Annotated in this window: 47 protein-coding genes and 1 pseudogene (1 of these 48 running past the window's edge); 27 read left to right on the top strand and 21 right to left on the bottom strand. The window is 69.3% G+C overall.

The features are described 5' to 3' along the window. The first annotated feature begins 664 nt into the window (after positions 1 to 664). Entirely contained in the window at positions 665 to 1,051 is a 387-nt protein-coding gene (locus OG912_RS39020; protein WP_327713915.1) for a DUF3732 domain-containing protein, read from the top strand. Then, positions 1,038 to 1,182: pseudogene (locus tag OG912_RS39025) on the top strand (ATP-binding protein); the annotation flags it as partial. The gene OG912_RS39020 and the pseudogene OG912_RS39025, both read left to right, overlap by 14 nt. A 159-nt stretch (positions 1,183 to 1,341) precedes the next feature. Here the strand turns inward: OG912_RS39025 and OG912_RS39030 are convergent. Both OG912_RS39030 and OG912_RS39035 read right to left on the bottom strand, forming a co-directional pair. Continuing rightward, complete coding sequence (locus OG912_RS39030; protein WP_327713781.1) at positions 1,342 to 1,884, bottom strand: DUF6882 domain-containing protein; 543 nt, start codon at positions 1,882 to 1,884, stop codon at positions 1,342 to 1,344. Between the two features lie 204 nt (positions 1,885 to 2,088). After that, entirely contained in the window at positions 2,089 to 2,895 is an 807-nt protein-coding gene (locus OG912_RS39035; protein ID WP_327713782.1) for a hypothetical protein, read from the bottom strand. Between the two features lie 128 nt (positions 2,896 to 3,023). Between OG912_RS39035 and OG912_RS39045 the strand changes: the two genes are divergently transcribed. After that, complete coding sequence (locus tag OG912_RS39045; protein ID WP_327713925.1) at positions 3,024 to 3,182, top strand: hypothetical protein; 159 nt, start codon at positions 3,024 to 3,026, stop codon at positions 3,180 to 3,182. Positions 3,183 to 3,746: 564 nt separating this feature from the next. Here OG912_RS39045 and OG912_RS39050 read toward each other — a convergent pair. Beyond that, positions 3,747 to 4,322 (bottom strand): transcriptional regulator, encoded by a 576-nt coding sequence (locus OG912_RS39050; protein WP_327713783.1) that lies wholly within the window; start codon positions 4,320 to 4,322, stop codon positions 3,747 to 3,749. Further along, on the bottom strand, positions 4,322 to 5,854 hold the full coding sequence (locus tag OG912_RS39055; protein ID WP_327713784.1) for a helix-turn-helix domain-containing protein: 1,533 nt from the start codon (positions 5,852 to 5,854) through the stop codon (positions 4,322 to 4,324). The genes OG912_RS39050 and OG912_RS39055 overlap by 1 nt, the downstream gene beginning before the upstream one ends. A gap of 186 nt (positions 5,855 to 6,040) precedes the next feature. On the opposite strand from OG912_RS39055, the gene OG912_RS39060 reads away from it, so the two are divergent. Further along, a complete protein-coding gene (locus OG912_RS39060) occupies positions 6,041 to 8,686 on the top strand; it encodes a DEAD/DEAH box helicase (RefSeq protein WP_327713785.1) in 2,646 nt (881 codons plus the stop codon). Between the two features lie 304 nt (positions 8,687 to 8,990). Here the strand turns inward: OG912_RS39060 and OG912_RS39065 are convergent, their stop codons facing one another. From OG912_RS39065 to OG912_RS39090, 5 genes are all read right to left on the bottom strand, one after another. Continuing rightward, complete coding sequence (locus tag OG912_RS39065; RefSeq protein WP_327713786.1) at positions 8,991 to 9,224, bottom strand: hypothetical protein; 234 nt, start codon at positions 9,222 to 9,224, stop codon at positions 8,991 to 8,993. 619 nt (positions 9,225 to 9,843) lie between these two features. Continuing rightward, positions 9,844 to 10,911 carry a plasmid partitioning protein gene (locus OG912_RS39070; protein WP_327713787.1) on the bottom strand — a complete coding sequence of 356 codons (1,068 nt, stop codon included), beginning with the start codon at positions 10,909 to 10,911 and terminating at the stop codon, positions 9,844 to 9,846. A 95-nt stretch (positions 10,912 to 11,006) separates the two neighbouring features. Next, positions 11,007 to 12,161 (bottom strand): ParA family protein, encoded by a 1,155-nt coding sequence (locus tag OG912_RS39075; protein ID WP_326741033.1) that lies wholly within the window; start codon positions 12,159 to 12,161, stop codon positions 11,007 to 11,009. 658 nt (positions 12,162 to 12,819) lie between these two features. After that, positions 12,820 to 13,653, bottom strand: coding sequence for an NAD(P)H-binding protein (locus OG912_RS39085; RefSeq protein ID WP_327713788.1), 834 nt, complete (start codon positions 13,651 to 13,653; stop codon positions 12,820 to 12,822). Between the two features lie 136 nt (positions 13,654 to 13,789). Then, complete coding sequence (locus OG912_RS39090) at positions 13,790 to 14,743, bottom strand: LysR family transcriptional regulator (protein ID WP_327713789.1); 954 nt, start codon at positions 14,741 to 14,743, stop codon at positions 13,790 to 13,792. Between the two features lie 135 nt (positions 14,744 to 14,878). On the opposite strand from OG912_RS39090, the gene OG912_RS39095 reads away from it, so the two are divergent. The 4 genes from OG912_RS39095 (at position 14,879) to OG912_RS39110 (ending at position 19,961) form a co-directional block, all read left to right on the top strand. After that, positions 14,879 to 16,123 carry an MFS transporter gene (locus OG912_RS39095; RefSeq protein ID WP_327713790.1) on the top strand — a complete coding sequence of 415 codons (1,245 nt, stop codon included), beginning with the start codon at positions 14,879 to 14,881 and terminating at the stop codon, positions 16,121 to 16,123. Positions 16,124 to 16,755: 632 nt separating this feature from the next. Beyond that, on the top strand, positions 16,756 to 17,832 hold the full coding sequence (locus tag OG912_RS39100) for a bifunctional DNA primase/polymerase (protein ID WP_327713791.1): 1,077 nt from the start codon (positions 16,756 to 16,758) through the stop codon (positions 17,830 to 17,832). Continuing rightward, on the top strand, positions 17,829 to 19,451 hold the full coding sequence (locus OG912_RS39105; RefSeq protein WP_327713792.1) for a DNA primase family protein: 1,623 nt from the start codon (positions 17,829 to 17,831) through the stop codon (positions 19,449 to 19,451). Before OG912_RS39100 ends, OG912_RS39105 begins: the two co-directional genes overlap by 4 nt. A gap of 126 nt (positions 19,452 to 19,577) precedes the next feature. After that, a complete protein-coding gene (locus OG912_RS39110; protein WP_326741027.1) occupies positions 19,578 to 19,961 on the top strand; it encodes a DUF6009 family protein in 384 nt (127 codons plus the stop codon). Positions 19,962 to 20,338: 377 nt separating this feature from the next. On the opposite strand, the gene OG912_RS39115 is transcribed toward OG912_RS39110, so the two are convergent. The 4 genes from OG912_RS39115 to OG912_RS39130 all read right to left on the bottom strand — a co-directional run bounded on the left by OG912_RS39115 (position 20,339) and on the right by OG912_RS39130 (position 24,493). Continuing rightward, on the bottom strand, positions 20,339 to 20,743 hold the full coding sequence (locus OG912_RS39115) for a DUF6009 family protein (protein ID WP_327713793.1): 405 nt from the start codon (positions 20,741 to 20,743) through the stop codon (positions 20,339 to 20,341). Beyond that, complete coding sequence (locus OG912_RS39120; RefSeq protein WP_327713916.1) at positions 20,740 to 22,086, bottom strand: DNA primase family protein; 1,347 nt, start codon at positions 22,084 to 22,086, stop codon at positions 20,740 to 20,742. The genes OG912_RS39115 and OG912_RS39120 overlap by 4 nt, the downstream gene beginning before the upstream one ends. A gap of 197 nt (positions 22,087 to 22,283) precedes the next feature. Continuing rightward, positions 22,284 to 23,354: a bifunctional DNA primase/polymerase gene (locus tag OG912_RS39125; RefSeq protein ID WP_327713794.1), complete on the bottom strand. Its 1,071-nt coding sequence runs from the start codon at positions 23,352 to 23,354 to the stop codon at positions 22,284 to 22,286. 140 nt (positions 23,355 to 23,494) lie between these two features. Then, a complete protein-coding gene (locus OG912_RS39130; RefSeq protein WP_327713795.1) occupies positions 23,495 to 24,493 on the bottom strand; it encodes a ScbA/BarX family gamma-butyrolactone biosynthesis protein in 999 nt (332 codons plus the stop codon). 132 nt (positions 24,494 to 24,625) lie between these two features. On the opposite strand from OG912_RS39130, the gene OG912_RS39135 reads away from it, so the two are divergent. The 4 genes from OG912_RS39135 (at position 24,626) to OG912_RS39150 (ending at position 28,715) form a co-directional block, all read left to right on the top strand. Further along, on the top strand, positions 24,626 to 25,267 hold the full coding sequence (locus OG912_RS39135; protein ID WP_327713917.1) for a ScbR family autoregulator-binding transcription factor: 642 nt from the start codon (positions 24,626 to 24,628) through the stop codon (positions 25,265 to 25,267). Next, complete coding sequence (locus OG912_RS39140) at positions 25,245 to 26,336, top strand: NAD(P)H-binding protein (RefSeq protein ID WP_327713796.1); 1,092 nt, start codon at positions 25,245 to 25,247, stop codon at positions 26,334 to 26,336. Before OG912_RS39135 ends, OG912_RS39140 begins: the two co-directional genes overlap by 23 nt. A gap of 34 nt (positions 26,337 to 26,370) precedes the next feature. Beyond that, on the top strand, positions 26,371 to 27,144 hold the full coding sequence (locus OG912_RS39145) for an SDR family NAD(P)-dependent oxidoreductase (RefSeq protein ID WP_327713797.1): 774 nt from the start codon (positions 26,371 to 26,373) through the stop codon (positions 27,142 to 27,144). A 212-nt stretch (positions 27,145 to 27,356) separates the two neighbouring features. Beyond that, the gene (locus OG912_RS39150) at positions 27,357 to 28,715 is read left to right on the top strand and encodes a phosphomannomutase/phosphoglucomutase (RefSeq protein WP_327713798.1); all 1,359 of its coding nucleotides are present in this window, start codon (positions 27,357 to 27,359) and stop codon (positions 28,713 to 28,715) included. A 32-nt stretch (positions 28,716 to 28,747) separates the two neighbouring features. Here the strand turns inward: OG912_RS39150 and OG912_RS39155 are convergent, their stop codons facing one another. The 8 genes from OG912_RS39155 to OG912_RS39190 form a co-directional block, all read right to left on the bottom strand. Further along, positions 28,748 to 29,959 (bottom strand): IS701 family transposase, encoded by a 1,212-nt coding sequence (locus OG912_RS39155; RefSeq protein ID WP_326741020.1) that lies wholly within the window; start codon positions 29,957 to 29,959, stop codon positions 28,748 to 28,750. A gap of 182 nt (positions 29,960 to 30,141) precedes the next feature. Then, a complete protein-coding gene (locus OG912_RS39160; RefSeq protein ID WP_326741019.1) occupies positions 30,142 to 30,648 on the bottom strand; it encodes a MarR family winged helix-turn-helix transcriptional regulator in 507 nt (168 codons plus the stop codon). Between the two features lie 162 nt (positions 30,649 to 30,810). Continuing rightward, a complete protein-coding gene (locus OG912_RS39165; protein WP_327713799.1) occupies positions 30,811 to 33,315 on the bottom strand; it encodes a sugar phosphate nucleotidyltransferase in 2,505 nt (834 codons plus the stop codon). After that, a complete protein-coding gene (locus OG912_RS39170; RefSeq protein WP_326741017.1) occupies positions 33,312 to 33,692 on the bottom strand; it encodes an STAS domain-containing protein in 381 nt (126 codons plus the stop codon). The genes OG912_RS39165 and OG912_RS39170 overlap by 4 nt, the downstream gene beginning before the upstream one ends. After that, positions 33,689 to 35,560, bottom strand: a complete 1,872-nt coding sequence (locus tag OG912_RS39175; RefSeq protein ID WP_327713800.1) for an AGE family epimerase/isomerase — start codon at positions 35,558 to 35,560, stop codon at positions 33,689 to 33,691. Before OG912_RS39175 ends, OG912_RS39170 begins: the two co-directional genes overlap by 4 nt. Then, positions 35,557 to 36,177 (bottom strand): DJ-1/PfpI family protein, encoded by a 621-nt coding sequence (locus OG912_RS39180; RefSeq protein WP_326741015.1) that lies wholly within the window; start codon positions 36,175 to 36,177, stop codon positions 35,557 to 35,559. Before OG912_RS39180 ends, OG912_RS39175 begins: the two co-directional genes overlap by 4 nt. 88 nt (positions 36,178 to 36,265) lie before the next feature. Next, positions 36,266 to 37,918 carry a thiamine pyrophosphate-binding protein gene (locus OG912_RS39185; protein WP_327713801.1) on the bottom strand — a complete coding sequence of 551 codons (1,653 nt, stop codon included), beginning with the start codon at positions 37,916 to 37,918 and terminating at the stop codon, positions 36,266 to 36,268. Then, positions 37,908 to 38,735, bottom strand: a complete 828-nt coding sequence (locus OG912_RS39190) for a type 1 glutamine amidotransferase domain-containing protein (protein WP_326741013.1) — start codon at positions 38,733 to 38,735, stop codon at positions 37,908 to 37,910. The genes OG912_RS39185 and OG912_RS39190 overlap by 11 nt, the downstream gene beginning before the upstream one ends. Positions 38,736 to 38,961: 226 nt before the next feature. Here OG912_RS39190 and OG912_RS39195 point away from each other — a divergent pair, with 226 nt between their 5' ends. The 15 genes from OG912_RS39195 to OG912_RS39265 all read left to right on the top strand — a co-directional run. Then, positions 38,962 to 40,956 carry a maltotransferase domain-containing protein gene (locus OG912_RS39195; RefSeq protein WP_327713802.1) on the top strand — a complete coding sequence of 665 codons (1,995 nt, stop codon included), beginning with the start codon at positions 38,962 to 38,964 and terminating at the stop codon, positions 40,954 to 40,956. 68 nt (positions 40,957 to 41,024) lie between these two features. After that, positions 41,025 to 42,701: a maltose alpha-D-glucosyltransferase gene (treS, locus tag OG912_RS39200; protein WP_327713918.1), complete on the top strand. Its 1,677-nt coding sequence runs from the start codon at positions 41,025 to 41,027 to the stop codon at positions 42,699 to 42,701. Further along, complete coding sequence (locus tag OG912_RS39205) at positions 42,698 to 44,041, top strand: maltokinase N-terminal cap-like domain-containing protein (RefSeq protein WP_327713803.1); 1,344 nt, start codon at positions 42,698 to 42,700, stop codon at positions 44,039 to 44,041. The genes treS and OG912_RS39205 overlap by 4 nt, the downstream gene beginning before the upstream one ends. A 38-nt stretch (positions 44,042 to 44,079) precedes the next feature. Further along, positions 44,080 to 44,688 (top strand): helix-turn-helix domain-containing protein, encoded by a 609-nt coding sequence (locus OG912_RS39210; protein ID WP_327713804.1) that lies wholly within the window; start codon positions 44,080 to 44,082, stop codon positions 44,686 to 44,688. Positions 44,689 to 44,744: 56 nt separating this feature from the next. Continuing rightward, entirely contained in the window at positions 44,745 to 45,695 is a 951-nt protein-coding gene (galU, locus tag OG912_RS39215) for a UTP--glucose-1-phosphate uridylyltransferase GalU (protein WP_327713805.1), read from the top strand. Between the two features lie 214 nt (positions 45,696 to 45,909). Further along, positions 45,910 to 47,040, top strand: a complete 1,131-nt coding sequence (locus OG912_RS39220; protein ID WP_327713806.1) for a ParB/RepB/Spo0J family partition protein — start codon at positions 45,910 to 45,912, stop codon at positions 47,038 to 47,040. Positions 47,041 to 47,123: 83 nt separating this feature from the next. Continuing rightward, entirely contained in the window at positions 47,124 to 48,569 is a 1,446-nt protein-coding gene (locus tag OG912_RS39225) for an MFS transporter (protein ID WP_326741007.1), read from the top strand. Positions 48,570 to 48,688: 119 nt separating this feature from the next. Next, a complete protein-coding gene (locus OG912_RS39230) occupies positions 48,689 to 49,471 on the top strand; it encodes an SDR family NAD(P)-dependent oxidoreductase (RefSeq protein ID WP_327713807.1) in 783 nt (260 codons plus the stop codon). A 129-nt stretch (positions 49,472 to 49,600) separates the two neighbouring features. Further along, positions 49,601 to 50,215 (top strand): sigma-70 family RNA polymerase sigma factor, encoded by a 615-nt coding sequence (locus OG912_RS39235; protein ID WP_327713919.1) that lies wholly within the window; start codon positions 49,601 to 49,603, stop codon positions 50,213 to 50,215. Then, positions 50,216 to 51,415, top strand: coding sequence for an MFS transporter (locus OG912_RS39240; RefSeq protein WP_327713808.1), 1,200 nt, complete (start codon positions 50,216 to 50,218; stop codon positions 51,413 to 51,415). A 124-nt stretch (positions 51,416 to 51,539) separates the two neighbouring features. Then, positions 51,540 to 53,207 (top strand): FAD-dependent oxidoreductase, encoded by a 1,668-nt coding sequence (locus OG912_RS39245; RefSeq protein ID WP_327713809.1) that lies wholly within the window; start codon positions 51,540 to 51,542, stop codon positions 53,205 to 53,207. Between the two features lie 344 nt (positions 53,208 to 53,551). Beyond that, positions 53,552 to 54,748: a non-hydrolyzing UDP-N-acetylglucosamine 2-epimerase gene (gene wecB, locus OG912_RS39250; RefSeq protein WP_326741003.1), complete on the top strand. Its 1,197-nt coding sequence runs from the start codon at positions 53,552 to 53,554 to the stop codon at positions 54,746 to 54,748. Between the two features lie 113 nt (positions 54,749 to 54,861). Then, positions 54,862 to 55,632: a hypothetical protein gene (locus OG912_RS39255; RefSeq protein WP_326741002.1), complete on the top strand. Its 771-nt coding sequence runs from the start codon at positions 54,862 to 54,864 to the stop codon at positions 55,630 to 55,632. A 93-nt stretch (positions 55,633 to 55,725) separates the two neighbouring features. Further along, positions 55,726 to 56,979, top strand: coding sequence for an FG-GAP repeat domain-containing protein (locus OG912_RS39260; protein WP_326741001.1), 1,254 nt, complete (start codon positions 55,726 to 55,728; stop codon positions 56,977 to 56,979). 132 nt (positions 56,980 to 57,111) lie between these two features. After that, positions 57,112 to 57,671 carry the beginning of an acyltransferase family protein gene (locus tag OG912_RS39265; RefSeq protein ID WP_327713810.1) on the top strand. 736 nt of this gene lie beyond the right edge of the window, so only the first 560 of its 1,296 coding nucleotides appear in the window; it begins with the start codon at positions 57,112 to 57,114; its stop codon lies off the right edge, out of view.

Here is a 57,671-nt window from a genome sequence, read left to right on the forward strand (position 1 = left end):
CCGGAGGAACGACGCACGCCCCTACGGGGCGTAAAGATGATAAACCCTACGGGTTTATGCAATTCCTCCGGAATTTCAAAATGAATTCCTCCGGAATTCGTGCACTGCCGGAGATTGGTGAGGATTCGTCATGCCCTGTCACAAGAGAGTGGCTGACGTCATGCCTGGCAAAGATAGGGGCAAATGGTGGGGGTTCATGCGGGCTCGCCCCCTGCTGGTCCGGCAGCCTGACGAGTCGTCGGCCCTTGCCGTTCTGAAGGGGGTCACCCCTCTGTCGGCTCTCCATTCTATCTCATCAACTCCCCCGGGCTGCACCCCTCTCAGTCCTCTGGTGCATCAGTTATGCATCGGGGTAGAGACTGGGCAAAACAGTGCTGCCTCGGGACGCTGCGCCCTTCGTGGATGTCGTGAATCAGCGAACCTGCGCAGTGCACCCCTGCTCCCAGTTTTTACAGACGGCGACGCTGGCACCCTCATCCCCCCGACAGGCATGCGGTGCCACCTCAGACTTAGCAAAGCCTGAGCGGGACGCTCAGGCAGTTCTTCACCCCATCGTGTGGGCCGACCTACCTGCGCATTGCTCAGATAGGTCGGCCCACACACCCCGAACGGCATCACCGAACTGCTCCGCATCGGCAGTGGCAAGAACCACGTCGGCTACCACCTGGCCGCCCAACTCGCCCTCCACCAGTACTTCACGGCGAACAGCCGGCCGGTACCCCGCTTCCTCATGCTCGACCAGCCAACCCAGCCCTACTACCCCTCCGACATGGCCAAGGCCCGAGGCCGGCTGGAAAACCTCGCCCTCGACGAAGACCGCGTGACAGTCACCGGCCTCTTCCAGCTCATGCACCAGATCGCCACAGAGCCCTCCCCCACTTCAAGATCAACGTCAGCAAACACACCGACCTGCCACACCCCTGGAACCAGGCACCCCTCCGCTACAACTGGCGCAACGGCGAAAAACTCACCCCCACCACCTAGCTCGACACCAACCCCACCCCATAGCCCCCGCCACCACATACCGGGGACCACCCCTGACGGAACGTGAGGAGAAGAACAGCATCGCCATCGCCTCGAACGAGTCGTTCGACGGCTGGACCAACCTTCACCAACCCCCGCCTCTGCGCGGCCATCGCCGACCGCCTCACCTTCAACGGCACCAACCCCTACCGCCTCGCCAGCCCCCGCGCACGAGCCGAGGGGGCGGGCCAAGGCCGGCTGACCATCCCCACGCCAGTCCCATGGTCAAGTCGCCTCACGGGCGGTGGGCTGCCGACTCAGCGGGTCGCGTCTGGGCTCTGAAGGACCAGGCGTCGGGCTTAGCTCAGTTTGGCCACGCTAGTTGATATTGATGTTGAAGCTGGACACACTGCCGTCCTCAGCGGTCAAGGTGACTGGACCGAATGTGATGATCAAGGTGGAGTTGCTTCCCGGACTCCTGTAATAGCCGGTGGCGTTGGTGACGCGAACAGCCAAGGCCACAAGCTTCGAAACAGCCGTCATATCGGCGTCGATCTTCGGCTGGGCCAAGTGGGGATGTCCCTGAGCTTCTGCCCAGTCCCGAAAGACGCTGGCGTCACGGCTCATGGCGGGGAGGATGCTCTCGTTGGCCCAGGCCCACAGCCAAGAGCCCGAGGCGGAACTGAAGCTGCCGAGGATCTGCGCTGGCGCCGACGCCGTCCTATCGGGGAAAGTCCAGCTGATGATGCCGGTCGTCTGATCGAGATCCCAGCGATCTGCCGAACCCAGCCCCCAAGACATGTGCGCACGAGCCAGCTGGTCGATCATCTCCTCGCCCTGCAGCAGCAACACCCTCAGATCGACCGGCTCCCCAGTCTGACCAGCGCTCTCCGCCACTTTGGCCCGCTTCAACAATCCCATGCCGCGGAGTCTGCCAGAGGCCACTGACCAGTCGACGATGGCCCTCCCACCCGACACTTCCGACGTAATGGGCACGGCGTGACTAAACGACTGAGGGAATACGTGATCGTCGACAGAGTGTCGTCATCTCTCGGGTTCCGGCACACATTCCGTGAAGCGCATACGTTGAGTGACGGCTAACGCGTAGAGAACTGAGCCTCTGCGTCAGAACGGCGGGTCTTCGGCGTATTCGCCTGTCCCGTTGCTCGCCCACCACAGATCGTGATCTGCCATGCGAGTGCGAAGTTCACGGGCGGCGATGTCGTTCGCATTTTCCAGGGTGCTGCTGTCGTGAACCCAAGCATTCAGCGCGTCCAACGCGCGGTCGCGTTTGTATCGGTCTGTGCAGGTGTTGAGCAGGCGGTGGGCGTGGTCAGTCAGCTGGTTCCGGTGCCCGGTGAGGGCGTGGTGCTCGGTGAGGGGGATGGCGGCGACGAGGGCCGCGTTGCGTACCTTCGCGTTGTCATTGGTAAGAAACGGTTGAACGGCGGAGTAGATCACCGGGCGCAGGTCCCGGAAAGCCCGCATGTCGGGGCATGCGTCGAGGAAGCCTTCTCCGAAATGGCGTTCGCCCATGGCGACGCGCTCGTCGTCGGCGTCGTAGGCGGTGTATCCGATCCAGTCCAGTAGCGTCTCGAGAGTGGGGTGGCGCAGTTGGAGGTCGGCCTCGTGAGCGTGTTCACTTGCGGCGGTAACCGGGTGGTTCAGGATGGCCGCCACGTAAAGAGCTACGGGCACGGTGGCTTCGTAGATGCTGTTCTGGTGGGTCACCGCGTCGAGTGCGTCCCTGGCGGCGGCCGCCCGCACGACCGGATCGAGGTCGAGGAGACGCCTAAGCGCGGCCGGCAGGGACTCGCCGGTCCCATACGGAGTGGCGAGCGACGCCCAGTCTGTCCCATCCAAGAGCTCCTGAAAGTGTGGGAGCTCGGGGTGAGGGCCATTCTCCGCCGTTCGGCTGCCGCTGTTGGTCACGGGCCGAGGCTATAGCGTGGGCGATCCTGCGCTGCCTTTGGTCATCCGTAGAGAAGGACGCGCTTTCGTAGGAGATTGAACTCGGCTCGGCCGAACATCTGGCACTTGAGCATCTTGATCCGGTTGACATGTCCTTCGACGACGCCGGAGCTCCAGGGCAGGGTGAGGCCAGCGATGACAGCGTCGCGATCACGGTTGATGCCTGCAGCGAGGCTGGGGAGGTCGTCGCGCCGGACGGCATCGAGCACTGCGGCAGGCGTTCGCCCTGGAGCTCGGTGAGCATCTGACCGAAGGAGCGGGCGTGGCCGGTGAGGGCGTCCATCTCGGAGCTGGACCAGAACGGCCTTGAGCCGAAGGCGTTCCATCTCGGTGAGGATCTCCGGCCGGCGGAGGATCCATCCGGCGACGCCCCGGGGTGACGGTGGCCGGGCAACGGGACCTGGTGAGAGCCGCTTCTGCCGAGAATAGGCGCGAACCCGCTGGTTAGCGGCTCTGATAGCCGAGCGGCACGATCTCCTCCCACCCCCTCCAGGCGTTAGTGCAGCCCTGGTTCCAGCGGTCATCCAGGTAGGGCTTGAACGCGTCGAGTTTGGCTGGCCGGCGCCCTCCGGCTGAGCCCGGATGCCAGCAGTTCATGGACGCTCGCATGGTTCACACGGGTTCGGTCAGCGAAGCGGTGTCCCCTTGGCCAAGGCGATCCGGAGCTGCGTGGAGCAGGCTGTTGAGCTGGTCGGAATCGCCCTCTTCCACGATGGTGGAGCATGAGCACGGTCGGGTCCAGCGCGCCCGTGACGGCGGCGGGCCCGGAGTCAGTTCAAGTGGTTCCGGGCCCGTTCGTCGCGGTGGGGTGGTCAGGCGGCCCAGCCGATGGAGGAGACGTGGGAGTACGCATCCCAGTCGCTGCCGAGGCTGGTGATGATGTCGTCCCAGATGGCGTCGAGTTCCCCGCTGTCGTCCTCGATCCAGGCGTCCACGGCTCGGTCCCAGACTCCGCGGACGCTGACGTTGCGGCTGGGCAGGTCCCGCTGGTGTTTGCGGTCGACACTTGACTGGTCGACGGGGTTGATCTCGATTCGGGTGCCGCGGCCGTTGTTGTTGAGGCGGTGTTTGAGGTCGGTGGCGACGTTGCGGCGGCGCAGGTCCCAGTAGGCGGTGTCGATGCGGGTGAGGTTGGTCTTGTTGGGGGTCTGTTCTTCGGCGAGCCATGCCATGAGGGTGCGGGGGGATACATGGATGCCTGCGCGGTCCATGGCTTCGTAGCCGGCGTCGGTCTTGGTGAGGTAGCGCAGGCGGGCGGCGAGTCCTCGTTCGCTGTCGACCGGTGATGAGATGCCGGTGACCATGTGCTCGATGGCTGCGCCGAGGGCGTCGGCGCCCGGGACGCCGCGGGCGTTGTACAGCCCGAGGTGCATCCAGCGGCCGGCCATCAGCGGGTCGCCTTTCCGATGGTGTATTCACCGGACGCCTTGGCGTCGCCGTGCTTGATCTTCATCTCGGACACGCCGCGGCCTTCGGTGAAGACCTGGCGCCAGTCGCCGGTGACGTGGAGCTCGTCGGTGCCCATCATGCTGATGATGTCGAGGCCTGCCTGGTGGGCCTTGTAGGCCTTGCCCCAGAGGTTGGCGTACGCCTGGCTGTGGATGATGTGCATCCAGTCCGGCCGGACCATCTCGCGGTTGTGGATCGACTCCCCCATTGTGGAGATGAACTTGGAGTACATCGCCTTGATGTACTCCAGGGTGAGGGTGTCGTCCTCGGCAAGCGCGGTCTCGCGTGCGGCGGTGAGGGTTTTGCGTAGGGCGTCGAGGAAGTTCTCCGTTGCCCCGGAGGTCCAGGATTCATGGATGGCCGGGGCTTCGACCAGGCCGTGCTTGGGGCCGGAGAGCCGCTGCAAGAGGCGCAGCGTGGCGTTGGTGACCCACAGGGCGCCGGGTTCGTCGCGGTCGCCGATGGGGTCGGGCAGGTGCGGGTGAACCCACTCCGCGGGGGTGATCAGGTGGACTCCGGAGCGCTTGGGGTCCACGCCGTCGGTGCCGGTGCTGTGTTCCAACTTGCCGATCGGCAGCCAGCACTTGAGGGCGGACAAGTAGGCGGCATTGACGTCGAGGGCGGTGACCTTGGTGTCGCCGGGTGCCCGGAGCGAGTAGTCGGGGTGGCGGAAGCTGGGGCGGGCCTCCCAGATCTGGTCCGGCTCCTTCTTCGAGGGCTTCTTCAGGATGTCGGGCAGCGCGGGATAGGCCGTGAACTGGTAGCGGGCAGTGGCACGCGTCTCGTCGAACAGTCGCATCACGTCGTTGATGGCGCGCTTGACGAGGGCGTTGAGTGCGATGTCGACGTCGCCTGCGGCCTTCTCCAGCTCTTCGTGGACGGCACGGCCGATGAGCCCGGTGGTCTCGTCCTGGGCGCGGGCGGCCGAGCGGGCACGGCGCTGCGGCCGCGTCGGGACGGGTGCCGGAGTCGGTGAGACCGGATTCGGGGCCGGGGTGCTGGGTGCTGTGGTGACGGGCGCTGTGGTGGCAGGCCGGCACATGGCTCCGACGTGCAGCGGGTAGCCCTCGATGGACTGGTGGGTGGTGATGACGCCGCAGCGGATACACGGGCCTGGCTCACCTTCGACGGCCAGTCCGTTGGGGCCGCGCAGGGTTTCGAGCGCGGGGGTGAACGCTTCCGGGGCTGCCGGGGCCGGGGCGGGGGCGGGGGCGGCTGGTGCCGGGGCGGGGTAGATCTCGGCGAGGCCCTTGAGCAGGCGCAGGTACTTCAGGCGGCCGGGCGGCGTTGGTTCGGAGGATCCGGCTTCCCAGTTGGCGACGGTGGTGCGTCCGACGCCTACAGCGGCGGCAACCTGAGCGCGTGACAGGTTTGCCGCCTGGCGCAGTCGCAGGCGTTCGGCGGCGGGCGGCATCCAGGCGGTGAGGCGTGCTTCCTCCAGGAGCGCTTCCACGCTGGCTTCTTCACTCATGCACCCACCTTACAACGATTTAGCTTATTCTGGTGCTAAATTGGACAGTCATTGGACGGATGTTGGCAATTGAGTGGGGGCGGCACTGGCGCCTTCAGTGGAGGAAGGCCGTCCATGGACGCGGGTACTCTCCGGCTTCCGGCAGCATCGGATTACGTTGATCGTGGGGAGTGAGGAGTGGTGGAGTTGAGTGGAATTTCCCTTCGGTCGCATCAGGTTGAGGCCGTTGACTCGATTGTCCGAGGGCTGTCCCTCCCCGCATCGGGGTTCGTTCCTGCCCGGGGCCGACGTGGACAGCTCCGGATGGCGACCGGTTCAGGCAAGACAATCACCGCTGGGGTGGCCGCCCTGCGGATGGTTCCGCACGGGCTCATCGGAATCCTCGTGCCGACGCTGGAACTGCTGACCCAGACGGTCGAGGCGTGGCGGGCGGTAGGACACAAGGGGCCGGCGGTCGCGGTGTGCAGCCTGGGCTCCGATCCGCTGCTGGAAGCGCTCGACGTACGGTGCACGACCAATCCCACCCAGCTTGCGCTGTGGGCCGGAAACGGGCCGATGGCGGTGTTCGCTACGTACGCCAGCCTCTCGCCGCAGGGTCTGGAGGACGACCAGGGCGATGCGTACGGCGCTTTGGCGCCGGGTGTCCTGGAGCGGGCGATGCGTGGGTCGTTCGGTCAGAGGATGGGGCCGTTCGACCTCCTGGTCATTGATGAGGCCCACCGGACATCAGGTGATCTCGGGAAGGCCTGGGCGGCCGTGCACGACCAGGAGCGGATCCCCTCGGTGCGACGCCTGTACATGACGGCCACACCGCGCCTGTGGGAGGCCTCACCGGCCCGCGGTATGACGACGACGGACGCGCAGAGCGCCGCGGAAGCGGTCGGCGGGCGTCTGGTGGCCTCGATGGACGATGTCGAGCTCTACGGGCCCGTGCTGTACGAGTTCGGACTGATGGAAAGCGTCGAGCGCGGCGTCCTGGCCCGTTTCGAGATCGACGTGCTGGAGATCCAGGACCCTGAATCCACGGGAACGGACTCGTCGGCGGAGGAACAGCGGGGGCGGCGCCTGGCCGCGCTGCAGGCGGCGCTGCTCAAGCACGCGGACGCCACTGGTGTCCGGTCGTTCATGACCTTTCACTCCCGCACGCTGGACGCGATGGCCTTCGCCCGCGCCCTGCCGGAGACCGCCGCCGAGCTGTACGAGATGGACCCGCTCACCTACCCGAAGCGGGTGGGCGCGGAGTGGCTGTGCGGTGAGCATCCGGCCGGCCACCGGCGGGAAGTCCTGGGCCGGTTCGCCGACGGCCTGGACGCGGACGGATGGGTGACCGACCTCGGTGTGCTGTGCAGCTGTCGGGTACTCGGCGAAGGCGTCGACATCCGCGGGAAGCGGGGTGTCGGCGGCGTCGTCTTCGCCGACACCCGCAGCTCGCCCGTGGAGATCGTGCAGATCACGGGCCGGGGGCTGCGCCAGGAACCGGGCGAGGGCAAGGTCGCGCGGCTGATCGTGCCCGTTTTCCTCGACCCTGGTGAGAGCCCGGAAGACATGATGGCCTCCGCCAGTTACCGCCCCCTCGTAGCCGTGCTTCAAGGACTCAGGGCACACGACGAACGGGTCATCGAGCGGATGATTCTCCGGACCACCACCGCCCGCGGGCAGGCAGGCACTGTGGTCGGACTGGACCCGCTGCACAGGGACGCCGACGCAACCGCCGCCTACGAGGAAGACCGCCCCCCTACACCGGTCGTCGACGCGGACGAGGACACCGAAGAGCCCGCCTCCAGTAGCGGCACCGGCGCCGAACCCGAGACCGCGCTGCTGCCGAGCATGGCCTCAGTTCCGCTCCTGCGGTTCTCCCTGCCCCGGAACCCCGATGTCATCGCCGCTTTCCTGCGCACCCGTGTCCTGCGCCCCGACTCCGAGATCTGGCTGACCGGTCTGAACGCCCTGCGCCGCTGGGTGGACGAACACGGCAACGCGGACGTCCCCCTCGACGCAACCGCTCCGCAGGGCGGCGAAGGAGGGGACGGGGACTCCTACGCGCTGGGATCCTGGGTCAGCGAGCAGCGGCGCGGTTTCCGTCTCGGAACGCTGAAGGCCTGGCGCACCGAGCTCCTGAACGAACTCGGCATGACCTGGTCGGTCGCGGACGCCCGGTTCCTCAAGAACCTGTCCGCGGCCCGCGCCTACCACGCAGCCCACGGCACCCTCGCCGCCCCGAAGGGCGCCTCGATCCAGGGGTTTGCCGTCGGTCAGTGGCTCGCCAACGTCCGCAAGACCGGCGGCCTGGGCAAGGATCCGGAGCGGGCGGTCGAGCGACGTGCCGCGCTGGAGGCGATCGATCCCGACTGGGACCCGCAGTGGCCCGTCGACTGGCAACGCCACTACGCCGCCGCCCTCGAGCTCCTTGCCGAGGAGAACGGACTCACCGAAGTCCTGCCCGGCGTCACCGTCCACGGCGTCGACGTCGGCAGCTGGATCAACAGGCAACGCGACCCCGCCGTATGGCAGAACCTCACGACCGAACAGCGCGAACGCCTCGAACACCTTGGTCTCCACCCCCGCCCCACAGCGAAGCCGGACACCATGTCGGCCGGGAACACCACCACAGCTTTCGACCGGGGCCTGCAAGCCCTCGCCCAGTGGATCCAACGAGAAGGCCCGGACAGGCCGGTCCCCCGCGCACACCTCGAAGAGATCCTCATCGACGGCCAATCCGAGCCGACACCCGTCAAGCTCGGAGTATGGGTGTCCAACACCCGGGCACGGCGCAACAAGCTCACGGCGCAACAGCACACCGCCCTCACCGAACTCGGCGTGCGCTGGGCCTGACGCGGGCGGCGGCCAGGGCCCGGCTTGGCGGCGCGAGGCGCACATCTGCTCAGCGTCTCCGCCTCAATGGTCGATACGGCGGCCCTCGGATGTTGTACGCGTACAACATCCGAGGGCGGGCCTCCCCCGGACCGTGCATGTTGTACGCGTACAACATCCGGGAGGACTCCCTCAGACCGTCGATGTTGTACGCGTACAACATCGTGAGGCCAGTCCGACGCTTCTCGGACGGAGGGCAAAGCCCTTCAGCGAGCTAGTGCTGTGACTGCATCCGCTGGGCGGACAAGCACGACTGGCAGCCTGATCAGTCGCTGACCTTCAAGGTTGCGTACTTCGCGATTCCCAGTTCGGACAGCACGCCCCGGAGCCGCTCCAGGGCCGCGGTTGCGTCCAAGCCACCCGTGATTTCAAGGTCAAGATGGCAACGGCCCATGCCGCTGCCTGCACCCGTGACCTCGCCGTCGAACTCGAACGCCGTTTCCAACGCCTCCTCGACCTCGTCACGGTCGATCGGCAGCCCCACGAAGACGATCTCCACGAACACCACGGTCCTCCCTCACAACCCGGCAAACCATAGCGGTCACAGCACCAGAAGGGCGTCGATCCGGGACGGTGTCACTGTCCTTGACGAGGAAGCGTCGTTCCCAGTTCGCGTGCTGGCTCGTCTCCGGTGGCCTCTCCCGATGTTGTACGCGTACAACATCGGGAGAGGGAGAGCCTCCCTGATCCGTGAATGTTGTACGCGTACAACATCGGGGTGGACTCCCCCGGGCCGTGTGTCACTTTGCAGCGGGGAGAAACGCTGCCTGACGCGACACTGGAGCGGCTGCCCCGGTCGGTGCGAGTGTGGGCAGTCTCGGTGGCGCGCCGCGAGTACGTGCGCTGCGGGCCGGCCGGCTGGGTGAGGACTCGCCGTGGCCGCGATGCTCTCGTGGAATTGCTCGTGGGCCTGAGGCCGTGACCTCCTTCTCCCCGCTGACCTGAGCGGTGACCGTTGGCCGCTTCAGGATGCTGGTGGTCACCACTGTGGCGACGCCTTCATTGCGGGGGAGCGGATGTTGTACGCGTACAACATCCGCCCGACGCTGCTGATGCGAGGGGGCGGGATGTTGTACGCGTACAACATCCCGCCCCCTCGCACGTGAGCCAAACCTCTTCTATTTGCTGTCCGCCCGCTCCAGCAGCAGTCTCGCCAGCTTCGTCAGCTCCTCCGCAGGCATGTGATCAGCCAGAGCATCGGCAACCTGCTCCACCTGGCCGAACTCGATGACCGCCCGAGCTGCCGGCACAGTGGGATGCCGTTCTGCGCTCTGTATCGGGACCGCGGTCGCCGGTCGGTCCACTGCTTTCACTGCCCGCGATGTCGGGGAGTGCTCGGTCTCGGCGGCTTCAGGAACGGACTGTGCTGCGGGCGTCTCGGTTGCCGGCGTTGCCGGAGCCGGAGAGTCAGCCGTCGGGCCTGTGGATTCCGGGACGGCTGAACTGGGGGAGGGGTGGTCGGGCTGCGCCGGTTCCACGGGGTTCTGCGTGCGGCCCCTTGCCTCTGCGAGCAGGGCGCGTTCGGCTTCCCGCTCAGCGGAGCGTGCTGCCTTCTCGTCCTTCAGGACTTGCAGCAGCTCTGCGGCGGTCATCAGGCCCTGGTGGTCTTTCAAGTGCCGGACGAGGAGGCGTCCGTCACGCTCCGGAAGGTCACCGGAGCTGAGCATCCGCTGAATCTCTTCGGGCAGCTCAAGCAGCGACAGCTGGTGCGTGACCCAGGACCGGTCCTTGCCCAGGTTCTCTGCGGCCCGGGTGCGAGCTCCACGCACCGATTCCTCGGCACAGACCTCGACGAGTTCGTTGATGCCGCGGGCCCGTTCGATGATGTCGAAGTCCGCGCGGTCCAGGTTCTCCTTGAGGAGATGGTTGATGAACGTCTCGCGAGAGGCTGCCAGCTCGTCACGGACAACGAAGTCCAGGGCCTCCAGACCGACCTGAGAGGCACTGCGATAGCGGCGTTCACCGTTGACGAGGATGTGGCCGGCGTCGCCGATGTCGTCCTCGTGCTCCGGCCACAGGTTCAGATACGCGTCGCGGGAGACGGCCACACAGGCGGCAAGCTGCGCCGTGCGCAGTTCCTCACCGAAGCGGGTCAGTTCTTCCTTGGTGCCGAAGTTGCGCCGCGGGTTGAGCGGGGTGGGAGCCACCTCGTTCAGGCGCAGGCGGACGAGTTCGTACGCCGGCACATCGCCTTGCGTGACGGCCTTTGCACGGCCGCGTGCGCTGCGGCCGCGGGGGACGTTCCCGAAGGATGAGCCCGTTCCGAGCCGGTCGGCGGCCTTCATCCGTTCACCGCCATCGCGATGGTGCGCAAGACCTCGGACTGTTCGCAGTCGGGGGCCGACGTGAGCAGCGGCTGCTTCAGTCGGGCTGCCTCGCGCTGTTCCTTGCGTTCGGGAATCACGCCCAGAACGGGCGGATCCCCGATGGCCTTCCAGCTCTCGAGGGAGGAGGTGGCGATGTATCCCTTACGGCTGTCGTACATGTTGACGATGAAACCGATCTTGCTGATCTCTACGTCGAGGTCGGCCGTCAGGTCTTCGATCTGATCGAAAAGCATGTCGTAGGCGTCCGCGGAGGAGTCTTCGGCCAGCACGGGAATCACGACGCCTGAGGCCTCGGGCTCCTCGCCGTCGCGGGTGCGCCCGTAGTACAGGGCGGTGTCCATGGAGTAGCCCAGGCTGGGCGGGCAGTCGATGACGATGTAGTCGAACTCGCTCTCAAGCGGCTCCAGTGCCTTCTCCAGAGCCGTCTCCTTGATGCGCACGTGCCGGGTGGTTGCCAGCTTGGCGTCCAGCAGGAACGCGTCCTTGCAGCCGGGCAGCAGGAACAGACGGCCGCCGAAGCTTCCCTCCTCTATCGGGACGAGCAGCTCGCGGAGCTTGCCCTTTCCTTCACCCAGCATGTGCTTGGCCAGGCTCGGGTTGTCGATGGCCAGCATCGGGTAGCCGAGCTGCTTCGTCAGATGGCACTGGGGGTCGAAGTCGATGAGCAGGACGCGCTGTCCGGCTTCCGCGAGTGCCTCGGCGATTCCGGCAGACGTCGCGGTCTTGCCGACTCCGCCCTTCTGATTGCCGAAGATCAGGCGTCGGGCGCCGGTCGTGCGGGGGACACGGCGGGGGGAGGGGTTGCTGTCGAGCCAGAGCCGGATCGACTGGGCGATGCCTTGGTTGAAGGCGATGCCGCGGTCCTTGCACACGTTCTTGAACTGGCCGTACAGCCCGTTGGGAAGGTAGGTGGCGAACGAGGTTCCGCCGGAGGTGTCGACCTGTGTGCGCGGGGAATCCCCGGTTCTCCAGGCGTGGACGCCTTCGGTGACGGCGTCCTTGATGTCCACACCCAACTCGGCTGCGCGGACCTTGAGTTCTTGGCGTAGGGCTGCCGGCAGCTTCGCAACTACCTTTTCCCGATCATCGGGACTGTAAGGGACGGTCATGCGGGTACCTTACTCACCTCGCAGTCAATGGCAAGGCAACACCCCGCGACAGGGGAAAGCGATCCGTCTCACCGCACCCCAAGCCAACAGCCCTGCCGTCGCCGGTCGCTGACGATCCAGGATGGGCGTCTTCGAATGTTTGTGTGTCGATCACTCATCGCGAGAGTACGAACAGATGAGGCGGCTCACGCGGACGCACCGGATTACTGCCGGACGAGGGGCAGTGGTGCCCCGCCCTTCGATCCGGCGGAGTATGGGCCGGACCACAGGCTCCCGGAGGTGGCGCTGCATTCGGCGGGTGATCCCCGGGGGAGCCGCGGGCCCGGACGAAGGTGTAGGGGGGCAGGCAACTCCCGGCCCGGCCGGCGGCCCGGTTGCCCGCGGTGGGGGAGTGCCGCAGCAGGCCGCGCTCGATGTGCCGGCACCGCGGCCCCCGGAAGGACCCTCCGGGGGCCGGGTTCTCGGTTCGTCCGGCGGGAAGGCTGGACCTCGTCGAAGAGGGCGAGGGCGGGAGCGGTCCAGCCGTCGGCGAGGCCCAGCAGGCTTGACCGCACGGCCGGGGAACCGTCGCCCAACAAGCGCGCGAGGCCGAAGTGGCGAGCGTCGACGTCGTCCGGGGCGGTCTCGGCCAAGGTGACGCCGGTCAGGAGCCGGCAGCTCAGTGGAAGGCCCTGGCGTTCTCCGACACCCATTGCTGGAACGTCCTGGCCGGAGCACCGGTGATCCGGGCAACCGTGTCACGCACCATGAGCAGCTCGTCGTTGACGTCGCCACCCGTCAGGTCCAGCACCGCGTCCGCTGCTTCGGCGCCCAGGAAGTCAGCCATCTGCCGATGGGCTTCCTCCCGGCCGATCGCGGCGAACGGCACTTTCCGCCCCAGTGCTGCCGCGACGGCCCCGACCTGCTGCCGGGCCGTGACCCTCTCCGGACCAGTCAGCGCATACGTCCGCTCGTGGTGGCCGGATTCGGTAAGGGCCATGCGAGCCACCGATGCGATATCCGCAGGGTGGATCGTGGGGAGACCGATGTCCGCATAGGGCACGCGGACCGTTTCGTGCGCACGGATCGCTCCCGCCCACCACAGGGCGTTCGAGGCGAACTGCGTCGGCCGCAGGATCGTCCATGCCATGCCGCTGTCCTGCAGCAGCCGCTCGACGGCCAGGTTCTCCCGGGCGGGGCCCAGGTGCGGATGGGTCTGGACGGTGATGGACGAGACCAGCACTACGTGTTCCACGCCCGCCTGCTGGGCCGCCTCGATGATCTCGGCGTCCGACCCCATGCGTGACACAAGGAACAGCGATCGGGCCCCCTCCAGCGCAGGCTTCAGGGTGGCTGTCTCGGCGAGGTCACCCGTGACGGCTTCGACTCCCTCCGGGAGCGCGGCCCGTGCAATGTCGCGGGTGAGGCCTCTCAGCGGTCCGGCGCCGAGCGCCTGGAGCTCCGTCAAGAGGGCGCTTCCGATATTTCCGGTGGCTCCGGTCACGAGGATCATGAGGTCGTCTCCTGTCGTCAGGCAGTGATCAACATGCGTGACGCTAGGAGCTCAACCAAACTTCAGGTCAAGAGAGTCGGCAGCTCTCGCGAGCCGGTCACGTTCATCGCGCACTTCATGGTGACCACGGTGCCGCTTACCGCTGTGTCCATGCGGGTGTCCAGGCAGGTGTCCACGTCTCGCGGTCGGGGTGGTCCGGGCGGTCGGGCTGTGTGGAGGCGAGGTATGTGCGGAGCGTGGTGAGTGCGGGGTGCGGGTTGTCGCGGCGCCAGATCAGTGAGTGCGGGTAGACGGGCGTCGGGTCGGTCACCGGGATGCGGCGCAGGCCGTGGCCGGCGGGCCAGATGAGGCGGGTGTGCTCGCCCATGAAGGTGGCCAGGGCCGGAGTGTCGGCGATGGTGTCGAGGAGAGCGTCGGAGCCGAAGTTGGGGCCGGTCGCCTCGATGGTGAGGCCGAACTCTGCGACGAGGTCGTCGTAGTAGGCGGCCCACTCGGTGCCGGGCACGATGCCGGGCATCCAGATCCGTTGCCCGGCGAGCTGGGCGACGGTGACCGACCTGGCGTCCGCCAGCGCGTGGGCGGGGCCGGTGAGGAGCTGGAGCGGCTCGTCGAGCACCCGGACGGACTCGATGTCCTCGGGAAGGGGCCGGCCAGGCACGCCGACGGCACGGACGGACGCGTCGATCGAACCGGACCGGACTGCGGCGACGGCCGTCTCGATGTCGAACAGCATCAGCACGTCGAGCTCGATCTCGGGGTGCGCGCGGTGGAAGCCGCGCAGCAGGCCCGCCTGTGCGCCACGTGAAGCGAGCACATCGACGCGCAGCGGGCGGCGGCCGGGACGAACGGAGGCGACCGCGCGCTCGGCGACGCGCAGCAGCTCACGCGCCTGGGGCAGGAACGCCTGCCCGTCGATGGTGAGCTCGGCACCGCGCGCCGTACGGGTGAACAGGCGCACACCGAGGTTCTTCTCCAGCACGGCGATGCGTTTGGAGACGGCCTGCTGGGTGACTGCCAGATCGGCAGCGGCTTCCTGGAACTGGCCCGCGTCCGCGACGGCGACGAAGGTACGTACGGCTTCGAGATCCATGCCGAACCACGTTAGGGCACAACGCATGGTTGTGGGCTGCCGACAAGTCGGTTGTTTGACCTGCTGCAGTACTGCTCGTTTAGCTCTCACCGGTCAACGTCAGTTTGTACGGGTGAGACACAGGGGGCGCTGAACGTGAGGGGCAGGAGACCGTTGGGGCGGCAGTTCGGCTGGCTGTGGACGGCGTATGCGGTGAGCGCCTATGGGTCAGGGCTGGGGTTCGGGGCCTTGCCGCTGATCGCAGTGCTGGTCCTGGACGCCAGTCCTGCCGAGGTGTCCGCGCTGTCGGCTGTGGGGCCCGCGGTGGGCGCGCTGATCGCGGTGCCCCTCGCACCTTGGGTGGAGTTCCGGCGCAAGCGCTCGGTCATGATCGCGATGGACCTGGCCCGGTTCACGGCCATGGCGACGATCCCGGTCGCCTACGCCTTCGGGCTGCTCGGTTTCGTCCAGTTGCTCGTGATCTCGGCCGTCGTTGCCGCGGCCAAGATCGCCTTCAACGCGGCCGGTGGCGCCTATCTCAAGGCCCTCGTCCGGCCGGACGACCTGCTCGTCGCCAATGCGCGGTTCGAGTCCACGAACTGGAGCTCCATCGCTGTCGGACCACCCCTGGGCGGGGTGGCGATCGGCCTGTTCGGGCCGGTCGCCACCGTGGTGGCCGACGGACTCAGTTACCTGCTCTCCGCACTCGGCATCACCGCGATCCGCGGCCGGGAAGAAGTGCCGCAAAGCACCGGCAAGAGCCCGGTCCGGGCGGGCGCCGTCCTTGACGGCTGGCGACACATCCTGGGGCACCCCGTCCTGCGGGCGCTCTATTTCAACCAGATGCTCGTCGCCGGTCTGATCATGGCCACCGAGCCGCTGTTGGCCGTGCTCCTCCTGCGCCAACTAGGTTTTCCGCCCTGGCAGTACGGCCTCGCCTTCGCCGCCCCCTGTCTCGGCGGGCTCATCGGCTCGCGGCTGGCCCGCCGCGTCGTGGCCCGCTACGGCCGGCACTGGGTCTTCCGGACCATCGGCACACTGCGCGCCATCTGGCTGATCGGCCTGGCCTTCGTCGGCCCCGGCGTCGGCGGTCTCGTCACCGTGATGGCGATCGAGCTGTTGATCATCATCAACATGAGCCTGTACACCCCGGTACTCGCCACCTACCGACTCGAACACACCCCCCACCATCTGATCGCCCGCACCCTGTCGGCCTGGTCGGTGGGCCAGCAGGCTGCCATCGCCGTCCTCACCGCGCTCGGTGGGCTGCTCGCCGGTGTCACCGGCCCACGCACCGCTCTCGCAGTCGCGGGACTGCTCATCCTGACCACCCCGCTCCTGCTTCCCCGGCGGGACCGTCCGTCGCAGCCCGCGCCGGAACCGGCGCGCAGCCATTCATGAGGGCTCCAAAACACCACTTTCTTGGGTGAATTGGTCTTTCCGGGCAAGGGACTGAACGGTTGGACCCTTTTCGGTCCCTCTTCAGTCCCTTCGGTAAAAGCGCAGGTCAGCGGGCATATGGAACAGCTTCGAGGGACTGAAGGGACTGAGAAGTCGCAGTTATCAGCGCTTCAGGAATAAGTACTCTTTGTTACGCGCGGGTACATACACACGCACGCATGTCAGAGGGAACAGGGAAGTTCGGTCCCTTCAGTCCCTTCGGTCCCTTGATTTTGTCAGGCGCAAGCTTCTGACCTGCGCTTTTGCCAGAGGGACTGAAGAGGGACCGAAAGGGGCCCAACCGTTCAGTCCCTCCCCGCCGGGCCAGGACCACGAGCGGCCGACACGCCCGGCGTCCTGGCCCGGCTTTTCCCCGCCGCCAGGCCGGACCAGCCCAACTTCCCAGGTGGCAAAGGGACTGAAGGGACCAAGTCCGAAAACAGCCACACCTCCGTGCGAGTGGCTCCTGTAGGCTCTGTCGCAATTGGAAAACTCAGTCCCTTCGGTCCCTTATTCCACAGTGGCAGCGCTGTGACCTGCATGTTTGCCGGAGGGGCTGAGCAAGTTGTTGGCCCTCGGCAAGGACGATCAGCGTGCCGCGTCACAGTGAGACCAGTGGGCCCCGCAGGGCGGGAACCACGAGTCCCTACGCTGTTGCGCGCTGGTGTGCCGGAAACGGCTGGCCCGTCCACCCCCTGGCAGCCGGGCGCAAGACCCCCGCCGGAAACTGCCCGCTGTGCCGCGAGGAACCGCACCAACCGCGGGAATGCCCCTGCCACTCCGCAGGCAGGTGGTGCCACGGCTTCCACGCAGCGACCACGAACCCGGCGCTCCTGGAAGCCTGGTGGGGCAGGCACCCTCACCTGGGAGTCGCAGTGTCCTGCGGCCCGGCAGGCCTCGTCGTCCTCGACATCGATGCCCACAGTGCTGAAGTGCCCGACCGCAGCAGGCTTCTCCCCGGCATCTCCATTCACGAGAGCGTCAACCTGGCAGGCCTCGCCTCCGGGTTCGACACTCTCGCTCTGCTGGCCGCGCTGCGCGGCCAGCAGAGCCCGGCAGACGACGACAGCACCCTTCGTGTACGAACCCCGTCGGGCGGGCTGCACGTCTGGTACCGGACGCCCGACGAAGGGCCGCGCTACCGGTCCTCCGTGGGTTCCAGCCCCAAAGTCGCCCTCGCCTGGCAGGTCGACGTCCGATCCACCGGCGGCTACATCGTCACCCCGGCCACCCGCACGCCCGCCGGGACGTACACCGCCGTCGGCCCCGCCCGGCTTCCCGCGGTCCTCCCCGACTGGCTCGCGGCAGAACTCCGGCGCACCGGACACCCGGTGACCCAGGAATCCGCCCCGGTCCCGCCGCAGAGGCCCAGTTCACACCGACCGGCCGGGCAACGCGCCCACCAGCTTCTGGAAACGCTGCTGGCACAGGTGGAAGCATGCGCAGCAGCCACGGAGGGAACCGCCTTCACCGAAAAGCTGAACCGAGCCGCCTACACCGCCGGGGGCCTGATCGCCACCGGCCACCTCACCGAAACGCAGGCACGCGCCCTGCTGACCACAGCAGCTGATGCCGCACGGCCCCACCGCAGCCGGCACAGCCTCTCCGTCATCGCCTCTGCCCTGTCCGCCGGCGCAAGCCGGCCGCTTCACCTCAAAGGACGCCCATGAGCAGCGCCGACAGCCCACGCTTCGACGCCACTGCCGCAGCGCAGCAGATGCTCGATCTCGAAGTCCAGGCAGAAGCCGAGTCAAGAACCGAGTCGAAGGTCCGGTCCGAGGGCGAGTCAGAAGTCCGGGCAGGCCAGCCGAGCCTGCCCGCCCAGCAGAGCACCTCAGTTGTCTTCGAACAGTCGCCGCCGTCGGGCCGGCTGCCCGCGCTGCTCACGGACCGCGGCAACGCCAAGCTGTTCGCGGTGATGTTCGGTGATCAGTTCCGACACGTCGAGGGCCTGGGCTGGTACCACTGGGACCAGTACCGCTGGAAGCGTACGGGCGGTGAAAAGGCAGCAGTCTGGGCAGCCGGCGACCTGGCCGAGCAGATGCCCGCGAAGGACTCCACCGGCCAGTTCACCGACCGGGAACTCGCCTCCCACCGCCGACGCTCCATGTCGACCCCCGGAATCAAGGCCATGCTCACCCAGGCCAAGGCATCCCCGGCCCTGGCCCTGGACCCCGACGTCCTGGACGGTGATCCCTATGTCCTGTGCACGCCCGCAGGCGTCGTCGATCTCCACACCGGCAACCTCCACAAGCCCGACCCCGAAACGGACATGCACTCCCGGGCCACCAGCGTCGCCCCCGAGACCATGCCCACACCCCGCTGGCACCGCTTCCTCCACGACACCTTCGGCGACGACGCCAAGGGCGAGGAGACCATCCACTTCCTCCACCTGCTGCTCGGCTACTCCGTCACCGGCGACGTCGGCGCCCAGGTCCTGCCCTTCCTCTACGGCACCGGCGCCAACGGCAAGTCCGTCCTGCTGGACGTCATGACCCAGATCCTCGGCGACTACGCCCAGGCCGCCCCGCCCGGCTTCCTGATGGAGAAGGGCAAGTTCTCCGAGCACTCCACCGAACTCACCGAACTGCACGGCCGCCGGATCGTCGTCTGCTCGGAACTCAAACCGAACGACAAGTTCGACGAATCCCGGGTCAAGCTCCTGACCGGCGGCGACCGCATCATGGCCCGTCGCATGCGACAGGACTTCTTCAGCTTCAACCCCACCCACAAGCTCTGGCTGCTGGGCAACCACCGCCCGGAGGTCGGCACCGGTGGCCACGCCTTCTGGCGGCGGATCCGACTGATCCCCTTCGAGCGCGTCGTCCCGGCCATGCGCAAGATCGACAACCTGGCCAAGGAACTCGTACAGAGCGAAGGCCCCGGCATCCTGCAGTGGCTCATCGAAGGAGCCAAGCTCTATCTCGCCACCCGCGACCCCCTGACCGGGCCCGCCACGGTCCGTACCGCCACCGAGGCCTACGCGACCACCGAAGACCACATCGGCCGCTTTCTCGCCGAATGCTGCACCACTGGTGCTCACGAGCGCGGCACCGACCGTCTCCCGGGTGATCTCCGGGTCGAACAAGGCCTGTTGTACGCCTCCTACAGCAGCTGGTGCAGTGCCGGAGAAGGCATCCGGCCCGCCACCGCCCGTGCCTTCGCCACCCGGGTACGCCAGGAACTCTCCCTCGCCTCACCTGCCGACATGATGAAATCCAGCGGCAAGAAGTACTACCCGGGCCTCGGGCTCCTCTCCGACGACGAAACCCGGGTTGACCATGCCTGAGCTGTGCGACGCCTGCCCGCGCGCCGACGGCGCCTATCCTGGACACGGTGCCCCCACCCGGGAACGTGCTCATCACACCCATTGCGGCCCGCAACCGGCCGACGACATCGAAAAGGGGCTGCGGTCATGAGTTCGCTGCTGAACGAGAGCGACCTCCGCCATGAGAACGCCGTGGTGTGGCTGGAGAACCCCGAAGACCTCGACTACGTGCGCCAGGCCCTCGACAAGACCCCGCGCCGCCGCGGCAGACCCCGCTACGAACGGGACGGCCGCATGGTCGGCTACACCGAACTCGATGCCCACGCCGAAGCCGACCCCGACAGCGGGCTCCAGCGCCGCCGGGTCTTCTTCCTCCTCCCGCACGACCGCGACGCGAAACCTGACGGCCCGTACCACGAAGGTGCCCCCGGCGAGGCCGTCGACCCCCGCACCATCGAGCCCTGCCGGGTGGGGGACAAGACCCCCCGGTCCCAGCGTGGTCCCGCCGCGGGGATAGCAGCGAGTCAGTGAGCAAGAGGGTCTGAGTCCGGGCGCCCAGCGACTGGGGGCGGAGCGCAAAGCGGTGAGCTGTGTGCGGATCACCGCTGGTCAAAGGGCATACCGGCACAGGAACAGCGACTCAAGCGACTCAAGGTACGCATCTGTGACGCATCCGAGGGCAAGAGCGTAGGAGCCTGTAGTGCGAAGTTGAGTCGCTTCAGTCCCTGTGCGGTTGTCCATACCTCTTTGACCTGCGGTTTCGGCCAGTTCCGAGCCAGCGATCGAAGGGACCGAAGCAGAGTCTCAACGGTTCCGGTCCCTTCGATCGCTGGGGACACCAGCGACGGAACCGAAAGAGGGCCCGCGCGGGAAAGATCCCGCGCGGGCCCTCTCGGGGCAGTCAGCAATCAGGCCTTGGGCAGGGTGATGCCCAGTTCGCGCATGGCGTCCGACGCCGGACCGCCTTCGGACCGTTCCGTCTTGTAGCCCTTCACCCCGGGGCTCACTGTGCGGGGGTCGACGGCCTCGGACGGGGCACCGCTGCTGTAGAGCCCGTCGGGCTGCTGGTCGCGGTCGTGGGGGGCGAGCCAGAACACCCGGCGGACGTAGGTGCCGGATGCGCGTGACGGCCGGGCGTCGGGGCCGAGCGTGGCGTACCCGACGAGGCGGCCGGCCCGGTGATAGGGGGGTTTGCGGGTGCGGCCCGCGATGCGGTCGAGGGCCTGCCGGACGTAACCCAGGGAGCTGGTGTCCTCCAGCCACACGAGGTCGTGCTCGTGGGTGAGGTCCTCGGGGTCGATCAGGGCGCTCACGCACGCTCCTCGGTGTTGTCGGTGAGCAGGGCGATGCCTGGGTAGTACTTTCTGGAGTTCGAGGTAGCCATCTCCTTGGGCGAGCTGATGCCGATGACCTCGCGGACACGGGCGGCGAAGGCGCGTGAGGAGACCGGTGAGGCGCCCTCGCTCTCGCACCAGCGGGTGTAGGCGAGGTGCACCGTCTTCTGCTCGGCCCGCGCTCCGGGGCGGACCTTGCAGGACTCGGCGAGAAAGCGCCCGAGGTGGTCCTCGGTCTCCGCGTACGCGGTCGTGGCCATCCGTACCCTCTCCGGCCCGGTGAGATCCTTGTCGCCGCCCAGGTAGCGGCGGGCGCCGGTGATCAGCCAGGCCAGAATGCCCGGGCCCTCCTCGGTGACCAGGATGTCGGCCAGGTTGTCGACCTTGCGGATGTCGGGGACGACACGGTCGAAGGGCAGCAGGCGCATCCGGCGCCAGAACGCGAAGCCGCCGGTGCCGACCTCGGGTCTGTGGTTGCCCAGCAGGAAGAGCTTGTGGGTGGGGACGAAGGAGAAGAAGTCCTGCCGCATCCGGCGGGCCTTGATGATGTCGCCACCGGTGAGCAGCTTGACGCGGGCCTCGTCGAAGCGGTCGCCCGCTTTGAGTTCGGAACACACGATGACACGGCGGCCGTGCAATTCGGTGAGGTCCGTGGGGTGGCTCTCGAAGGGCTTGGCCATCAGGAAACCGGGCGGGGCCGCGTCGGCGTAGTCGCCCAGCAGCTTGACCAGCACGTCGAGCAGGACGCTCTTGCCGTTCTTGCCCATGCCGTAGAGGAACGCCAGGATCTGCGCGCCGACGTCGCCGGTGATGGAGTAGCCGAGCAGCAGATGCAGGAAGGAGATCATCTCCCTTCCCTCGGCGTCCGATCCGAAGGTGTCGGTCAGGAAGCGGTCCCAGCGGGGGGTGGGCATCTGCTGCGGTGAGACCGACGTGGCGCGCGAGTGGAATCCGGCGAGCGGGTCGGGTGGGCCGAGCGCCCCGGTGCGCAGGTCGACGACTCCGCCGGGTGTGCACAGGGCGTACGGGTCGGCGTCCAGGCGCGAGGCGTCCAGCAGCATGCCCTCGGCGGACTTGGCCTGGGTGAGCATGGACTTGATGCCGGGGGTCGACATGGCACGGCGGCGCTCGCGGCGCAGTTCCACGGTGTTGTACTCGCCGGTGGGGTCGGTGGTGGCCAGGGACTCGGCCATGTCACCGGCGCTCCAGACAACGGTGTCGTGCTCGTCCGGCTCCCAGCGGTAGCCGGTCCACTTGTACCAGCCGAGGCCGTTGACGTGCCGGTAGTCCCGTGCGTACAGGTGGGCGAAGGTCTTCGCCATGCCCCGGTCGGTGAGGGAGTCGGGCAGCAGCCCCGAATCCGTCGTCCGGAACGGCCCGGCGGGACCGCTGCGCCGGGCCGCGTCCGCGGCGACCCGCGGGTGCGGCCCGGTGGGCGCGCGTAACCAGGGCGCCTGGTCCTGTGGTGTCCTGGCCAGGATCTGCAGCGCTGTCGTGGCCGGGTCGAAGACGGTAGAACTCACGAGCGTCCTCCCGGGTAGAGGGGGCGTCGGGTACCTGCGTCGAGTCCATTGCGCACGATGGCGGCCGCGCGGATGTGCCGGCCGGGCCGGACATGTTCCGCCACGGCCAGCAGCGTGTCGTATGCGGTGTGGTGGGCGAGGTGGCCCGCAGCCACCAGACCCCCCAGGGTGAACGCCGCACGGTTGAGCCTGGCGGTGAATCCCGCACCCTGTGCGACGGCCGAGCAACTGGCGACATCCGCCAGAACGCTCTCCAGCACACGTGCTGCGGCGGTGCGTCCGCCGCCCCCCGCGGCGACTGCCTGGCGGGCGCGGGACGGCGGGGGCAGGCGGGAACGGGCCGCGGGCGAGGGGGTGTTCAGATGGCCTGTGCGGGTGAGCTCGGCGTCCAGCCAGGCGGGCAGGGGGGCGGGCGTCCGGCAGTCGCCCACGGGTGTGTAGGTGCCGGCTGTCGTGGTGGTGCCCGGAGCGACGATGTATCCGCCCGTGGCACGTACGTCGACCTGCCAGGCCAGTGCCCTGCCACGCCCCGAACCTGTCGAACACAGCCAGCTCCGGCCGGCTCCGGCGCGGTACCACACGTGCATGCCGCCCGACGGGGTACGGACCCGCAGGGTCGTCGGATCGGTTGCGGGGTCGGGCTCCCGGCGGAGGGCTGCCAGCAGGGCGAGGGTGTGAAAGCCGTTCTCCAGACCGGTCAGGTCCACGCCGTCGTGCACGGGGATTCCCGGCAGCAGCCGTTCACGCTCCGGAAGGGGGACAGCATGGGCATCGATGTCGATCACGACGAGCCCGGCCGGACCGCAGGAGACCCCGACGCCGGAGCGTTTGTCATTCGCCCACCGGGCGCTGATCCGGCCGGGGTCCGTGGTCGCGGCGTGGAACCCGTGACACCACCGGCCGGCGGAAACGCAGGGGCAGCCGAGGTGTACGTGTCCGGACTCGGCGCACGTGGGGCAGTTCCGTACGGGAGTCTTGCGGCCCGCGGCGAGCGGGTGCACCGGCCAGCCGGCCGCCGCGCACCACCGCGCGATGGCCAGCATGTCCGGACGGAACGTGGAGTGCACGATGATGACGCCTTCTGACGATTCGGATGGGTGCGCTGCCGCGGGTGCGAGCCGCTTCCGGCGGAGGTCCGGCAGGAAGAATTCCCCGGAAGCGGCAGCGTCCTGAGTGGCTCCGGTGCGCGATGAGGACGCGGGCGGGCCTACGACACGAGCTGGGCCGTCGTCCGGACGGACGAGGGGATGATGCTGGTCAGTGGCTGTTCGGAGCGGCTGCCGGAAGCAGGTGACAGCGTGACGGTGGCCGCGAAGTTCTCGACACCCTCCTGCCGCATCGTGATGCCCAGGTGGGCGCGGCCCAGCGGATCGTCCAGGAGCTGCTGCACCTCGATCAGGCAGGGAGCGTCGAGTTCGACGTAGTGCTTGAAGCGGGTCTCCATTCCCACCGGGGTCATGCGCCGCGGGTGGGCCACGGACTGCGCCGCCTGCAGAGCCGCTTCGATCAGCAGCAGCCCGGGGACGTGGTCGACCGGGTGGTCGAAGAACAGCGGGTGTCCGGTGTCGACGCGTAACTGCCAGAGGCAGGGGGCGCCGGTGCCGGTGGGGGAGAGGACCATGTCGTTCAGCGAACTCCTGCCGATGTGCTGGGGCAGTATCCCTGCCGCGGGTCTGCTCGGCGGGAGCGGACGGACGAGGCCGGGTGCTCCCCGGCCGTGGCGCAGGCGTTGGTAGATCGCCGGAGCCTGGACGGTCAGCCGGGTGCTGGCGGTGGCCAGTTCGACGCCGTCGCGCGTGACGGTGATCAGGAGCGACAGGGCGGTCAGACGGGTCCCGCGGTAGAGCGCTCCCAGGCACCGGACGTGCAGCTCGACGGACCCGGAGAGTTCCTCGGCCAGGAGAGCCGCAGGGGTGATCTCGTACTCGTAGGTGTCCCACAGCAGATGGTGGCCGAGCGGTACGTCGTAAGCCTCGTGGCAGAGCAGCGGGAAGACCTGACGGACCGTCTCGTTGAGGAGCATCAGGTCGACGTGCTTCCGGCGCGTCACGTAGTAGCTGTGGGCTGTGGGCCAGTGGGCCGACACGGTGAACGTGTCGTCGGCCCTACTGGTCCAACCGGTGAGAAGGACCTCGTCGGCGTTCGCCTTGTGGACGAGCTCCTTCTGTACGAACTCGGGGTGCGGCGCAGCGGCAATGAGGTGCATACGGAACTCCCGGGAGGCGTTGGGGCAGATCCAGGTGCGGAAGACGCTGTCGGCTTGCAGTGGACTGTGCAGGCAACGATGGATAACATAGAGGTCGTTCTTTTTTTTGTCGAGCTGTACATGGGAGCCGAGATGGCACGACCGACACAGGAAAGGGCTCTGAGGACCCGCGAGTTGATTCTTCTTGCGGCTGCCGAGGAGTTCGAGACGAAGGGGTACGCGGGGGCTGCCATCACCAAGATCCTGGAGCGCGCGGGGGTGACTGCGGGTGCGCTGTACTTCCACTTCAAGTCGAAGCAGGACCTGGCGCTCGCGGTCATGAACGCACAGCCTCAGAGCGTCATGCCGCACCTGGCTTCGCAGGGACTGCAGCGGTTGGTGGATCTCACCTTGGTCTGGTCACGGCAACTGCGTGAGGACGTGTTGCTGCGGGCGGGTGTGCGGCTGGCGGTGGAGCAGGGAGGTTTTGGCGTCGAGAGTCTCAGTTCCTATCAGAACTGGCATGGCATTATGGCGGATTGTCTGCAAACAGCCCAGAAAAATGGCGAGTTGCGCTCGGGTGTGGACCCGGACCGGACGGCCACCTTTGTGGTCGGTGCGTGTACGGGCGTGCAGCTGTATTCGGAGATCCGCACAGGCAGGGACGACCTCACCGAACAGGTGGTGCAGATGTGGCGGCTGCTGTTGCCGGGCATCGCTGTACCGGGCCTGGTGGACAGCATCGACCTGGACCCGGAGCGAGGGAACAGCCGTGCGAACCCTGTCCAGGGGTGATGTCGCGGAGGGGGAGCGGCTCCTCGCTTCCCCGGCCGGCCGCACGAGTGGAGTGCCGGGCCGCCCCCTGAGGATCGCTGTCACCGGCGCGAGCGGAACGGTCGGCGCGCTGGTGACACGCATGCTGGCCGGCCGGTACGCGGTGACCGCGCTGTCCAGGGACCCGGCGCGCGCCGCACGCGGGGGAGTGGCGGGCACGATCGTCGGGGCGGACTTCGCCGAACGGCGCGACCTGTCACGGGCACTGGCGGGGGCGGATGCCGTTCTGGCGGTCACCTTCGACCCCCTGCGGCCCACACACGACGCGAACATCCTTGCGGCGGCGCGCAGGGAAGGCGTACGGCATGTGGTCAAGTTGTCCGCACTCGCCGTGACGGACCCGGACGCCCAGGACATGATCACCCGCTGGCAGCGGGAGTCCGAGGAGCTGCTGAAGGCGTCGGGCCTGGCCTGGACGATCCTGCGGCCGCGCGCCTTCATGTCGAACACGCTCGACTGGGCGCCGTCGGTGCGCGGGCAGGGCGTGGTGCGGGGGCTGTACGGCACGTCGCGCAATTCCTGCGTCGATCCACGCGACGTTGCCGAGGCCGCGGCCTGCGCCCTGTCCATGCCGGGTCACGACGGGCGCACCTATGCGCTGACCGGTCCGCAGGCCCTGTCGGTGCGCGAGCAGACCGAGCAGCTGGGCAGAGCCCTCGGACGGGCCCTGACATACGAGGAACTGACGGAGGAACAGGCCCTTCAGGCATGGCGGCGACGCCACCCGGAACCGGTCGCGCAAGCCATCCTGGACACCGCCAGGCGGCAGCGGGATGGTGCGAAAACACTGCTCGCCGACGGTGTCAGGGAGGTGACCGGCCACGCGCCGGCGGCATTTCGCACCTGGGCCGAACGCCACGCCGGGCTCTTCCGAGGGGCAGGGCCGGGCGGGCCTGCGCGGCACAGCGCCTGCGTGGAGGCCGGTTCCGTAGCGACACCCGGCAGCCTCCGGACAGGCCCCGTGCAGGCCGGGCGCGGCGAATACTTCGAATGCCATGGCCATCGTGGCAGCGAGAAGGTTCACTACTGACGGGCGGGGAGCCCGTCAGCTGGGGGGAGACATCATGAGCGAGGTACGGCGTTTACTGGATGGCCGGCGGATCATGATCACCGGGTCGTCCAGTGGGATCGGGGCCGCGGCGGCGAGGCTGTTCGCCGCGGAGGGGGCGCAGGTGGTGCTGATGGCCCGCCGCAAGGACCGGCTGGAGGCGCTCGTCGAGGAGATCGCCGCCGCCGGTGGGCGGGCGGTGGCCGCGCCGGGGGATGTGACCAGTGACGTGGACGTCGAGCGTGCCGTCGCGGTCGCGGTCGACACCTTCGGCGGGCTGGACGGGGCGTTCAACAACGCCGGCTACGCGGTGGCGGGGTCCCTGATCCATGAGACGGACCGGGCGGTGTTCGACCGGATCATGGACGTGAACGTGCGGGGCGTGTGGAACTGCCTGCACAGCCAGATCCCGGTCATGCTCGCCACCGGCCGGGGCGGAGCTGTGGTCAACACCTCCAGTGTCGCCGGAATCAGGGCGACCGGAGCCGCCGCGGCATACGTGGCGGCCAAGCATGCGGTCCTCGGTCTGACCAAGGCAGCCGCCCTTGAGTACGGTGACCGGGCCCTTCGCGTCAACGCCCTGGTGGTCGGCAGCACCCGTACCGAGATGATGGAAGAAGTCCTGGAGCAGGCCCCGGAGCTGGAAACGTCCTTCGTCGAGAAGTCGGCCCAGAAGCGCATGGCGGAACCGGCGGAAGTGGCCCAGGCCGCCGCCTGGCTGTGCAGCGTACGGGCGTCTTTCGTCACGGGCGCCGCCATTTCGGTGGACGGCGGCTGGAGCGCCCTGTAGGACCTGGCCGTGGCCCGGTTCGCCGCCGGAGCAGGCGCGGCATCCCGCGCGCGGGACCCGTAGAGGACGGGGGGGATCTGCGGAAGAGGCCACTTGCCGAAGCCTCATCCGATCCTTCCTCCGTCCTGCGGTGTCCCGCGAGGGGGCCCGTAGGTTCGGATACCGGCTCGCGAAAGGCGCGGTCGCCGAACTGACACCTGCGGAGGACCGCCGTGCCCGACCTGTCTGGAATCGTCAAGGCGTACGACGTTCGCGGTGTGGTGCCGGACGAGTGGGACGAGTCGCTGGCGGAACTGTTCGGTTCCGCCTTCGTCGAGGTGACGGGTGCACAGGCGGTCGTCGTCGGGCACGACATGCGGCCCTCGTCACCGGGGCTCTCCCACTCCTTCGCACAGGGTGTCGCGCTGCGTGGCGCGGATGTCGTCGAGATCGGGCTGTGCTCAACGGACGAGCTGTACTACGCGAGCGGTGTCTGGGCCCTGCCGGGGGCGATGTTCACCGCTTCGCACAACCCGGCCCGGTACAACGGCATCAAGATGTGCCGGGCCGGAGCGGTCCCGGTCGGGCAGGACACCGGGCTGGCCCGGATCCGCGAACTCGTCGAGCGCTGGGCCGTGTCCGGGGCGCCGCCCCTGCTGAAGCCGGTCGGTGCGATCGAGCGACGCGATGTGCTCGGTGCGTACGCGGAGCACCTGCGGGGACTGGTCGATCTCTCCGGCATCCGCCGGCTGAAGGTGGTGGTGGACGCGGGCAACGGCATGGGCGGCCACACCGTGCCGACGGTCTTCGAGGGACTGCCCCTCGAACTCGTACCCCTCTACTTCGAGCTGGACGGTACGTTCCCGAACCACGAGGCCAACCCGCTGGACCCGAAGAACATCGTGGACCTGCAGGCCCGGGTCCGTGAGTGCGGCGCCGATCTGGGCATCGCCTTCGACGGGGACGCGGACCGCTGCTTCGTGATCGACGAGTGGGGCGAGCCGGTCTCCCCCTCGGTCATTACCGCGCTGGTCGCCGTCCGGGAGCTGGCCAAGGCCCCGGGCGCCACGGTCCTGCACAACCTGATCACGTCCTGGGCGGTGCCGGAGGTCATCGAGGAGAGCGGAGGCAAGCCCGTCCGTACCCGGGTGGGGCACTCCTTCATCAAGGACGAAATGGCCAGGACCGGGGCGGTCTTCGGCGGCGAGCACTCCGCCCACTACTACTTCCGCGACTTCTGGAACGCCGATACGGGGATGCTCGCCGCCCTGCATGTCCTCGCGGCCCTCGGCGGCCAGAGCAGGCCGCTGTCCGAGCTGGTCGCGCAGTACGACAGATACGCCGCGTCGGGCGAGATCAACAGCACCGTCGACGACCAGGACGCCCGTATGGCCGCCGTCCGGGCCGCATACGAGGACCGGCCGCAGACCGAACTCGACGAGCTGGACGGCCTGACCGTCATCACCCCGGACTGGTGGTTCAACCTGCGCGCCTCGAACACCGAACCGCTGCTGCGGCTCAACGTCGAGGCCCGGGACGCACAGGCCTGCGCCCGGGTGCGGGACGAGGTACTGGCTCTCATCCTCGCCTGAGACCGGTCGGTTACCGGCCGGACAGGTCCTGGTCAGGCGGAGGCGTCCATGAGCACCGGAGTCTCGGCGGGGCGGGCCAGCCGGCTGTAGGCGTAGGCGGCTGACACCAGCGTCATGTGATGGTGCCAGCCGGGGAAGGACCGGCCCTCGAAGTCCTGCAGCCCGAAGTCGCTCTCCAGAACGCGCATCACCGCGCCGGTCCCGGTGAGCAGGCGGGTGAGGGCGAGCAGTTCGTCCATGCGGCGGTGCGTCATGTTGGTGAGCCACACCGGGGACGGCCGGCGGCTGTCCGTGCGCAGCTCGGTGAACAGCCGGTAGGTGCGGTGGGGGCCGCCGGTCTCCGGCCGTACGCCGGGCAGCCGGACCAGTCCCGACACCACCCGTGACTGCCGCAGCCGCCCGTCCGGATCCGCGACCACCGCGGTGTGCGGGTGCCGGGTCCGGTGCGGGTCGAGGGAACGCCGGGCGCTGAGGGTCGCGGCGGGCTCCGTGAGGTACCGGGTGTTCTGCGGGGAGAGGTGGCTGCCGGAGATCACGTTCATGTTCTCCTGGACGGCGATCACGAACTCCCTGCCCTGCGTGCTGAGCCCGGCGACCAGCCGGGGGAGGTTGGGCAGCTCGCTCATGTCCGCCACGACCGGGACCGGTGCTGTCGAGGAGCGCGCGGCCGTGGTGGCGACCAGGTCGAGTGCGTCCGCCCACAGCGGGCGGTGGCGGACCGGGGCCGGGATACGGGCCCGGTCGCGCAACCGGGGATCGTCGGTCCATTGGTCGGGCAGGAGCAGCCGCCAGTCGCTGGGCAGATGCTCACCCGCGGTGGAGTGGAACAGCCCCAGCCCGAGCTGGCAGTTCACGGTGCGCCCGAGGCCCGGTACGAACCGGCGGTGCACCCCCACCGAGTGGTCGCCGCGCTTGGGCAGCACGGCCGGGACGATGGTCCAGGCCCGGGCCGGCTGCCGGCTCTCGATCCAGCGCGTCAGTTCGTGCCGCGCCGGGCCCCAGTCCCACGGGCTGGCGTTGACGAACTGCTGTAACGACTGGCAGGCGGTGGGCGAGTTGGAGACCGCCGCTGCCAGTCGCCGCATCGACTTCTTGCCCGGTGTGACGAGCAGCCCGTGCAGATACGACTCGGCCCACCTGCGCTGATCCGCCCTCGGCAAGTGGGCGAAGAGATCCTCGGCGAAGGCAGAGACCGTCGGCGGGCCGGACGGAGCCGGACCCTGAGCGATGCGATACGCGGCCATGATGCGTTCCTCCCTGGAGCCGTCCCCTGACAGTTCTGTGTCGACCTCCAAGAGAATAGCGAATGTTCTTTATGTTTTCGCGCCAAGGGACGGAGCTCTTCGGTTACTTCGGGAAGTCCGGACGTCCGCAGGCGCTGCCTACCGGCGGTTGCGGGCCCTTTCTGTGCAGCTCAGGGCCACTTTCAGCGGCTCTGCTGCTCCAGGACCGACGCGGCCTGCGCCAGCAGGGCGGACAGGGCGTCCACGACGCCGGGCGGGAGCAGATCCAGCATTCCGGCGTGTACGGCGTCCGCCGCGTCCTGGATGTTCTCGGCGATACGCAGTCCCTCTTCGGTGAGCAGGGCCCACGAACTGCGTCCGTCGTAGAGGTCCGCCTCGCGCACGACGTAGCCGGACTCGGTCATCCGCCGGACGACGTTGCTGGTGCCGCCGGACGACAGGCCGCACCGCTCGGAGAGGTCGGTGGGCTTCAGGCGCTGCTCCGGGCCGGAGAACCGCAACGCCGCCAGGACGTCGAAGTCCGCGCGGGTCAGGCCGCGCCGGGCGACCTCGGCGTTGGTCGTGGCGTCCATGACCGCGGTCAGCCGCGCCGCCTGGGCGGCCAGCTCGGCCGACGGGCTGCGCGGCGCGGTGGCGGGGGCGCAGAGCGCCAAGGGGCCCGGGGCTCCGTGTCCGGCGCCTGTCGTCATGTGCTCTGTACCTCCCCGAGGGTCCCCGGCGAGTCGGATCGCCTGCGTGAGGGGTCGGAGCAGTCTAGGCACGTGGACACGGTGCGAGCCAGAACGCTGGGTCACGGCGCCCCCCGGCGGGGCCCTGCAAGTCCGGTCCCCGGCCGGGGACCGGACTTCGTGTCAGGCGGCGGAGCGCACGACTGCCTCGGCCCAGTGCTGCACCAGCTCGTCGGCCGCCGCGGCGTCCGGGCCCTCGGCCCACACCCGGGTCAGTGCCTGCGAGGCGTCGGGCAGGACCAGTGCCCACCGGCCGTCCGCCTCCAGCACCCGGACACCGTCGGTGGTGTCCACCTCGCGGCCGGCGGCCGCCTCCGTCACCCTGCGCATCACCGCGCCCTTGGTCTCCCACGGCGTGGCCAGTTCGAGCCGGCGCACATGGGCACCGGGCACGCCCGCCACCAGTTCGCTCACCGGCAGGCCGCGCCGTGCAATGAGCCCGGCCAGGCGGACGAACGCGGCGATCCCGTCGAAGTACGGGCTGCTCTCGGGCATCGCGAACGCGCCCCGCCCGTCGGCGCCCAGAACGGTGTCCCGCTGGGTGGCGGCCCGGGTCAGCCGGTCCGGTGCGGTGGCCGCCCAGGTCACCTCGGCGCCATTGCGGATGGCGAGACCCTCGGTGACGCGGCTGGCCGTGGCGGGCAGCACCACACGGCCGCCGGCCCGCTCGGCCGTCACCAACTGCACCATGACCAAAAGCAGTTGCTCGTTCGAGACGGAGGTGCCGTGCTCGTCGACCAGGGACATCCGCTCGCCCGAGGGATCGAGGCGAACGCCGAAGGCGGCGTGGTTGGCGGCCACCACATTGCCGAGGTAGCGCAGCGCCGAACGCCGCTCGACCTCGGTGTCCGTGGCCCGGGCGTCGTCGAGACCGCTGTTGATGGTCACGACGTTCATGCCGAGCCCCGCCAGCACGGCGGGCAGCAGCAGTGAGCCGCTGCCGAACGCCGTGTCCACCACCACCTTGGGTCCGCCCTCGGCCAGTTGGCGGGTGTCGATGTTCTTCAGCAGATGGGCCGCGTACGACTCGACGGCGGTGGCGCCGGACTCCTCGGTCGACACCATCGCGCCGAACTCCCCGGCCGGGGCGCGGCGGTACTCCCGGCCGCCCAGGACCCGCTCCAGCTTGCGCTGCGCGGCCTGGGAGAGGTCGATGCCGTGCTCGTCCAGGAAGCAGATGTCCACCGAGTCCGGAGCGTCGGCGGTGGCCGTCAGGGTGATGCCCCCGTCGGTCAGGGCCGTCTCCCAGCGGGCCACCGGCAGCGGCACATGGCCCAGATCGCGCACGTGCACCCCGCCGGCCTGCAGCGCCGAGACGACCGCCGCACTCAGCACCCGGGCGCCCTGCGAGTGGTCCCGGGCCACGGTGACGGTGGCGTCCTGGGGCATCGTCGTGGCGTAGGCACCGGCCAGTCGCACCGCCAGCTCCGGGGTGAGATCCACGTTCACGACACCCGAGACGCCGTGCGCCCCGAACAGGGAGCGCGCACCGAGCGTGTCCCAGATCAGGCTGGAGCTGATCACCGCCCCCGACTCGATGGTCTTCGCCGGGTACACGACCACCCCCTGCGAGACGACCGCGCCCTCCTCCACCCGGCACCTGTCGCCGAGGACCGCGCCCTCCTCGATGCGTACGGACCGCTGGAGTGTGGTGTTGCGGCCGATGACGCAGCCGCGCAGCGAGGCGTTCGGGCCGACGTAGGTGTGCGGATGCAGCACCGTCCGGTGCAGATGGGCACCGGACTCGACGACGCTGTGCGCGCCGACCACGGAGTGCTCGTGGACGCGGGCCCCGGCGCTGATCCGCGCCCCGGAACCTATGTGGGCCGGGCCCTCGATCTCGGCATCGGGGTGGATGTCCGCGCCGTCGGCCACCCACACGCCGGGAGCGAGCTCGGCGCCCTCGGGGGTGGCGTCCAGCCGTCCCTCCAGCAGGTCGATCTGGGCCTGGCGGTAGCTGTCGTGGGTGCCGACATCCTGCCAGTAGCCCTCGGCGACGTAACCGTGGACGGCCGCGCCCTGCTCCATCAGACGGGGGAAGACGTCGCCCGACCAGTCGACGGGCACGCCCGCCTCCACATGGGCGAGGACCTCGGGCTCCATGACGTAGATACCGGTGTTGACGGTGTCCGAGAACACCTCGCCCCAGGTGGGCTTCTCCAGGAACCGCTCGATCCGGCCGTCGGCGCCCACGACGGTGACACCGAAGTCCAGCGGGTTGGGCACCCGGGTGAGGCAGACGGTGACCATCGCCTTCCGCTCGCGGTGGCAGCGGATCAGCTCGCCCAGGTCGATGTCGGTGAGCGCGTCCCCGGAGATCACCACGAAGGGCTCGTCGCCCAGTTGCTCCTCGGCGTTCTTCACGCTGCCCGCGGTGCCCAGCGGCGTCCGTTCCTCGGCGTACTCGACGGACATGCCGAGCGCGGACCCGTCGCCGAACTGCTCCCGGACGAGGCCCGCGAGGTACTGGACGGTGACCACGGTGTCGTCGATGCCGTGCCTCTTCAGAAGCCGCAGGACGTGTTCCATGATCGGCCGGCCGCCGACGGGAAGCAGGGGCTTGGGCACCGAAGCAGTCATCGGGCGCAGGCGGGTGCCTTCGCCCCCGGCCATCACAACAGCCTTCACAGGAGGGTCCTTTCGGGGAACGAATCGAAGGTGGGGATCGCAGGGCGCGGCGCTTCGGCGAAGGCCTGCGGGTCCGTCGTGGTGACGGCCGCGTCCAGGCCGCCGCTGCGCAGCACACCGAGCACGTCCTGGCGGGCGCCGACGATGATCAGCTCGGTGCCGGGCGGCAGGCCCTGCCGGGTCACGGCGAGGGCGCGCACACCGCCCGCGGTCATCGACAGCAGGCCTTCCATCCGCAGGACGACACGGCTGACGGGCCGTGCGGCCGCCTGGCCCAGCAGGGCGCGCAGGGCGCCCACCCGGTTGTCGGTCAGCTCTCCGGACAGGTGGATGCTCGCGGTCTGTCCGCTGCAGCCGAGATAGGCCTCGAAGGTCATGGGCCGGGTCCTCCTTCATCGGGGCGCGGGGTGGAGGCGACGGGCCGGAGCCGGACCCGGACGGTCAGCCGGCGGTCGGTGGGGGGCAGCCGGACGGTCATGCCCTCGGGATCGAAGTCCGTCCAGGGCTCGCCGTCGATCAGGACCCGGTCCAGCACCACCCGCCCGGGGGGCAGCAGGTCGGGGGCGACCCGCAGGATCCGGTCCGCGAAGTCCGCGTCGGCCCGGGGCCGGAACCAGAGGTCCAGCGGTTCGCCCCGGATCAGCAGGCGGGTGTACGTCTCGGCCAGGAAGCACAGTTCGGCCTTGTGGTACATGGACATGGCGTGGCTGCCCTTGAGCTGCTCGTTGCCGACCGCGTACGGAATGCCCTGGGCCAGGACGGTGAAGTGGACGGCGCCCGCGTCGTGGTCGAGGAAGAAGGCGTTGTAGAACGCCGAAGCCTCCCGCGCGTGCCGCAGGTACTCACCCTCGCCGGTGTGTGCGGCCAGCAGCAGATAGGCGAGCACCGCCTGTTCCTGCTGCCACCACGTCTTGCGGTCGTGCTGCGCGAAGGCGTGCCGTCCGTCCACGGCCCGGCGCTCCATCAGGTCGTACCAGCCGCCGCGCTGCGCGTCCCGGCCGATGCCGGGCATCGTGGCGCCGAGCTGTTCGGCCAGCGCCCGGTACTCCCGCTTGGGGCGCAGGGACTGCATGCGCATCAGGTTCCAGGCGATCTTGAGGTTGTGGCCGACCACCGCGTGGTCCTGCTGCCATCCCCAGCTCCGGTCGGGCGACCAGTCCGCGTGGAAACGTTCGTTGACGAAGGGGCTGGGATCGGGGGAGCGGTCGGGCATGTGTTCCACGATCATGTCGAAGGTGTGTTCGAGCATGCGCAGATGGCGTTCCTCGCCGGTGGCCAGGTACAGGTTGATCAGGTACGCGGGTGCGTGGTCGCCGACGGAGTTCCAGTTCTTCCGGGACCGGTTGGGCCCCAGGCTGTCGTCGTGCGGGCCCAGGGTGACCGGGTCGATGTGCGAGTAGTAGCCGCCGAGCCGGGGATCGGCGAAGTACTCCTCGAAGAGCCGCACGGTGTCTTCGAGGTCCTGGCGGATCACCGGGTCTCCGGTGATCCGGTAGGTCTGGGCGAGTCCGACGAGTGCGTAGATCTGCTCGTACGCGGGCAGCGAGCGGTGCTCGTCGCCGAACTCGGAGGCGAAGAGCTTGCGCTCGCCCAAAGGCTGCTTGTCGATGCCGTGGTACCAGTGGACGACGTCGGCGGCCTCGTCGTGGAAGCGCAGGTTCTCGTGGAGGTAGCGGGAGCCGGCCTCGGCGACGTCCAGGTACTCCTCCTCGCCGGTGAGCAGGTAGGCGGTGGCCATCCCGTACACCAGGCGCGAGATCGTGTCGGTCTCCTGGACCCCGTACACCGCCTTCTCGCCGCTGCTGCGGATCTCGGTGCGGTAGGCGTCGAAGTCCGGTGCGCCGTCGCCGAACTGGGAGCGGCGGTAGAAACCGGCCAGGACCCGCAGCTGGTCGGTCCACCAGCCGGGCGTCTCCTGGGGGTGCGGGCACTGCGGATCGCCGACCACGGTGATCCGGTCGGCCTGGAAGTGCCGGCCCTGCTCACCGGTGTAGACCGGGCCGTAGCTGAACAGCAGCATGCCGGGCACCAGTTGCCGGTCCAGTTCCCCGGTCACGTCGCGGTACGGCGCGCCGAGGTTGCGCAACTGCTGTGCGCAGGTGGCCGGGGTCAGGTGCAGGGTCACCGGGCCGCCGTCCAGGGTGCGCAGCGCGATCCGGTCGCCGGTGTGCTCGACGACGTATCCGGCGACGGTGTCGGAGTAGGAGAAGCCGGGCCCGGCCGGTGGTGTCCAGGTCGCGGTCACGCGGCGGCCCCGTGGGGCCGTGCGGGCCGGTCGATGGCCTCGATCACCGTACGGGCCAGGAGATGGCAGTGCTCGACCGCCCGCGAGGTGATCAGGTCGCCGTCCTGGACCACGTCCTGGTCGCGGTAGACGGCGCCCATGTTGCGCACGTCGGCGACCAGGTTGTTGTGGCAGGTCACCGGGCGGCCGTCCAGCAGGTCCTTGGCCGCCGACATCAGCAGCAGCCCGTGGCAGGAGAAGACCTTCAGGAGGGTCGGTATGCCGAAGGCGCGTCGCATCAGGCGCACCGCGGGGGCGGGCAGCTCCACCTGGTCGCTGTAGCGCAGCCGGTCGGCGACCATGCCGGCCGGCACCACGAGCGCGGACAGCTGGGTCAGTTCGTGGTAGCCCAGTTCCTCCAGGTCACCGTCGACCCGGGTGCGGCCGCGCTTGCCGTGGCCGGAGAACAACAGCGACTCCTGGCCCCACAGCCGGGTCAGCAGCTCCACCCGGGCGCCCTCCTCGGCGAAGCGCCGTTCGAGGTAGGAGATCTCCTCCTCGACGAAGTCGTTCTCCATGAGGATGCCGATGCGCTTGCCGACGAGTCGGCCCGAGGGCAGTGGCTCGATGATTCCCATGTATGGATCCCCGCGTCGGTCGGTGGAGGTGGCGTGGACAGGAGCGTTGACGTGTGGCGTCCGGCCGGTGTCGCGGGCCGGCCGGGTGTCAGGCAGTCAGGAGGTCGATGAGGAGCGGGCCCCGGTGGCAGAGCAGTGCGCCCACCGCGGTGCAGACGTCGTCGGGCTTCTCCACCCGGATCCCCGGCACCCCGAGGGATTCGGCCAGTTCCGGGAAGTGGATGTCGGGGCGGGTCAGGTCGAAGGCCTGGGGGGCGGGAAGGCCCGGTGCGCCAGGAGTACGGGGAAGCCCGGGGGCGCCCTGCTCCCGGCGGTACCGGTCGAGGTTGTCGTCCAGGAGCTGGTAGCGCCCGTTGTTGCAGACGACGAACGTCGCGTCGATGTCGTACCGGGCGGCCGTCCACAGCGCCTGGAGCGTGTACATGCTGGCGCCGTCGCCGGTGAAGCCCACGACTTCCAGATCGGGCCGGGCCAGCTTCAGTCCGAGGGCGCCGGGGATGCCCACCCCGAGCGAACCGCCGCGGGTCTGGAAGTAGGTGCCGGGGATGCGGGGCGGCAGGTGGCGGGTGACCGTGCCCGACGCGGTGAGGGCCTCGTCGAACACGGCCAGCCGGTCCGGGACCCGCGCGGCGAGTTCCCTGACGAAGTGGTCCAGCAGCGAATCGGATTCCGCCGCGGCGACGGTGCGCGGGGGCACGGGACGCGGGACGCGCACCGTGCGGTGGAGGTCCGTGCGGCGCAGTTCCGTGGCGAGCGCGGCCAGGGACCGCTTCGGATCGGCCGCGATGCCCAGGTCGACGGGGAAGTTCTTGGCGATCTCGTAGGCGTCGGCGTCGATATGGACGATCCGCGCACCGTCCCGGAACGGGCTGTCCAGCCTCGGGAAGACCTCGGGGAACACATACGTGCCGACGATCAGCACGGCGTCGGCGCCGCCGGCCACGCCGGCGCTGTCGGCGCCGGACATGTGCCCGAGGGCGCCCCCGTACAACGGGTGTGCGGTGTCGAAGTTGACCTCGGAGGAGTTCACCCCCCACACCGGGGCGCCCAGCAGCTCGGCGACCTCGGTCAGTTCGGCCTGCGCGCCGGAGGCGGCGACGCCGTCGCCCATCAGGATCAGCGGCGCGGACCCCGCTGCGAGCAGGCCGGCCGCCCGGGTCACCTCGCCGGCGTCCGGCGTCGTACGGAAGGAGGGGAGGGGGGTGGCCACGGCGGGCTCGGTGGTGAGCTCCTCCATGACGTCGGCCGGCAGGACCACCGCGACCGGGCCCCTCGGCGGGGTCATGGCGATCTTCACCGCACGGCGCAGGACCCGCAGCAGTGACCGGGCGTCGAGCACCCTGGTGGCGTACTTGGTGACGGGCCGCGCCATGGCCACCAGGTCCGCCGCCATCTGCGCGTCCATGGCGTCGTAGCGGACCCCGGCCTCGCCGACCAGGGCGACCAGGGGGGAGCCGCCCCGCCTGGCCTGGTAGAGCATGCCGACGGCGTTGCCCAGTCCCGTACTGCTGTGCAGCTGGACCAGGCCGGGGCGGCCGGACGCGCGCGCGTAACCGTCGGCCATCGCGACGGCCACGCTCTCGTGCAGCGCGAGGACGTACTCGGTACCGCTGCGGTCCACGAGGTCGAGGAAGCCCTGCTCGACCGTCCCGGGGTTGCCGAACATATGGGTGATGCCGTCCGCCGCCAGCTGCTCGAACAGTGCGGCCTTCGCCGGACGCCCCGCGGATTCACCAGCCATGGCGGCGCAGCCCGTGGTCGAGGACCTCCGTGAGCAGCTTTCCGGCCGGTACGGAGTCGGCGGTCGAGCGGGCCGTGATGAACGGGTGGTCGACGATCACCGACGTCTCCTTGCCCACGTTGCCGTGGAAGGCGCCCTCGGGACCGGTGGCGTCGCGCAGGATGTACTCCAGCGGATACGGCGGCGGACCGATGCAGAAGTCTGTGCCGAGGAAACCGGTGCCGTCCTTGTAGTCGTACTCCTTGGGATGCCCGGTCACGTGCTTGCCCCTCAGCAGGCTCGTCCGGTGCTCGGGGTCCCGGGCGAACGCGAGGGCGGCGACGCCGTAGCACTCGGCGAGGACGGGCTTGTCCTCGCCGGCGAACGCCAGCACGAGCTCGTGCAGCCGCTCGTTGTTCGCCAGGTCCACGATCGGGCCGCTGCCGCCGACGATCACCAGTGCGTCGAAGCCGGACAGCAGGTCCGAGGTGACCGCGGCCAGCTTCCGGTGGTACTCCTCCAGCTCCCTCAGATGGTTCAGGGCGCTGTAGTACGGACGCTCCGGCACCAGGCCGGCCAGTGACAGCGGGTGGTCCAGCCGGCTGGAGGCGTCGAGTTCCCCGGCCCGCTGGGCCATGTCCCGCGTGGTGACGGTGCGGCCCAGCGGCGGGTCGACGTACGACGGGTCGAGGCTGGGCGGCAGCGCCTGGGGCCGCTTCCCGGTGGGAGTCATGAACGTCGTGCGATAGCCGAGGGCATCGAACGCGTCGAGCGGACCGACCAGTTCCTCGCCCCAGTAGCCGTACTCGGACAGCGTCACCAGGATGCGTCTGGACACTCGAGAACTCCCTGCGGTGAATGCGCCCGGGGGGCGGTGCGGATGGATGGGGACCGGAGGAGAGCGAGTCAAGCCCCGGCGTCCGCCCCCCGGCAACACGCGGCCCGCCGTCCGCGGACACTGACCCAAGTTGCCGAGGTCGCAGCCGGTTTCCGCAGGGAGAAGAGGTCCGGGCGTCCCGTCGGTTCTGCTGGTCACAGTCCAGTGAGCCGAGGGAGGCAGGCAGATGAACAGCCGTCTTGCGATCGAGGACGTCTCACCGGTGGTAGACCTCGCGAACGCCCGTGCCAAGGCAGTGGTCGACGAGCGGCTGCCGGTCTCGGCCACGGTGTGGCGCGAGGGGCACGGAGCCCTCGGCGCCGCCGTCCTGTGGTCGGGCCCGGACGGCGCCCTCAGCGAGGTCCCGATGTCCGTGCTCGAAGCGGACAGCGACCGCTGGACGGCGGACGTGGTGGCCGACCGGACGGGCGAGTGGACCTTCCGCATCATGGCGTGGGCCGACCCCTGGGCATCCTGGCTCGGGGCCGTCGAGGCCCGGGTCCGGGACGGCCAGGAGCTCGCCCCGGTGGACCGCGAGGACGGTGCCGCACTGCTGTACCGCGCCGCCGACGTGCTCACCGACACCCTCACCGGTACGGACGCCGCCGGCCCGCTGCCCGGCGCCCGCGTGCTGCGGGGCGCCGACACCCTCTACGCTGCCGCCGCCGCCCTGCGCGCCGCCCGCACCACGGACGCCGCACTGGCGGCACTGTCCGGGCCGGTCCGCGATGTGATGGCGGGCGCGCCGCTGCGCGAAGCGCTGACGCTGGGGCGCGGACACCGGGTGCGGGTCGAGCGGCACCGCGCACTGTTCGGCAGCTGGTACGAGTTCTTCCCCCGCTCCACCGGGGGTCGGGACCTCGACGGCGTCCCCGTGCACGGCACCTTCCGTACCGCCGCACGGGAACTGCCGCGCATCGCGCGCATGGGCTTCGACATCGTCTACCTGCCGCCGATCCACCCGATCGGTGAGGTGGCCCGCAAGGGGCCGAACAACGCCCTCACCGCACAGCCGCACGATGTCGGCTCGCCCTGGGCCGTCGGCTCCCGCAGCGGCGGGCACGACGCGGTCCATCCGCAGCTGGGCACCCTCGCCGACTTCGACGCCTTCGTGGCGGCGGCCGCCGACGCCGGCCTGGAGGTCGCGCTCGATCTCGCCCTGCAGTGCGCCCCGGACCACCCCTGGGTGGACGCGCACCCCGAATGGTTCACCCACCGGTCCGACGGAAGCATCGCCTGCGCCGAGAATCCCCCCAAGATGTACGAGGACATCTTCCCCCTCGACTTCGACAGCGACCCGGAGGGCCTGTTCGCCGAGGTCGTGCGGACCGTACTGTTCTGGGCCGGCCGGGGCGTGCGCGCGTTCCGGGTGGACAACCCGCACACCAAGCCGCCCGGCTTCTGGCACCGGCTGATCGAGACCCTCCAGCGGACCGACCCCGACCTGCTCTTTCTCGCGGAGGCGTTCACCCGCGCCACCGTGCAGCACGGGCTGTCCAAACGGGGCTTCAGCCAGACGTACACCTACTTCACCTGGTGCGACACCCAGCGTGAGCTGACCGACTACCTCACCGAACTGACCGGGGACGCGGCCGCCTGGATGCGGCCGAACTTCTTCGTCAACACCCCGGACATCCTCCCGGACAGCCTCCGGGACGCACCGCCCGCCGCGTTCGCGCTGCGTGCCGCACTGGCCGCCACCCTCTCACCCAGCTGGGGCATGTACGCCGGCTTCGAGCTGTACGAGAACCAGGCGCTGGAGCCCGGCAGCGAGGAGTACCTGGACTCGGAGAAGTACGAACTGCGCCCCCGCGACTTCGCGGCGCACCGGTCCCTGGAGCCATGGATCGGCACGCTCAACCGGCTCCGCCGCGCTCACCCGGCGCTTCAGCAACTGCGCCACCTGCACTTCCACCCGGTGGACAACGACCAGATCCTCGCCTACTCCAAGAGCGATCCGGTCACGGGCGACACCGTGCTGTGCGTCGTCACCCTGAACCCCCTCCGCACCGAGCAGGCCACGGTCCGGCTCGACATGTCCGCCCTGGGACGGGACCCCACGGCGCGCATCAGGGCGACCGAGGAGATCACCGGCCAGACCGTCGAGCTGGGGCCCGCCCTCGACATCAAGGTCGACCCGCAGCAGTCCGTCGCCCACGTCTTCACCTGGAGAGTCCGTTGACCCCGTCACCTCTGCCGCCGCACGGCACCACGAAGCACACCGCAGCGCCCGCCCTCCGCAAGGCGAGCGTGCTGCCCGTCGAGCCGCAGTGGTACAAGCAGGCGGTGTTCTACGAAGTGCTGGTCGGCACCTTCCAGGACAGCAACGGCGACGGTGTCGGCGACCTCTCCGGGCTGCGGCAGCGTCTGGACTACCTGCAGTGGCTGGGCGTGGACTGCCTCTGGCTGCCCCCGTTCTACTGCTCGCCGCTGCGCGACGGCGGGTACGACATCGCCGACTACCGTCTGCTGAGACCGGAGTTCGGCACCATCGACGACTTCGTCGGACTGCTCGACGCCGCCCACCGGCGCGGCATTCGCGTCATCACCGACATGGTCATGAACCACACCAGCGACCAGCACCGGTGGTTCCAGGAGTCGCGGCGCGACCCGGACGGCCCCTACGGCGACTTCTACGTGTGGGCCGACGACGACACCCGCTATGCCGACGCCCGGATCATCTTCACGGACACCGAGACCTCCAACTGGGCCTTCGACCCGGTCCGCAAGCAGTACTACTGGCACCGGTTCTTCTCCCACCAGCCGGACCTCAACTACGAGAACCCCGCCGTGCGCGAAGCCATGCTCGACGCGCTGCGCTTCTGGCTCGACCTGGGCGTGGACGGATTCCGGCTGGACGCCGTGCCGTACCTGTACGCGAAGGAGGGCACCAACGGCGAGAACCTGCCCGAGACCCACGCGTTCCTCAAGACCGTGCGCAAGGTCGTGGACGACGAGTACCCCGGCCGGGTGCTGCTCGCCGAGGCCAACCAGCGCCCCGACGAGATCACCGACTACTTCGGTGACTACTCCGCCGGCGGGGACGAATGCCAGATGGCGTTCCACTTCCCCCTCATGCCCCGCATCTTCATGGCGGTGAGCAACGAGTCGGCCCGGCCCCTGTCCGAGATCCTCGCGAAGACCCCGGCGATCCCGGACACCTGCCAGTGGGGCATCTTCCTGCGCAACCACGACGAGCTGACGCTCGAAATGGTCACGGACGAAGAGCGCGACTCCATGTACAAGCACTACGCCAAGGACCCGAGGATGCGGGCCAACGTCGGCATCCGGCGCCGGCTCGCCACGCTCCTGGACGGCGACCGCAACCAGATCGAACTGTGCACCGCACTGCTGCTGTCCCTGCCCGGATCCCCCGTCCTGTACTACGGGGACGAGATCGGCATGGGCGACAACATCTGGCTGGGCGACCGGGACGCCGTACGCACCCCCATGCAGTGGACTCCGGACCGCAACGCCGGATTCTCCACCGCCGATCCCGGGCGGCTCCACCTGCCCGTACTGATGGACCCGGTGTACGGACACCAGGCGGTCAACGTCGAGAGCCAGCAGCGGGCCGCGGCATCCCTGCTGCACTGGACCCACTCCATGCTGGCGGCCCGGCGCCGCCACCCGGCCTTCGGGCTCGGCGACTTCCAGGAGGTCGCCACCACCAACGAGGCGGCCTTCGCCTATGTGCGCAGCCACACCGCCGAGGACGGCAGCACGGACGTCGTGCTGTGCGTCAACAACCTCTCCCGCCACCCGCAGCCGGTGGGCCTCGACCTCAGCGCCTGGCAGGGAGCCGTGCCCGTCGAGCTGATCGGAGGGGTCGCCTTCCCCCGGGTCGACGGAACTCCCTACCCGCTCACGCTCAAGGGCCGGGGCGTCTACTGGCTTTCGCTCACGTCGGACGGAAGCACCGAGTGACCGTCGACCTCACCACGTTCCAGGAACGACTGGAACACGTGCTGACCGGGTGGCTGCCCTGGCAGCGGTGGTACGGCAGCAAGGGGCGCCCCCTGGACCGGGTCCGCATCGTGCGCACCACCGAATTCGCCGACGCCCTGCGCACCGGCGGGCCGCGCGGCGTCATCCTCCTGCTGCGCACCGGCTTCGCCGACGCGGGAGCCCCCGAGTACTACCAGGTCCCGCTCGGCATCAGGACCGTGATCGGGCAGGAGCTGGAGCCGTACGTCATCGCGGGCCTGGACGATCTGCTGGTCTACGAGGCGGTCGGGGACAACGAACTGGTCGCCGGACTCCTGGACCTGGCCGGGGCGCGGCCCCGCCTGCCGGGGTCCGCCGCGCCCAGCAGGCCACTGGGCGTGGAGCAGAGCAACACCTCGGTCGTGGTCGACGAACGCTACCTCCTGAAGATCTTCCGGCGGATCGGCGCCGGGACCAACCCCGAGCTCGAAGTGCCCCAGGCCCTGGCGCCCACCGCGAACCGGCACATCACGGCGGTACGCGGAGCGGTCGAGGGCGAGCTCGACGGCGAGCCCGTCACCTATGCCACCGTGCAGGACTTCCTGCCCGCGGCGACCGACGGCTGGGCCGCCGCGCTCGACGCCCGGCGCAGCCCGGCCGCCGACAGCTTCGCCCACGACGCCCGGGCCATGGGCGAGGCCCTGGCGCGCGTGCACCACGACCTCGCGGAGCAGCTCGGCACCCGGCCCACCGGGCCCACCGAGCTCGCCCTGCTGGCCGACCGGTTCACCGTGCTGCTGGACTCCGCGGTCCGGCGCGTCGACGCCCTGCGCCCCTTCCGGACACCGCTGCGCTCCGCCTTCGCCCGGCTGACCGGGGTGACTTCGGCGCCGCCCGCTCAGCGCGTGCACGGTGATCTGCACCTGGCGCAGATGCTGCGGTCGTCCGGGCGGTGGATGCTCGTGGACTTCGAGGGGGAGCCCCAGCTGCCGATGACCGAACGCGTCGCCCGCCATCTGCCCCTGCGTGACGTGGCGGGCATGCTCCGCTCGTTCGACTACGCGGCGCAGTCCTCCACCGGTTCCTCCAGCGGTTCCTCCACCGGGGCGTCGGCCTGGTCCGGCGTGTGCGGCGACGCCTTCTGCGCGGGATACGCGCGGGTGTCGGGCCAGGACCCCCGGCAGTACAGCGTGCTGCTGCGGGCCCACGTTCTGGCCAGGGCCATTCACGAATTGATGTACGAAATAGACAACCGGCCGGAGCGGGCCCCGCTTCCACTTCAATCAATAGGACGACTCGTGGCCGAATGCGGCACTACCGTCGGAGAACACACATGGTGAAGCAGGAACGCGCCGTGCGGACCAGGAATACCGTAATCATGGCAGCGGCTGCGGAATTCTACGAGCACGGGTACCAGGGAACCTCGCTCTCCCGGATCTCCAAAGCCGCCGACATGTCCATGGGGGCGGTGACCTTCCACTTCGCGACCAAGGACGAACTGGCGGACGCGGTCCGGGAGCGCGGGGCCGCAGCCACCGCGGCGGCGGTGACGGAGGTGTCGGGCCGGCCGACACCGGCCCTGTACCGGGGAGTCGGCCTGACGGTGGTCCTGGCCCGGCTCCTGGAGGACGACCTGGCCGTACGGGCCTCGGCCCGCCTCGAACGGGAGAACGCCGGGACCGTGCCCGCCTGGTCGTCGCTCTGGCAGCCCGAACTGCACAGACTGCTCGCCGGAGCGCAGGACCACGACGCGCTGCGGCACGGCACGGACCTGGGCACGGTCACCTCGCTGGCAGCCCACCTGCTTGCCGGGGCGGAGGCGCACGTGCGCTGCCAGGGCGAGGCAGGGGCCGGGGCGCGGCAGGGCGCGGCCGTGCAGCTCGCCCAGATATGGGAGCTGGTGCTGCGCGGAATCTCCCTCCGTCCGGAGGAGGACGGCCGCGGCTCCGGCACGGCACGGGGGAGTTCCGCAGAATTGCCCAAGTAGGTGAGGATCAAGCTTTCGGCACCCTGATTCCGGGTGGCGTTGCATATCTTCATCTCATGAATTCCACTCCTGCCCGGATAACCAAAGCGGTCATTCCAGTGGCTGGTCTCGGTACGCGCTTCCTCCCGGCGACCAAGGCCACCCCCAAGGAAATGCTCCCGGTGGTGGACAAGCCGGCGATTCAGTACGTCGTCGAGGAAGCGGTCTCCGCCGGGATGAGCGACGTGCTCATGGTGACGGGGCGCAACAAGCGCCCGCTGGAAGACCACTTCGACCGGAACTACGAGCTCGAGGAGACGCTGCGCCGCAAGGGCGACAACGACAAACTCGAGCGCGCGTGCGCCCCCACCGACCTGGGTGACATCCACTACGTCCGCCAGGGGGACCCCCTCGGCCTGGGGCACGCGGTGCTCTGCGCCGCCCCGCACGTCGGGCACGAGCCCTTCGCCGTCCTGCTCGGCGACGACCTCATCGACCCCCGCGACCCGCTGCTGAGCCGGATGACCGAGATCCGCGCACAGTACGGCGGGAGCGTCGTGGCCCTGATGGAGGTCGACCCCGGCCAGATCCATCTGTACGGCTGCGCCGCGGTGGAGCGGACCGCGGACGGCGACACCGTACGCATCACCGATCTGATCGAGAAGCCGGCTCCGGGGGAGGCCCCGAGCAACTACGCGGTCATCGGCCGCTATGTCCTGGACCCGGAGATCTTCGACGTGCTGCGCGGGACCGAGCCCGGACGCGGTGGTGAGATCCAGCTGACGGACGCGCTGCGCGAACTGAGTACGGGGACCATGGGCGGACCGGTGCACGGTGTGGTGTTCTCCGGACGCCGTTACGACACCGGTGACCGGGCCGACTATCTGCGCGCCACCGTGCGGCTGGCCTGTGAACGCAAGGACCTCGGGCCCGAGTTCCGGTCGTGGCTGCACGCGTTCGTGGCCGCCGACACCGGTGGCAGGCCCGACATTGCTGCCGGCCCCGGTCTGCTCCGGCCGGCCGCCTGATCACGACGGCCGGGTGTGCAACCGGGGAGATGCCCAGTTGCACACCCGCCGTACGGGTGCCTCTTCGGGAAGTTGCCAAGGTCGTCCCGGGCAGCCGTCGCAGTAGAACATACCGAACGTTCTTTACGTAACGTGTTTCCCGTCGCACCGCCGTCGCTTCGGCAGGAGCGACGGCCGGCCTCACCGTTCTCCAGCCCTTGGGGGTGCATTCAGCATGGCCACCACCACTCGTCCGGACACCCCGCCGCAGTCCTGCCCGGAGGTCCGGGCGCGGGCAGCGGTCTCGCCGCAAGCGCCTTCGTACCAGGTCCCGTTGGGTGTGCTGCTGGCTGCGGACTCGCCCCGGACGACGGGAGAGAACCTCGCGCACGCCCGCACCCTCGCGGCGAGTGAGACCGCGCTCCCGCCGATCCTCGTGCACCGCCCCACCATGCGGATCATCGACGGCACGCACCGGGTACGTGCGGCCATCCTGCGCCAGCAGGCCGTGATCGAGGCGCAGTTCTTCGACGGAACGCCCGAGGAGGCCTTCGTCCTTGCGGTCGAGTCCAACACCACCCATGGTCTGGCACTCACCCTCGCGGACCGGACGGCAGCCGCCGCCCGGATTCTGATCACCCACCCTCAGTGGTCGGACCGGGCCGTCGCCGCCCGGACCGGGCTCGCGGCCAAGACGGTCGGCGCACTTCGCCGGCCCCTGCCGCAGCAGGCCGCGCCCGCCTCACCCCCGCCCGTGACCGCGCCGGCCCCGCCACCGGCCCCGCCCGCGGTCGTGGTCGTGGATCAGGCCCCGGCTCCCGTCGCGGCCCCGGAACCGGCTCCGACCGCATCGGCCCCGCCCGCACCGGCCGCATCCGGAACCGCCCGCATAGGCCGGGACGGGCGGATCCGTCCGTTGAGTACCGCGGAGGGCCGGCGCGAGGCCGCCCGGCTGATCGCCGCAGACCCCGGCGCCTCGCTGCGTCAGATAGCGCGGCGGGCCGGAGTCTCGGCGGGCACGGTGCGCGACGTGCGTCGGCGGGCCGGGCTGGGCGAGGACCCGGTGCCGCCGAGGATGCGCGAGCGCGAACCGGCAGTGTCCGCACCGGACCCGCCCGCTGCCCCCGGCCCGCGGGTGGACCTCGACTCGCTCGTCAGGAACCTGTGCCGGGACCCCGCGCTGCGGCAGAGCGACAACGGACGTCTGCTGCTGCGGATGCTCGACCTGCACGTGGCCGGCACCCGTGACCTTCCGCGGATCCTTGCCGCGGTTCCCGCACACCGCGCCGGCCTGGTCGCGGCCGCCGCGACCGAGTGCGCGAGGGCCTGGCAGGAGATGGCGGCCCGGCTGCGCCCGCCGTCGTAGCACTCCGCAGGCCGGGCCGGCCACCACGCTTCCCCCCATGGAAGAACCCCGAAGTAGAAGCACCACGAGAGGACTCTCAAAACATGTCGGTCGTCGACGAAGTACAGACTTCCTCTGCGCAAGGAGACCCAGCGCCCACACGGATGACCGGGCGCATGCGCCTGGTTCTCGTCGTGCTGCTGGTGGCGCAGTTCATGCTGGCAGTGGACTTCTCCATCCTGAACGTGGCTCTGCCCGTCATCGGTGAGGGGCTCGGCTTCTCCCTGTCGAATCTGCAGTGGATCGCGACGGCGTTCGCCCTCAGTGCAGCCGGATTCACGCTGCTCTTCGGGCGGGTCGCGGACCTGTTCGGCCGTCGCCGGCTGTTCATGCTCGGCCTCGGCCTGCTGGGCCTCTCCTCCCTGGTCGGTGGCCTTTCCACCTCCCCGGAGATGCTGCTGATCGCCCGTGTCGCCCAGGGCCTCGCCACCGCGATGGTGACGCCCGCGGGTCTGTCACTGCTGACCACGTCCTTCCCCGAAGGGCCGCTCCGCGACCGGGCGCTCGGCCTGAACGGCGCCCTGATGTCGGCCGGTTTCACCACCGGCGCGATCCTGGGCGGTGTGCTCACCGACCTGCTGTCGTGGCGCTGGGCGTTCTTCATCAACGTCCCCGTAGCCCTGGCGGTGCTGCTGATCGCGCCCAGCGTGATCAAGGAGTCGCGTCCCGCGGTGCGCCCGAAGCTCGATGTGCCCGGCGCCGTGTCCGTCACCGTCGGTCTGCTGGCCCTCGTCTTCGGCCTCACCCAGGCCGGTGAGCACGGCTGGGGCTCGCCGACCGCGCTCATCTCGATGGCCGTCGGCGTGGTGCTGCTGATCGTCTTCTACGCGGTGGAGAGGCGTTCCCCGTCGCCGCTGGTCCCGGTCAGCGTCCTCAAGCGCCGTACGGTCGCCTGGGGCAACATCGCGGGACTGCTCGCGTTCATCACCGAGACCTCCCTGGTCTTCCTGATGACGCTCTACCTCCAGGAAGTCCTCGACTTCACCCCGCTGACGGCCGGTCTGTCCTTCGGCGTGCTGGGTGTGGGCACGGTCATCGGTGGTTCGCTGGCCGCCAAGGTCATCGAGAGGATCGGCACCAAGGCCACCCTGATCACCGGTGGTCTGCTCCAGGCAGCCGCCACGATCGCCCTGTTCTCGCTGGGCGACGACCGGGCCTGGGTGTGGATGCTGCTGGTCGGGACGTTCCTCGGCGGCATCGGCAACATGCTGGTCATCGTCGGCTTCATGGTCACCGCCACCTCCGGTCTGCCGGACCACGAGCAGGGCATGGCGACCGGCCTGGCCACCATGACCCAGCAGGTCGGCATCACGATGGGCACGCCCATCATGTCCGCCGTCGCCACCGGCCACATGGGTGGCCGGACGGGGTCGGACGCCGTACTCAGCGGTGTCGGGATCGCCGTCCTCGTCAACGGGGCGCTCGTGCTGCTCGGGGTCGTACTCGCCGCCGTCTTCCTGCGCGGCAAGAAGGCAACGGCCCGCGTCTGACCCGCCCCTGCCGTGCGGTGAGACCGCCGGCCCGACGGCCACGGGACCGGCGGGGCGTTCCCCCCACGCCCCGCCGGTCCCGCCCGTTCCCGTACCAGCACGCACAGGAAAGAGCACCGATGGATCTCCAGCTCGCCGGAAGGGTCTACCTCATCACCGGTGTCAGCGCCGGCATCGGCGAAGCCACCGCCAGGCTCCTGGCCGAGGAGGGCGCCCACGTCGTCGGGACCGCTCGCCGCACCGACGGCCTCGACCTCGGCCCCGGAGTGACCGCGGTCCGGGCCGACGCCCATGACCCCGACACGGGGCGGCGCGTGGTCGCCGAGGCGCTCGAACGGCACGGACGCCTGGACGGCCTCGTCAACAACGTCGGCGGGCTCAGCTCCCGCAGCGGCTTCCTGGACGTGACGGACACCCAGTGGCAGGAGGGGTTCGACCTCAACTTCCACTCCCATGTACGGATGACCAGGGCGGCCCTGCCCGCGCTACTGGCCTCGGGAGCGGGCAGCCTGGTCCATGTGGCCAGCGAGGCAGCCCGGTTCCCGGACGCCCCGCTCGTCGACTACGCCGCCGCGAAGACGGCGTTGTTGTCGCTCTCCAAGTCCCTGACCGCCGAGTTCGGCCCGCAGGGCGTCCGTTCCAACATCGTGTCGCCCGGCCCGACCCGTACCGCCCTGTTCGACGCTCCCGGCGGTTTCGCCGACCAGCTCGCCGAACGGTTCTCGCTCCCCGCCGACCAGGCCGTCGACCACTTCGTGCGGCAGGAGCGCAAGCTGCCCAGCGGCAGGATCGGCGCCCCGGACGACGTCGCCCGCGTCATCGCGTACCTGCTCTCGCCCCTCGCCTCCCAGGTGACCGGCTCGGAATGGGCCGTGGACGGCGGGGCACTGCGCCAGATCTGATCCCATCCGCTGCTCAGCCCCCGGCAGGCAAGGACAACGATGACAAAGACTCTCAGCCCGCCCGCCTCCGGCCGGGCCCCCGCAGCGACCGGCCACGCGCACACGGACACCGTGCGTACGGACACCGGGATGGGGACCGAGACCGAGGCCGAGCGCAACGCGCGGTTCGAACGCGACATGCTGGGCCACCGCGACCAGATGTACGCGACGGCGCTGCGCCTGAGCCGCCACCCGTGCGACGCCGAGGACCTGGTCCAGGAGACCTTCACCAAGGCGTTCCGCTCCTTCCACCAGTTCCGCGACGGCACCAATCCAGGGGCCTGGCTCTACCGGATACTGACCAACACCTTCATGACCTCGTACCGCAAGAAGCAGTCGGAACCGGGGTGGGGCAGCGCCGACGCCGACGGCGACCGCTTGCTCGTCCGCGCCGCAAGTCACACGTCGGCCGGCCTGCCGTCCGCCGAGTCGGAGGTCCTGGACGCCATTCCGGACCCCGCCGTGCTGGCCGCGCTGCAGGCCATACCGGACTACTTCCGCACGGTGGTGCTGCTCGCCGACGTCGAGTGCCTGACGTACCAGGAGATAGCCGAGCGGCTGAACATTCCGCACGGCACCGTCACCTCGCGCCTGCACCGGGGCCGCGGCCGGCTGCGCTCCCTGCTCACCCCCTATGCCCGGGAACGCGGTCTGCCGCCGGCGCGGCGCTCCGGCGCCGGCTCACCCCCGCGGAAGGAGAAGTAGGTGCCGCTCGCCCTCTTGGCCCTGGCACTCGGCGCGTTCGGGATCGGGACCACCGAATTCGTCATCGTCGGCCTGCTGCCGGAACTGGCAGCCGATTTCTCGGTGTCCGTCCCGAGCGCCGGAATGCTCGTCACCGGATACGCCCTCGGGGTGGTGGCCGGAGCTCCCCTGATGACCGCCCTGGGCTCGCGGCTGCCCCGCAAGACCATGCTCGTCCTGCTGATGGGTGTGTTCATCGCGGGCAACCTGCTCTGCGCGCTCGCGCCCACCTACGCACTGCTCATGACGGGCCGTCTGGTGGCCGCCCTCACCCACGGCGCGTTCTTCGGCATCGGATCCGTCGTCGCGGCGAACCTGGTGGCACCGGCGAGGAAGGCCAGCGCCATCGCCCTGATGTTCATCGGGCTGACCGTCGCCAACGTCATCGGCGTCCCCCTGGGCACCCTGCTGGGCCAGAGCTTCGGCTGGCGCTCCACGTTCTGGGCCGTCACCGCGTTCGGCGTCGTCGGGATCCTCGGCATCATCGCCCTGGTGCCTCCCCAGCCGCAGGACAGCACCGGAGGGATCCGCAGCGAGCTGGCGGTCTTCCGGCGGCCGCAGGTATGGCTGGCCCTCGGCATGACGACCCTCGGGTTCGGGGGTGTCTTCGCCTCGTTCACCTATCTCGCGCCGATGATGACGGACGTCGCGGGCTTCTCCTCGGGCGCGGTCGCCTGGCTGCTCGTCCTGTTCGGTGTGGGCCTGTGCGCCGGCAACCTGATCGGGGGAAGGGTCGCCGACCGGGCCCTGATGCCCAGTCTGTACGTGATCCTCACCCTGCTCGCGCTGGTGCTCGCGGCCTTCGTCTTCACCGCCCGCGCGCCCGTCCCGGCCGCGATCACCATCGCGGTGTTCGGGGCGGTGGGGTTCGCCACCGTGCCGCCGCTGCAGATGCGGGTCATGCAGAAGGCCGAGGGCGCCCCCGCCCTCGCCTCCGCCGCCAACATCGCGGCGTTCAACCTGGGCAACGCCCTCGGCGCCTGGCTCGGCGGCCTCGCCGTCACGCACGGCCTGGGATACACCGCGCCGAACTGGATCGGTGCGGTGCTGGCCGCCGCGGGCCTGGTCCTTGCCGTGCTGTCGGGGCGGCTCGACCGCCGTACCGCACGCCGTACGCGCGAGTCCGAGGACGCCTCCTCCACCACGTACGCGACCGTCTGACGGGCTGTCCGCAGGCCCGCGGTCATCCCGCAGGTCCTGCCCGCCCTGTTCATCGTCATCCGTAACGACTCGTCCTCCGTAACGACTCTTCATCCGTAACGACTGAAACCCGAGGTATACGGCCATGAGTGGTATCGATCGCCGGCGCATGCTGGGCAACAGCGCGGCCGTCGTCGGCGGAATCGCCGCGGCGTCCGTCCTGGTGGAACCGGCCTCGGCCGCCCCCGCCGCGAAGGGGCCCGCCGCGAAGGGGGCGAAGGTGGCCCCCACCGACCCGAGGTACCCGTTGCTGACCACCGGCAACAACCAGCGCTTCGTCGCACGTCCCGACTACGTGGCCCTCATCAGGTCGTCGGCCGACGCCGAGCAGGCCCTGCGCACCGCCTACCGGGACGGCAAACGGGTCTCGGTGCGCAGCGGCGGCCACTGCTTCGCCGACTTCGTCTGCAACCCCGAGATAGAAGTCATCCTGGACTTCTCCGAGATGACGGACGTGGGGTACGACCCCGGGTTCCGCGCCTTCTACGTGGAGCCGGGCGCCCGGCTGATGAACGTGTACGAGGCCCTCTACAAGGGCTGGGGCGTCACCGTCCCCGGAGGCATCTGCTACAGCGTCGGAGCGGGCGGCCACATAGCCGGCGGCGGATACGGTCTGCTCTCCCGCGCCCACGGCCTGGTCACCGACCATCTGTACGCCGTGGAGGTCGTCGTGGTCGACGACCGGGGCCGGGTCCGTACCGTCGTCGCCACCCGGGAGGAGGACGACCCCAACCGTGACCTGTGGTGGGCCCACACCGGCGGCGGCGGGGGCAACTTCGGCCTCGTCACCCGGTACTGGTTCCGCTCGCCGGGGGCCACCGGGTCCGAACCGTCCGACCAGCTGGTCTCACCGCCCTCGAAGGTGCTCGTCAGCGCCCTGGACTTCTCCTGGGACCAGCTGACCGAGACGAGGTTCGCCCGGCTGCTGAAGAACTTCGGCGCCTGGCACGAGCAGCACAGCTCGCCCGACTCCGAGTACCGCCACCTGAGCAGCCTCTTCAACGTCAGCTCCAAGGCGCACGGCAGCATCGGCATGTTCACCCAGGTCGACGCGGACCGTCCGAACGCGCGCAAGCTGCTCGACGACTACAACCGGGCGATCACCGCGGGTACCGGCATCAAACCCAAGGCCCTCACCCGGGCCACCGGCGAACTCCCGCCGATGCCGCAGCTGGCCGAGCCGAAGGAGATGCCCTGGCTGCAGGCGACCCGGCTGGTCGGCACGAACAACCCGACGATCACCAACCCGACGTCGCGGGGCGCGCACAAGTCCGCGTACATGCGCAAGAACTTCACCGACCAGCAGATCGCCGCGCTCTACAAGCACATGTCCCGCCCCGACTTCGACAACCCGGACACCATGCTCGTGCTGTTCTCGTTCGGCGGTCAGGTCAACGCACTGGCCCCGGACGCCACGGCGAACGCGCAGCGCAGCTCCGTCTTCAAGATGTGCTTCCAGACGTTCTGGGAGGACGAGAGCGAGGACGACTTCTATCTCGGCTGGGTCCGCGACCTGTACGAGGAGTTCTTCGCCAGGACCGGCGGCGTGCCGGTCATCGGTGACTCCACCGACGGTTGCTACATCAACTACCCCGACCGGGACCTTTCCGACCCGCGGCACAACCGTTCGGGCGTGCCCTGGCAGACCCTTTACTACAAGGAAAACTATCCGAGGCTGCAGCAGGTGAAGCGGCGCTGGGACCCGTCCGACTTCTTCCGCCACTCGTTGTCCATCAAGCCCGCAAAGGACTGACCAGCAGGAACTCCGGCCCCAGGGGCGTCTGCCGCGCAAGCGGCAGGCGCCCCTTCCGCATGTCCGGACCCGTCCCGGGCGGCCGCACTGTGCAAGTTGGGCCGGGCTCGGGTTGACCCAAAGATAGCTCACGGAAAAGATACTTCTCATCGGCAAGGGAACGCCGGAAGCGGAGCTCCCCACCGAACAATCACTCAAGTCCCGCTGCGTACAAAGCAAGTGACGAGGCATCAGAACTCAGCCCCGCCGGCCGCAGCGAAAAGCGCTCCTCCGTGCCACCGCCGGCCCAGGGCCGGGCACGCCTGTTCTGCTCAGTGCTCCTCTCCTCAGCAAAGGAAGCCGTCATGCGGTCTGTCGCAGTCGTTCTCGGTACCCGTCCCGAAGCCATCAAGCTGGCGCCGGTCATCCAGGCGCTCCAGGAGGATCCCCGCTTCGATCCAGTCGTCATCTCCACCGGTCAGCACCGGCAGATGCTCGACGACACGCTGGACGCCTTCGGGCTCAAGCCCGACCTCGACCTCGAGATCATGGCGCCCAAGCAGACGCTCTCCCAGGTCACCTACCGCTCGCTGCGCGGCCTCGGCGAGTACTTCCGGGAGTCCACGGTCGACGCGGTCCTGGTCCACGGCGACACCGCGACCACCCTCGCCGCGGCCCTCTCCGGCTTCCACCACCAGATTCCCGTCGTCCACATCGAGGCCGGCCTGCGCAGCGGTGAGCTCGGCTCGCCGTTCCCCGAGGAGGGCAACCGCCGGATCGTCGGCCAGCTCGCCGGCCTCCACCTCGCACCGACCCCGGGCAACCGGACCAACCTGCTCCGGGAAGGCATCGCCGAGGAAACCATCGTCGTCACCGGAAACACCGTCATCGACGCGCTCCAGTGGGCGAGCGGCAGATCGGAGAGCTACGGCGACCCCGCACTGGACGACCTCGACACCGACCCCCGGCGCGTGGTCCTCGCCTCGGCCCACCGCCGCGAGGCATGGCCGCACCTGACCCAGATCGGCAAGGCGCTGGTCGCCATAGCCGAGGAGCCCGACGTACGGGTGGTGGTGCCGCTGCACCGCAACCCGGCAGTCCGTGAGGCGCTCATCCCGGTCATCGGCAACCACCCGAACATCACCGTCGTCGACCCGCTGCCCTACCTGAGCTTCTGCAAGCTCATGGGACGCGCCGACATCATCGTCTCGGACAGCAGCGGCTCACAGGAGGAAGGGCCCGCACTCGGCAAGCCGACGCTGGTCCTCGGCAACGTCACCGAGCGCTCCGAAGCCGTCGTCGCCGGCACCGCGTGCCTGGTGGGCACCGCCACCGACGGCATCGTCAGCGCCGCCACCCGACTGCTGCGCGACAAGGACGAGTACCTGCGGATGGCCACCGCGGCCAACCCCTACGGCGACGGCTGCGCCACGGCACGCACCGTGGGCGCCATCGCGCACTACTTCGGCGACGGCCCCGCGGTGGAGCCGTTCGTCCCCGGCACCGCCGTCGACGACATCGCCGCGGAGCTCGCCCGTTCCATGGACCTGGCCGAGGTGTGATGCCCGGCGCCCCACGAGGGCGCACCACCACCGCCACCACACCGCCACCGACTGCTGCGACCCGACCCGACCCGACCCAATCCGATCCAATCCGATTCAGAAGGGGACTCCCCGTGCAGGACAGCGACCTCAACACCGTGAGCACACTGAACTTCACGGGGAAGCACATCGAAGCGCTCCTCGTCCGCAACGCCAAGGACTTCCCCGTCCAGGGCCGGACCCTCGTCGTCAACATCGGAGCAACACCCGCCCCGCTCGCCCGGACACCGCGCACGAGCATTCCGCCGCTGTCCTCCACCGTCCTCGTCGACACCCGTGTTCAAGAGGCACAGGCACTCGTCCTGCTGCGGATCAACGACGAGTCCGCAGCGGTGGAGGACATCGTGGGGGAGCCGGGCTGGCACCTGCTGGGCGACCTCCTCGGTGACGCCCCGGCCACGGACCCGGACCCCGGCACCGGCGGGCGGCCCTTCCCCAGGGACACCCCGCTGTGGAAGGGCCCCCAGGACGACGCCGGGGTGATCGCCCTCGACCCCGGCCGGCTGCTGGGGGAGAGCATCGCCCCGCCGCGCGAGACACCGTTCCAGGTGAAGGTCAACCTCTGGTACGCCCCCGCCGGCACCGACTGCGCCATCCACAACCAGCACGACTTCATCGAGGTCCACACCCAGGTACTGGGCACCGGCCGGATGCAGAAGTTCACGGATCAGGACCACAGCACCCTCTACGAGGACGTGCTGATGAGTCCGGGCTACACGACCCCCGACCCGTTCTGCGACACCGCCCCCGACGGCACGTTCCGCTACCCCTGGCACCAGTACCGCGCCGACACCGACTGCGTCTGGCTCGCGGTCGAGTACCACGCTCCCGCCCCGACGCACTGACCCCGGCGCACCCCTCTTCTTCGCTTCTCGTACATCGCACACACCCACACCCCGGCCCTCCCGGGGCCGACCGAAACCTCTGAGGAGAACACCATGACCGCCAACGACGCCTCCAGCCTCCGCGCCCCGAAGTTCACCCCGGAACTGGTGGCCGACCAACTGCGCGACGGCTACTGGCTGGAGGCCCCGGACCTCGACAACGACAACAAGCCGGACCTGTTCGGCTACGGGCTGCGCCTGGGAGAGATCTACTGGTACCAGAACGACGACAAGTGGACCCGCCGCCTGGTCGCCGACAAGATCAAGATGCCGGTCGGCGCCGACTTCGCCGACGTCAGCGGCAACGGCCACTCCGACATCATCGTCTGCTACGACCTCTACGGGCCCATCGGCACCATCCACGACGCCAACACGTCCGGCGGCAAGATCGACTGGCTGGAGAACCCCGGCAGCCCGGACAAGGACGAGTCCCGCTGGAAGCGGCACTACGTGGGGCGCGCGACCGGAATGCACCGGCTGCGGGCCGGCTACTTCACCCAGACCGAGCGGCTGGAGATCATAGGCCTGCCGATTGTCGCCAAGGAGGACGTCCACGCGGTCCTGCCGATCGTCCTGTTCACCCAGCCCGACGACGTACACACAGCCGAGGAATGGCCGATGACGGTCATCGACGACAGCCACTTCCGCATGATTCACGGCGCGGAGAAGAAGAAGGGCCTGGTCCCCGGCTCCGAACTGGAGTCACTGCTGCTCGCCTCGGACGAGGGAGTCAGCTGGCTGCACTTCGACGAGGTCAAGAAGGAATGGGTCCGCAAGCTCATCGGCACCGGCGAGCTCACGCAGTTCGAGCAGACCGGCTTCCGCGGCAGCGGTGACCTCAACGCCGGGCGCATGGGCGACGACCCGATGGCGTACGTCGCCGCGGTCGAGCCGTTCCACGGCAACACGGTGGCCGTCTACACCAAGGCCACCGACGGGCCGGCCGGCGAGGTCGAGTGGAACCGCGTTCTGCTCGACGTGTACGGAGACCCCAACGAGAACGGCGAGGGCCCCGGGCACCAGATCGTCTGCGCCGACTTCGACGGCGACGGCGAGGACGAGTTCCTCGTGGCGCTGCGCGGGCCGTGGCCGTGGCAGGGCGTCATGTACTACAAGGCCATCGACCTCAAGAACGGCGTCTGGGCGAAGTGGCGGGTCTCCGACGACTCCGTCGCCCGGATCGCGACCGCCGACTTCAACGGTGACGGCCGGCTCGACTTCGCGACGATCGCGTACTCGGTCCAGAACTACTACGTCGCCAAGGAAGCCAAGCTCATGGTCTACCGCAACGAGATCGACCCGCAGTAGAGGCACCGGGGCGGCCGTCCCCGACGGCCGCCCCGCCCCTCCCTCTCCGCTCCACCCCAAGACTTCCTCTGCTTCACCCTCCGCCCCACCCTCCGCTTCCTCCCGTGCTGATCTCCGGAAGGCCATGCCGCCATGACTTCGTACACTCCCACCCCGGCCCGTGCAGCAGCTTCGTCCAAGGCGAAACCAGCCAAGCCGCCCAAACTGCCCTCCCTGACCGGCCTGCGGTTCTTCGCGGCCCTGATGGTGTTCTTCTTCCACTCCTCGCTGATGGACTCCCCGATCCCGCCGAACAACCCGATCAACCCGTTCGCCGACCACGGCATCGCCGACGCCTACGAGACGCTGTTCAGCAAGGCCGGCTATCTGGGGGTCTCCTTCTTCTTCGTACTCAGCGGATTCGTGCTCGCCTGGGCCGCCAAGCCGGGGGAGCGGACGACAGCCTTCCTGCGACGCCGGCTGATGAAGATCTTCCCCAACCACCTCGTGGTGGCCACCGTCTCACTGGTGCTGTTCGCCGGAGCCGCCATCTCCAGCGTCGGTGACTGGCTCCCCAACCTGCTGCTGATACACACGTTCTTCCCGCAGCCGGGCATCAACCTCAGCATCAGCCCGCCGAGCTGGTCCCTCGGCAGCGAGCTCCTGTTCTACATGCTCTTCCCGCTGCTGATCGTCCCGATCCGCAAGATCGC

Source organism: Streptomyces sp. NBC_00464, assembly GCF_036013915.1.
GTDB lineage: Bacteria > Actinomycetota > Actinomycetes > Streptomycetales > Streptomycetaceae > Streptomyces.

What these genes read in the sequence shown, in the direction of transcription:
- OG912_RS39130 (WP_327713795.1), bottom strand. Translation starts at nt 24,493, where the DNA reads ATGCACCTCATTGCCGCTGCGCCGCACCCCGAGTTCGTACAGAAGGAG.
- OG912_RS39210 (WP_327713804.1), top strand. Translation starts at nt 44,080, where the DNA reads ATGGCAGCGGCTGCGGAATTCTACGAGCACGGGTACCAGGGAACCTCG.
- OG912_RS39170 (WP_326741017.1), bottom strand. Translation starts at nt 33,692, where the DNA reads ATGACCTTCGAGGCCTATCTCGGCTGCAGCGGACAGACCGCGAGCATC.
- OG912_RS39030 (WP_327713781.1), bottom strand. Translation starts at nt 1,884, where the DNA reads ATGGGATTGTTGAAGCGGGCCAAAGTGGCGGAGAGCGCTGGTCAGACT.
- OG912_RS39085 (WP_327713788.1), bottom strand. Translation starts at nt 13,653, where the DNA reads ATGATCCTCGTGACCGGAGCCACCGGAAATATCGGAAGCGCCCTCTTG.
- OG912_RS39245 (WP_327713809.1), top strand. Translation starts at nt 51,540, where the DNA reads ATGAGTGGTATCGATCGCCGGCGCATGCTGGGCAACAGCGCGGCCGTC.
- OG912_RS39195 (WP_327713802.1), top strand. Translation starts at nt 38,962, where the DNA reads ATGAACAGCCGTCTTGCGATCGAGGACGTCTCACCGGTGGTAGACCTC.
- OG912_RS39105 (WP_327713792.1), top strand. Translation starts at nt 17,829, where the DNA reads ATGAGCAGCGCCGACAGCCCACGCTTCGACGCCACTGCCGCAGCGCAG.
- OG912_RS39075 (WP_326741033.1), bottom strand. Translation starts at nt 12,161, where the DNA reads ATGACCGTCCCTTACAGTCCCGATGATCGGGAAAAGGTAGTTGCGAAG.
- OG912_RS39160 (WP_326741019.1), bottom strand. Translation starts at nt 30,648, where the DNA reads ATGACGACAGGCGCCGGACACGGAGCCCCGGGCCCCTTGGCGCTCTGC.
- OG912_RS39220 (WP_327713806.1), top strand. Translation starts at nt 45,910, where the DNA reads ATGGCCACCACCACTCGTCCGGACACCCCGCCGCAGTCCTGCCCGGAG.
- OG912_RS39090 (WP_327713789.1), bottom strand. Translation starts at nt 14,743, where the DNA reads ATGGATCTCGAAGCCGTACGTACCTTCGTCGCCGTCGCGGACGCGGGC.
- OG912_RS39235 (WP_327713919.1), top strand. Translation starts at nt 49,601, where the DNA reads ATGGGGACCGAGACCGAGGCCGAGCGCAACGCGCGGTTCGAACGCGAC.
- OG912_RS39230 (WP_327713807.1), top strand. Translation starts at nt 48,689, where the DNA reads ATGGATCTCCAGCTCGCCGGAAGGGTCTACCTCATCACCGGTGTCAGC.
- OG912_RS39260 (WP_326741001.1), top strand. Translation starts at nt 55,726, where the DNA reads ATGACCGCCAACGACGCCTCCAGCCTCCGCGCCCCGAAGTTCACCCCG.
- OG912_RS39185 (WP_327713801.1), bottom strand. Translation starts at nt 37,918, where the DNA reads ATGGCTGGTGAATCCGCGGGGCGTCCGGCGAAGGCCGCACTGTTCGAG.
- OG912_RS39055 (WP_327713784.1), bottom strand. Translation starts at nt 5,854, where the DNA reads ATGAGTGAAGAAGCCAGCGTGGAAGCGCTCCTGGAGGAAGCACGCCTC.
- OG912_RS39110 (WP_326741027.1), top strand. Translation starts at nt 19,578, where the DNA reads ATGAGTTCGCTGCTGAACGAGAGCGACCTCCGCCATGAGAACGCCGTG.
- wecB (WP_326741003.1), top strand. Translation starts at nt 53,552, where the DNA reads ATGCGGTCTGTCGCAGTCGTTCTCGGTACCCGTCCCGAAGCCATCAAG.
- OG912_RS39135 (WP_327713917.1), top strand. Translation starts at nt 24,626, where the DNA reads ATGGCACGACCGACACAGGAAAGGGCTCTGAGGACCCGCGAGTTGATT.
- OG912_RS39045 (WP_327713925.1), top strand. Translation starts at nt 3,024, where the DNA reads ATGTCCTTCGACGACGCCGGAGCTCCAGGGCAGGGTGAGGCCAGCGAT.
- galU (WP_327713805.1), top strand. Translation starts at nt 44,745, where the DNA reads ATGAATTCCACTCCTGCCCGGATAACCAAAGCGGTCATTCCAGTGGCT.
- OG912_RS39050 (WP_327713783.1), bottom strand. Translation starts at nt 4,322, where the DNA reads ATGGCCGGCCGCTGGATGCACCTCGGGCTGTACAACGCCCGCGGCGTC.
- OG912_RS39120 (WP_327713916.1), bottom strand. Translation starts at nt 22,086, where the DNA reads ATGGCGAAGACCTTCGCCCACCTGTACGCACGGGACTACCGGCACGTC.
- OG912_RS39155 (WP_326741020.1), bottom strand. Translation starts at nt 29,959, where the DNA reads ATGGCCGCGTATCGCATCGCTCAGGGTCCGGCTCCGTCCGGCCCGCCG.
- OG912_RS39180 (WP_326741015.1), bottom strand. Translation starts at nt 36,177, where the DNA reads ATGGGAATCATCGAGCCACTGCCCTCGGGCCGACTCGTCGGCAAGCGC.
- OG912_RS39145 (WP_327713797.1), top strand. Translation starts at nt 26,371, where the DNA reads ATGAGCGAGGTACGGCGTTTACTGGATGGCCGGCGGATCATGATCACC.
- OG912_RS39225 (WP_326741007.1), top strand. Translation starts at nt 47,124, where the DNA reads ATGTCGGTCGTCGACGAAGTACAGACTTCCTCTGCGCAAGGAGACCCA.